We start from the raw sequence: 57,671 nt of genomic DNA on the forward strand, positions 1-57,671 counted from the left end.
CCCTCGTACTGGATGTACTCGGGCGTTCCGACAACGCAGCGAGTGTGCGTGCCAGGCGTCGCGGGCCAGGCGGGACTTTCGAAACACGCCCTAGGTCTGAACGGCGGATCGGGGTGGTACACGGCGGGGCGGGCCACTGCGGCCCGCCCCGTTCGTCATCGCGGTACGGCCCTCAGGCCGTCCACGATCAGTTCGAGGATGCGGGCCGCCCGCGCCTCGCCGTCGTGGGCCGGGTCGATCCGCCACAGGACGCTGAGCTGGAGCAGCACGTCCTCGGGGTCGAGGCCCGTCTTCAGGGAGCCGTCGGCGGCCCCCGCCTCCAGCAGCGTGGTGATGGCGCCGACGAAGGGCGCGTACAGGGGGTCCTCGCCGGCCTGCCCGGTGGCCGCGTGGATGATCTCCGCGACACCGAACTTGAGGCGTCCGTAGTGGGCGATCTCGTCGAACCAGTGGCGCAGGGCGTCCAGCGGCGGGTGCTCGCGCAGCAGGGCGGGCGCGCGGTCGATGAGGTACTGGAGATCGGTGCGGTAGAGCTCCAGGACGAGCGCCTCGCGGGTGGGGAAGTGCCGGTAGAGCGTGCCGATGCCGACGCCCGCCTTCCTCGCGATCCCGGTGAGGGAGGCGGTGGGCGAGGCGGCGAGCTCGTCGTGGGCCACGGCGAGGATGCGCTCCCGGTTGTCGCGGGCGTCCTTCCGGGTCGGCTTCGTGGGGTGTGTCACGGGTGTCGGCCGTCCTCCGGGTGCCGGGCCGCCTGGACCCGGCGGCTCGAATTGCCAACCGGAGGGCCCTCCGGTACGTTGGGGTCATAACGGAGGGGACTCCGCTTCTCCTATTCTGGCACACCGTGCCCCACCCCTGGAGGACAGTCATGTCCGAACTCGTGCTGGTCACCGGCGGCACCGGCTACATCGGCGGCTGGAGCGTCGCCGAACTCCTGCGACGCGGTTACCGCGTACGCACGACGGTCCGCTCCGCGAGCCGTGCGCAAGCCGTCACCGACGCCGTCTCGACCGTCGTCGACCCGGCCGGACGGCTGGACTTCGCCGTCGCCGACCTCACCTCCGACGACGGCTGGGACGCGGCGCTCCAGGGCGTCGACCGCGTCCTGCACGTCGCCTCGCCGCTGGGCGCGAACTCCGAGGCCGACCTGGTCGGTCCGGCTCGCGACGGCACGCTGCGGGTGCTGCGGGCGGCGACCGCCGCCGGGGTGCGGCGTGTGGTGATGACGTCGGCCGCGAACGCCGCGAGCCCGTCGTCGTACGCCACCGAGGGCGTCACCGACGAGACGCTGTGGACCGACCCGGACGACCCGACCCTGATCCCCTACCGCCGCTCGAAGACGCTCGCGGAGCGGGCGGCCTGGGACTACATGACCGCGCAGGACGGCCCGACCGAGCTGACCACCGTGCTGCCCGGCGCCGTCTTCGGGCCCGTGCTCGACGCCGGCACCAGCGGCTCGGTCGGCATCGTCGCCCGGATGCTCATGGGCGCGATGCCCGGTGTGCCGCGCATCGGTCTGGAGGTCGTGGACGTCCGCGACCTGGTGGACGCGCACATCCGGGCGATGACCGCGCCCGCCGCCGCGGGCGAACGCTTCCTCGCCACGGGCGAGTTCCTGTGGATGGCGGACATGGCCCGCATCCTGCGCGAGGGCCTGGACGAGCGGGGGCACCTGGTGCCCACCCGGCAGATCCCCGACGTCGTCGTCCGGCTCATGGCGCGGCTGCGCGACCCCTCCCTGCGCGAGATCACCCCGGCCCTCGGCCGCCGCAACCGGCACAGCACCGAGAAGGCCGAACGGCTGCTCGGCTGGCGTCCCCGCCCGGCCCGCGAGGCGGTGCTGGACTGCGCGGAGAGCCTGCTGGCGCACGGCGCCGTCGACCCGGCCGCCCGCTGACCGCGCCGCTCACCGCCCGGCCGGCTGCGCGGGCAGGTCGTAGACGTGGGCCGGGGAGACGATCTTCGTGATGGCCTCGCCGAGCACCGTGCTCGGCTCGGCTCCCCGGTGGGAGATGTCGGTGTTGAGCAGGACGACGAGGGTGGTCTCGGCGGCCGGGAGGTAGACGGTCAGCGACTCGTAGCCGGGCAGGGACCCGTTGTGCCCGATCCAGCCCTGCACGTCGAAGATGCCGAGGCCGTAGCCCGCGCCCGGAATGGTCGTCGGCGGTGTGGTCAGCCGCTGCTTCTGGGTGGCGGGGCTGATCAGGGCGGTGCCGTCGGGCAGCCGGCCGGTGGCCACCGTGCGCGCCCACACCCGCAGGTCGTCCAGGTCGGAGATCATCGCGCCGGCCGCCCACCCCCAGGACGGGTTCCAGTCGGTCGCGTTCTCGACCTGCCCGGTGGCGGTCTGGTCGGTGTAGCCCTGCGCGTGCGGGGCCGGGAACTCGTTGCCGGTCGGGAACAGCGTGCGCTTGAGGCCCACCGGGTCCAGGACCTGGCGCCGGATGTACTCCCCGAGCGGCTGTCCGCCGACCTGTTCGACGACCAGGCCGAGCAGGATCAGGTTGGTGTTGCTGTAGTCGAACTTCTCGCCCGGCGGGAACAGCACGGGGTGCTCGAACGCGTAGCCGAGCAGTTGCCGCGGGGTGAACGGACGCTGCGGGTCGGAGGTCAGCGCCTTGAAGAAGCCGTCGTCCTCGGAGTAGTTGAACAGCCCGCTGCGCATGCCGGCCAGGTCGCGCAGGGTGATTTCGTCGCCGCCCGGCACGCCGTCGACGTACTTCCCGATCGGGTCGTCGAGGCCGACCTCGCCCTTGTCGACCAGTTCCAGCAGCGCGGTGACGGTGAACGTCTTGGTCTCGCTGCCGATGCGCATGTAGAGGTCGGGGGTCATCGCCCGCCGGGTGGTGCGGTCGGCGACACCGAAGGACTTCACGTACCGCTCGCCCGGCTTCCAGATGCCGACGGTGACCCCGGGGATGCCCGCCTCGCGCATCACGCGCCGTACGGCGTCGTCGAGTTGGCCGCGCACGGCGGGCGTGAGGTCGCGGACGGCGTCCGCGGAGGCGGAGGGCGAGGGCGACGGCTGTCCGGCGGCGACGGACGGGTCCGGGGGCGCGGGTGCCGCGGCCCCGCCCGTGGCCGGCACCGCCAGCAGCCCCGCCGCGGTGACGGCGACCAGCCCCCTGCGCAACCGTGTTGACGCGTGCGACATGGGTCCACTCCCCTGTGAGGACACGGCCCAGGGACCCGCGGACGTCGTGGCGGGCGCAGCCCGGCGGCCGGACGGCCCAGGTCTCCCCAGCATAGGAGTGCCCGCGCGGCGCCGCCTGTCGGAGGACGGCGCCCCGCGGGCACTCCTGTGTCACGGCGTCCGTGCGCCGGTCGGGTCACACGGGCCGGGGCCCGCCCGGGGTCAGGACTTCTCCTCGGGCGACGGCGCCACCGGTGCGGTGAGGTCCGCGGCCTCGGGCAGTTCCTCCGTGTCCACGCCCCGCACCTGCGACAACTCGTGCTTGAGCGCGGCCAGTTCGGCGCCGCCTGCCATGTGGTTGGTCAGCTCCTCCAGGGTGATCCCGGTGCGGGGGGCGCTGAGTTCGAGGGTGCCGAGGCGCAGCACGCTGAAGTGGTCGCCGACCATGAAGGCGTGGTGCGGGTTGTGGGTGATGAAGATGACGCCGAGGCCGCGGTCGCGGGCGGCGGCGATGTACTTCAGCACCACTCCGGACTGCTTGACGCCGAGCGCGGCGGTCGGCTCGTCCAGGATGAGGACGCGGGCGCCGAAGTAGACGGCGCGGGCGATGGCCACGCACTGGCGCTGGCCGCCGGAGAGCGTGCCGATCGGCTGCTCCAGGTCGTCCAGGACGATGCCCATGGCGCGCAGTTCGCGGTCGGCGGTCTCCTTCATCCGGGCGATGTCGAGCCGGCGCAGTGGCCAGGGGCCCTTGGTCATCTCGGAGCCGAGGAAGAAGTTCCGCCACACCGGCATCAGGGGCACGGTGGCGAGGTCCTGGTAGACGGTGGCGATGCCCTTGTCCAGGGCCTCGCGCGGGGTGCTGAAGCGCACCGGCTCGCCGTCCACGAGGAAGTCGCCCTCGGTGTGCTGGTGCAGGCCCGAGACGATCTTGATGAGGGTGGACTTGCCGGCGCCGTTGTCGCCGAGCACACAGGTCACCCGGCTCGGGCGGACCGTCAGGTCCACGCCGTGCAGGGCGCGGATGTTGCCGTAGGACTTGCCGGCGCCGCGCAGTTCGACGATCGGGGCGTCCGTGCCGGACTCGGTGTCGGTGTCGGTGTCGGGGAGGACGGCCCCGTGGGTTCCGGTCGTGTTGTCTGTCATCGGGTCACCTCCGGGTCGCCGTGCGCTGGACCCACAGATTGATCAGGACGGCGCCGAGCAGCATCACGCCGAGGAACGCCTTGAACCAGTCGGGGTTCCAGCCCGCGTAGACGATGCCCTGGTTCACCATGCCGAACATGAACGCGCCGAAGACCGGGCCGATCGCGGAGCCGTAGCCGCCGGTGAGCAGACAGCCGCCGATGACCGCCGCCGCGATGTAGATCAGCTCCTGGCCGACGCCCTCGCCGGACTGGACGGTGTTGAAGGAGAACAGCTGGTGCATGCCGACGAACCAGGCGCCGAAGCCGACGGCCATGAACAGGGTGATCTTGGTGAAGTCCACCGGGACGCCGACGGCGCGGGCGCTGTCCTTGTTGCCGCCGACGGCGAAGATCCAGTTGCCGTACTTGGTGCGCAGCAGGACCCAGGTGGCGACGGCCGCGAAGACCAGCCACCACACGACGGTGATCTTCACCTGGACGCCGCCGACGTCGAACGACGAGGCGAAGAGCGCCTTGGCCTGGTCGAAGCCGTCCATGTCGCTGATGTCGTCGGTGGCGACGTTGCCGGTGATCATCTTGGTGACGGCCAGGTTGACGCCCTGGAGGATCAGGAAGGTGCCCAGGGTGACCAGGAAGCTGGGCAGTCCGGTCCTGACGACCATCCAGCCGTTGAAGGCGCCGATCGCGAGGGACACGATCAGCGCGACGACCACGCCGACCCACACGTTCATCGTCAGCTGGTAGCTGAGCATGCTCGCGGTGAGCGCCGAGCTGATCACGGCGACGCCGGAGGAGAGGTCGAACTCGCCGCCGATCATCAGCAGGGCGACCGGCAGGGCCATGATGCCGATGGTCGACGACTGGTAGAGCACCGTGGCCATGGAGCTGCCCTGGCGGACCGCGGGGGCCGCGATCAGGAAGAACACGAACACGGCCACGGCTCCGAGGAAGACGCCCACTTCGGGGCGGGCCAGCAGCCGCAGCACCAGGGGGCGCTCGGCTGTTCGGCCGTCGGTCTCCTTGGGGCCGGGGGCCGGCGGTGTCCCCACCGCCGGCTCCGTCTGCTGGGACATGCTCATCACCGGGTGCCCTTCGCGGCGAACTGCGCGACCTGGTCGACGTTGGACTTGTCCACGAACGCCGGTCCGGTCAGCACCGGCTGCTCGCCGCCGCCGCTGTAGTTGCCGTTGTTCTTGTAGAGCCACAGGGAGTCGACCGCCAGGTAGCCCTGGAGGTACGGCTGCTGGTCCACGGCGAACTCGATGGTGCCCTTGGAGATCGCGCCCGTGAGGTCCTTGTTCAGGTCGAAGGTGGCGATCTTCGCCTTGCTGCCGGCGTCGTCCACCGACTGGACGGCGGTGAGGGCGAAGGGGGCGCCGAGGGCGACGACGTGGTCGATACCGCTGTCCTGCTTGAGCTTGGCGGTGATCGTCGACTTCACGGACGGCATGTCGGTGCCGTTCACGTACAGCGTCTCGACGGAGCCGGAGAAGGTCTTCTTCACCCCGTCGCAGCGCTGGGTCAGGCCGATGTTGCCCTGCTCCTGGATGACGCAGACGGCCTTCTTGGAGCCGACCTCGTTCAGCTTCTTGCCGAGCGCCTCGCCGGCCACGGTCTCGTCCTGGCCGAAGAACTCCATGAGGCCGAGCTTCTTCCAGTCGCTGACACCGGAGTTGAGGCCGACCACGGGGATCTTCGCGGCGGTCGCCTTGCTGACGACGTCCTTCATGGCGTCCGGCTTGGCGAGCGTGATCGCGATGCCGTCGACCTTCTGGTCGATCGCGTTCTGCACCAGGTTGGCCTGGTTGCCCGCGTTCGGGTCGGCGGAGTAGACGAGCTTGATGTTGTCCTTGGCCGCGGCGGCCTCGGCACCCTTGCGGACGATGTCCCAGAAGGTGTCGCCCGGGGCCTGGTGCGTGACCAGCGCGACCGTCATACGGGGGGTGCTCGCCTTGCCGGCGGAGGCGTCGGTCCCGCCCTCGTCGGCCTTCTTGCCGCCGGAGCCGCTCGAGCAGCCGGCGAGGGTCAGGGCCGCCGCGGCGACGACGGCCAGGACGGAGGCCAGTCTGCGGGAGCTGACGTGCGAAGAGCGGTCCATCTTTCCGGCACCTCACTGTGCTGCGGGGGAGAGGGAGAAGATCGCGGGGATCGGGCACCCGGGCCGGGAGACCCGGGGCCTTGTGCGGTGTGCGGTGTGCTGGGACGCGATCCAAGCCCCTGACACGCCTGCTGTCAATATTTTGTTAAGACATCATTTCACAATCAGGTCAGAATGTAAGTACAAACTCTTGACATGCTCGCCACCTTGGATCTACACCTGGAGGGGTCGTCGGACCGGCCCGTACCGAGCGGTCTGTCGATCTCCAAGGCCCCCTGTATATCGCACCGTTCGAACAAGTCCGAGTGAGGCCCACTCCCCCGCCCCGCAAGGCCCGCGCTCTGGAAGGAGGTTCCCGGTGGCGAGAACCGGCGACTTCTCCCGTCCTGTGACCGTCTCGGCACTCGAATCCCTGGACTTCACCCTGGACCGCACCAGCCCGGTTCCGCTCTACTACCAGCTCGCCCGGCAGCTGGAGGCCGCCATCGAACACGGCGCCCTGGCCCCCGGGAACCTGCTGGGCAACGAGATCGACCTGTCCGTGCGGCTCGGCCTGTCCCGGCCCACGGTCCGCCAGGCCATCCAGTCCCTCGTCGACAAGGGACTCCTGGTGCGCAGGCGCGGCGTCGGCACCCAGGTCGTGCACAGCCAGGTCAAGCGCCCCCTGGAACTCAGCAGCCTCTACGACGACCTGGAAGCGGCGGGACAGGGTCCGAGCACCCGGGTGCTGCGCAACGAGACGGTGCCGGCCTGCGCGGACGTCGCCGCCGCGCTCGGCGTCCCGGAGGGCAGTGAGGTCACGGTCCTGGAGCGGCTGCGCTACACGCACGGCCAGCCGGTCGCGTTCCTCCGCAACCACCTGCCCCCGGCCCTCGCCCACCTGGACACCGGGCGGCTGGAGTCGACCGGTCTCTACCGGACGATGCGCTCCGCCGGGATCACCCTGCACAGCGCCCGGCAGACCGTCGGCGCCCGCTCGGCCACCGCCGAGGAGGCGGCCCGGCTCGACGAGAAGGAGGGCGCCGCGCTGCTGACCATGCAGCGCACGGCGTACGACGACACGGGCCGGCCGGTCGAACACGGCGCCCACGTCTACCGGGCATCGCGGTACGCCTTCGACTTCCAACTCCTGGTCAGGCCCTGACCGGACCGGAGGACCGGTGATCGAGCCGGTCACGTTTCGGGCAAGACAGCGACGGGAGCTATTGACGCTGCGCGGGCATGGGGCTGTGATAACGCCCACGCTGTTCGGTCGAGTTGGTTTCTGATCGGTTTCGACGGCCTTTCGGGAGCCACTCCCGCCTTGGCCGAACCCTGCCTTCAGGAGCCCGCCATGCGCCTGTTGTCCCCCTCCGGTCTCTCCGTCCCGGCTCCCGGCCGCCGCTCCCTGCTGCGCGGTGCGCTCGGCACGGCCCTCCTCGCCGGTGCCGGCGTCCCCCTGCTGAGCGCCTGCAGCGGCGGCTCGTCCGACCCGAAGACGGTCTCCCTGGGCTCCAACGCCTCGGACGCCGTGCCGAAGACTGCGTTCGCGGAGATCTACGCGGCCTTCACCAAGCAGTCCGGCATCACGGTCGACGTGAACACGAAGGACCACAACACCTTCCAGGAGCAGATCAACTCCTACCTCCAGGGCACGCCGGACGACGTGTTCACCTGGTTCGCCGGCTACCGCATGCAGTTCTTCGCGGCGAAGAAGCTGGCCACCCCCATCGACGACGTGTGGCAGAAGATCGGGGACGGCTTCCCGGACGCGATGAAGCGGCTCAGCAAGGGCGAGGACGGCAAGTACTACTTCGTGCCGCTCTACACGTATCCGTGGGCCGTCTTCTACCGCAAGAGCCTCTTCCAGGAGCGCGGTTATCGGATCCCGGCCACCTGGGACGAGTTGGTGGCCCTGTGCAAGCGGATGAAGTCGGACGGACTGGTGCCGATCGCCTTCGGCGACAAGGACGCCTGGCCCGCCATGGGCACCTTCGACCAGATCAACTTCCGCCTCAACGGCTACGACTTCCACGTCGACCTGATGGCCGGCAAGGCGTCCTGGACCGACCCCAAGGTCAAGGCCGTCTTCGACCACTGGACCGAGATCCTGCCCTACCACCAGGAGGGCGCCGTCGGCCGCACCTGGCAGGACGCCGCGCAGTCGCTGGTGGCCAAGAAGGCCGGCATGTATCTGCTCGGCTCCTTCGTGGCCCAGCAGTTCACGGACGAGGCGGACCTGGACGACCTGGACTTCTTCGCCTTCCCGGAGATCGACCCCGCCCACGGACAGGACACCGTGGAGGCCCCCACCGACGGGTTCATGCTGAGCAAGTCCCCGAAGAACCACGCCGGTTCGGTCAAGCTCCTGCAGTACCTCGGCACCCCGGAGGCGGAGGCGGTCTACCTCAAGGCCGACTCCAGCGTGGTCGCCGCCTCCAGCAGGGCCGACACGTCCTCGTACACCGCGCTCCAGAAGAAGGCGTACACGATGATCAGCGGCGCCAAGAGCCTCACCCAGTTCATGGACCGCGACAGCAGGCCCGACTTCACCGCCACCGTGATGCAGCCGGCGCTCCAGAAGTTCGTCCGTGATCCCAAGGGCATCGACGGCCAACTCACCTCCATAGAACGCCAGAAGAAGACCATCTTCGCGTCCTCGTGAGCCGCGCGATGACCACCGACACGACCACGACGGGCCCGGAGGCGGACGCCGCGCCGCCCGCGGGCTCCCCGTCCCACGACCGGCGGCCCACGGCCGGCGGGCACAGCCTGCTCACCCGCCGCGACCGGATCACGCTCGCCCTGATGGCGGGCGTGCCGACCCTGCTGCACGTGCTCCTCGTCTGGGTCACCGCGCTCGCCTCGATCGCGCTCGCCTTCACCACCTGGGACGGCATCGGCTTCGGCTCGATCCGCTGGGTGGGCCTGGAGAACTTCCGCCAACTGTTCACCAGCAACCCGCAGTTCTGGCCCGCCGTCCAGCACAACGTCATCTGGTTCGTCGTGCTCATCCTGATCCCCACGCCGTTCGGCCTGTTCCTCGCCACCCAGCTGGACAAGCGCATCCGGTTCAGCCGGGTCTACCAGACGGCGTTCTTCCTGCCGGTGGTGATGTCCCTCGCGGTGATCGGCTTCGTCTGGCAGCTGATCTACAACCCCGACACCGGCCTGATCAACAGCGTCGTCGGGGCCAACAGACCCGGTCACTACATCGACTGGATCGGCGACCCCGACCTCAATCTGTGGGCCATCCTGGTCGCCGCGTCCTGGCGGCACACCGGCTACATGATGATCCTCTACCTGGCCGGCCTGAAGAGCGTCGACCCGACGCTGCGCGAGGCCGCCGCGCTCGACGGCGCCGACGAGTGGCGGACGTTCCGGCACGTCGTCTTCCCGACGCTGCGACCGACCAACACCATCGTCCTGGTCGTCACCGTCATCGAGGCACTGCGCGCCTTCGACCTGGTCTTCGTCTTCAACAAGGGCGCCCAGGGCACGGAGTTGCTGTCGATCCTGGTGACCAACAACATCATCGGCGAGTCCAGCCGCATCGGTTACGGGTCGGCGATCGCCGTCGTCCTGCTGGTGATCTCCCTCGCGGTGATCATCCCGTATCTGGTGGCCACCTTCCGGAAGGAGCGGCGCACATGACCACCGCCGTGGCACCCCGGCGGCGCGCCCCCGTGCGCCCGGCCCGCGTCCTGCTGCACGTCTTCCTGGCGGTCACGGCCCTCGCCTGGCTCGGCCCCCTGCTGTGGGCGGTCTACGCGGCGCTGCGCCCGTACGGCGAGACCAGCGACAAGGGCTATGTGTCCTGGCCGAGCAGACTGAGCCTGGACAACTTCACCGACGCGTTCCGGCAGTCGGACATGCTGCACTACTTCGGCAACACGCTGCTGATCGCCGTGCCGGCCGTGCTGCTGACGCTGTTCCTGTCCTCCTGCGTCGCCTTCTACGTCAGCCGCTTCGACTTCCGGATCAACCTCTCGCTGCTGCTGGTGTTCACGGCGGGCAACCTGCTGCCGCAGCAGGTGATCATCACCCCGCTGTACCGGCTGTACCTGCTGGTCGACCTGCCGGGGGTCACGGCCAGCGGGAAGCTGTACGACTCCGCGCTCGGCCTCGTCCTCATCCACGTGGCGTTCCAGTCCGGGTTCTGCGCGTTCGTGCTCAGCAACTACATGCGCTCGCTGCCGCAGGAGCTGACCGAGGCCGCGCTGGTGGACGGGGCCTCGGTGTGGCGGCTGTACTGGCAGATCACGCTGCCGCTGTGCAAGCCCGCGATGGCGGCGCTGGCGACGCTGCTGTCCATCTGGATCTACAACGACTTCTTCTGGGCGATCGTGCTGATCTCCACCGGCGAGAACATGCCGATCACCTCCGCCCTGAACAACCTCTCCGGGCAGTACTTCACCGATCCCAACCTGGTCGCGGCGGGCGCGCTGCTCACCGCGATCCCGACGCTGATCGTGTACTTCCTGCTCCAGCGTCAGTTCGTCAACGGTCTGACCCTGGGGTCGAACAAGGGGTGACGCGCGGGGCGAACGGGCCGTCCAGGGCGGCCCACTGGAGCAGCATGATGGTCTTGGCGTCGGCGATCTCGCCGGTGCGGATCATCTCCAGGGCCCGGCGGAAGGGCAGTTCGAGGATCTCGATGTCCTCGCCCTCCTCGTCGAGCCCGCCGCCCTCGTGGGTGCGGGTGGCGGTGCCGTAGGCGGCGGCGTAGAAGCTGACGCGTTCGGTGACGGAGCCCGGACTCATGTAGACGTCGAAGACGTGCCGGACGTCGCCGACGGTGTGCCCGGTCTCCTCCACCGCCTCGCGCCGCACGGCGACCTCGGGGTGCTCGTCCTCGTCGTCGAGCACCCCGCCGGGCGTCTCGACGAGCATGCCGTCGGGGTGGCCGTTGACATAGACGGGGAAGCGGAACTGCCGGGTGAGCAGCACGGTTTCCCGCTCGGTGTCGTACAGCAGCAGGGTGGCGCCGTTGCCCCGGTCGTGCGTCTCGCGGGTCTGGGTGCTCCACGTGCCGTCGGTCCGCCTGAGGTCGTAGGTGGTGGCGCGCTCCACGTACCAGTGGCTGGACAGGAGGGCGACGTCGCGGACCTTGACCCGGGGGTTGCGGTCCAGGTCGAGTCCGGTCCGGTCGAGCCCGGTGCGGCCCCGGGCGTCCGGGGTGTCGATCCCGGCGGTCATCGGACGTCCGCCGTGCGGCTGGTGTCGTACGAGGTGGTCATGGCGACCTCCCTACCCTCCTGCGGTTACCGGGGACGAACGGCACGAGAACGACGAAAGCCGCCTTCCCCAAGCGGAGAAGACGGCCGCCGACCTGCGAAGAAGCCGGTCGGGACGACAGGATTTGAACCTGCGACCCCTTGACCCCCAGTCAAGTGCGCTACCAAGCTGCGCCACGTCCCGGTGCGCTCACCCACGGTGACCCGCGTGATCGCACGCACAGCACTTTACCCCACGGGGCGGGCCACGCCGAAAGGGACGTCTGCGGGGGACAATCGGCCGTATGGGAACGAGTGGCACCTCCGCCGGCCGGCCGAGCGCCGGACGGGACCGGGACGACGCGGGCCGGGCGCGCAACGCCCGCCCCAGGGACGGGCTCGGGCGACCGCTGCCGTACGGCGCCGAGGGCGTGGCGCGACAGCCCGAGGGCGTGGTCCGCGCCCCCGGGGAGACGGTCGTGGAGGCGCAGGCGCTGCTGGACGCCGGGAAGCCGTTCCACGCGCACGAGGTGTTCGAGGACGCCTGGAAGTCCGGCCCTGACGGCGAGCGGGCGCTGTGGCGGGCCCTCGCGCAGCTGGCCGTGGGGCTGACGCACGCGGCGCGCGGCAACACGACCGGCGGGGCGCGGCTGCTGCGGCGCGGGGCGGGCGGTGTCGAGGAGTGGGCGGCGGACGCCGGTGAGCCGCGCCCCCACGGGCTGGACGTGGCCGGGCTCGCGGCGTGGGCGCGGGACCTGGCGGGCGCGGTGGCGCGGGGCGAGCGGGTGGACGCCCGGGAGGCGGCGCCCCGCCTGCGGGGACGTCCACGGGCGCCGTGGGGCCCGACGGGGCGATGAGGCAGACTCGGGGCGTGCGAAGGATTCATGTCATCGGTATCGGCGCGGGCGACCCCGACCAGCTCACCCTCCAGGCGGTCCGGGCGCTGCGGAGCACGGACGTGTTCTTCCTGCTCGACAAGGGCGAGGTCAAGGGCGACCTGACACGGCTGCGCCGGGAGATGCTCGACACGCACGTGCCGGAGGGGTCGTACCGGCTGGTCGAGGCGCGGGACCCGGAGCGGGACCGGGCGGCGGGCGGGGCGGCGTACTCGCCGGCGGTCGGGGACTGGCGCAGCGCGCGGGCCGGCATCTACGAGCGGCTGATCCGGGAGGAGCTGGGCGAGGACGAGAGCGGCGCCTTCCTGGTGTGGGGCGATCCCGCACTGTACGACAGCACGCTCGCGATCCTGGAGGAGGTGCTGGCGCGCGGCGCGGTGGACTTCGTGTACGACGTGGTGCCGGGGATCAGCAGTGTCTCGGCGCTGGCGGCTCGGCACCGCACGGGGCTGAACCGGGTGGGCCGGCCGGTGCAGATCACCACGGGGCGGCGGCTGGCCGAGGGGTTCCCCGAGGGGGTGGACGACGTGGTGGTGATGCTCGACGCCCACCAGGCGTTCCTGCGGTACGCGGACGACGACCTCGACATCTACTGGGGCGCCTACCTGGGCACCCCGGACGAGATCCTGGCCTCCGGCCCGCTCGCGGAGACGGCCCCCCTCATCGACCGCCTCCGTGCGCGGGCCCGCGAGGAGAAGGGCTGGATCATGGACACGTACCTCCTGCGCCGCCGGCCCCCGGAGGCGTAGCGGCGGGAGACCCCGGTGTCCGCGGCGGGGGCGTCGGGCGGAGCCGGGTCACGGTCCCGTGGGGCCGGGGAGCCGCGGGACGAGGTCGTCCAGCCGGGCGAGTGCCGTCGGCACGTCGGGGAGCGCGCTGATGCCGGGGGGCAGGGGCGGGCGGGTGACGAGCAGGACGGGGAGGGACAGCCGGCGGGCCGCCGTGAGTTTGGCGGCCGTCGCCTCGCCGCCGCTGTCCTTGGTGACCAGGACGTCGATGCGGTGGGCGCGCAGCAGGTCGAGCTCCCCGTCGAGGGTGAACGGGCCGCGGGCGAGGACGACTTCGGTGTCGGGGGGCAGCGGCGGCTCGGGGGGTTCCACGGACCGCACGAGGAGGTGCGTGCCGGCCGACCGGGCGAAGGCGGACAGGCCGAGGCGGCCGGTGGTGAGGAACGCCCTGCTGCCGAGCCCGGGCAGGGCCTCGGCGGCGGCGGCCAGGGAGGGCACCGGGTGCCAGTCGTCGCCGGGGCCGGGTTGCCAGCCGGGGCGGCGCAGGACGACCAGCGGGACTCCGGTGCGGGCGGCGGCGTCGGCGGCGTGGGCGGTGATGGCCGCGGCGAAGGGGTGCGTGGCGTCGACCACGGCGGCCACGTCCCGCTCGCGCAGCCAGGCGGCGAGCCCCGCGGCGCCGCCGAAGCCGCCGGTCCGCACGTCCCCGTCGAGCGCGCCGGGCCGGTCGACCCGCCCGGCGAGCGAGGTCGTGACCCGGACGCCGGGGCGGTCGGCGAGCACGGCGGCGAGGCGGCGGGCCTCGGTGGTGCCGCCGAGGATCAGGACGTGCGGGGGCATGGGGCGAGCGTACGGGGTGGCGGGCGTGCGGGGTGGTGGTACGGGGTGGGGGTCAGCGCAGCAGGAGCTGGAGGCCGCCCAGGACGGTGGCGGCGATCACCAGTTGCTCGAACAGCCGCTGGTTGATCCGGTTCACAGCCCATTTGCCGATGACCGCGCCGGGCACGACGAACACGACGAGTGCGGCGTCGAGCAGCAGCGAGCGCCCGTCGATGAGTCCGAGGCCCGCGCTGAACGGCACCTTGGACACGTTCACGATGAGGAAGAAGAAGGCCGACGTCCCCAGGAAGCCCAGCTTCCGGAAGCCCGCCGACAGCAGGTACATCGACATCACGGGCCCGCCCGCGTTGGCGACCATCGTGGTGAACCCGCCGAGCACGCCGTACGACCGCGCCTTGGCCCGCCCGGCCCGCGTGGTGACCGCGTCCGGCTCGTCCTCCCGGTCGGCCCGCCGCCGTCGCCACACGGTGACCGCGGCCATCAGCAGCAGGATCGCCCCGATCGAGGTCCGTACGACGGCGTCGTCGGCCCACACCAGGAAGAGCGTGCCGACCACCACGCCGACGGCGACCGCGGGGAACAGCCGCCACAGCGTGGGCCAGTGGGCGTGCCGCCGGTAGGTGAGGACGGCGAGCACGTCGCCCGCGATCAGCACCGGGAGCAGTACGCCCGTGGAGGCGCGGGCGGGCAGGATCGCCGCGAAGACGGCCAGGCTGACCGTGTTGGCCCCGCTGACCGCCGTCTTGGAGAAGCCGACGAGGAGCGCCGCGAAGGCGAGCGCGGCGAACTCCCAGCCGGTGATGTGCCAGAGCGTCATCGTGTTCATGCGGAAACCGATGCTAGGGCCACGCATCGTCCGTGCGTAAGGCGTGTCTCGCCTGTCGGCACCCGCCGGCCTCCCCCGGTCGTCTCGGCCCCGTCCCCTCGGCCCGTCCCCTCGGTGCCGCCCCGTACCGTCCCGTCGGTCCCGTCAGTCCCGTTCGACCAGCACCGCGCTGCCCTGCCCCACGCCCACGCACATCGTGGCGAGCCCGCGTCCGGCGCCGGTGCGGCGCATGCGGTGCAGCAGGGTGGTGAGGATGCGGGCGCCCGAGGAGCCGAGCGGATGGCCGAGGGCGATCGCGCCGCCGCTGGGGTTGACCAGCTCCGGGTCGATGCCGAGCTGGTCCACGCAGGCGAGGGCCTGGGCGGCGAACGCCTCGTTCAGCTCGGCCTCCTGGAGGTCGCCGATCCCCCAGCCGGCCCGTGCGAGCACCTTGCGGGTGGCGGGCACGGGGCCGATGCCCATGACGTCGGGGTGGACACCCGCGGAGGCGCCGGCGACGTAGCGGCCCAGGGATTCGAGGCCGAGGTCGTGCAGCGCCTCCTCGCTGACGAGCAGCAGTCCGGCCGCGCCGTCGTTCAACGGGGAGGAGTTGCCCGCGGTGACCGTGCCGCCGTCGCGGAACACCGGCCGCAGACGGGCGAGTTTCTCGTACGAGGTGTCCTCACGCACGCATTCGTCGCTGTCGACGACGACCCCGTCGGGGCGTTCCACGGGCAGGAGTTCGTCGTCGAAGTGGCCGTTCTTGCGGGCGAGGGCGGCCAGTCGGTGACTGCGCAGGGCGAACTCGTCCTGGCGCTCGCGCGGGACGCCGTACCGCTCAGCGACCTCCTCTGCGGTCTCGCCCATGGAGAGCAGGCCGTGCAGCTCCTTCATCGCGGGGTTGACCAGGCGCCAGCCGAGGCGGGTGTCGACGGTCTCGATGCGGTGCGGCAGGGCCTCGTCGGGCCGGGGCAGGACGAAGGGGGCGCGGCTCATCGACTCGGAGCCGCCCGCGATCACGACGTCGGCCTCGCCCGCGGCGATGGCGCGGGCGGCGGTGGTGACGGCTTCGAGGCCGGAGGCGCACAGCCGGTTGACGGTGGCGCCGGGGACGCTGTCCGGCAGGCCGGCGAGCAGCGCGGCCATCCGGGCGACGTTGCGGTTGTCCTCGCCCGCCTGGTTGGCGGCGCCCCAGTAGACGTCGTCGACACGGGCCGGGTCGAGGGCGGGGGCGTCGGCGACGAGGCGGCGGACCACCGTCGCGGCGAGGTCGTCGGGGCGGACGGAGGCGAGGGCTCCGCGCAGCTTGCCGATGGGGGTGCGGCGGGCGGCCGCGAAGTGGACGGGACGCACGGGTGACTCCTGACCGACGCTGAAGCCTTAATTAGCACTGCTAGTTTTAGACTATAGACCGCCACCCGGCCCTCTGGGAACCGAGGAACCTAGGAAACAAGGAAACAAGGAAACGAGGAACCGAGGAAACATGGACGCCGCTCGCACACACGTCCGCACTCACGCCCTCACCGGCACCCGGGGCCCGCTGGTGGCGTACGAGTGGCCGCACCCCGGGCCGCGCTGGACGGCCCTGGTCGCGCACGGGTACGGCGAGCACATGGGCCGTTACGCGGGTCTCGCCGAGGTCCTGACCGGGCACGGCGCGGCGGTGTTCGGTCCCGACCACACCGGGCACGGACGGTCGGGGGGCGAGCGGGTGGTGATCGAGGACTTCGAGGACGTGGTCACCGACCTGCGCACCGTCGCCGCCCTGGCCCGCGACGCCCACCCCGGGCTGCCGGTGGTCCTGTTCGGCCACTCCATGGGCGGCCTGATCGCCGCGCGCTTCGCGCAGCGGTACGGCTCCGGTCTCACCGCGCTCGTGCTCTCGGCCCCGGTGATCGGCGACTGGGAGCTGCCCGGCCGGCTGCTCGCCCTGGACGAGGTCCCGGACACTCCCGTCGGGCCGCGCGCCCTGTCCCGGGACCCGGCCGTGGGCGTCGCGTACGCGGCCGACCCGCTGGTCTGGCACGGCGGCATGAGACGGCCGACCCTGGAGGCGTTCGTGCGCACCCTGGACACCGTCGAACGGGCGGGCGGCGTCGGTCCGCTGCCGGTGCTGTGGCTGCACGGCGACGACGACCGGCTCGTCCCGCTGCCGGGGAGCCGGCCCGGGGTGCTCCGGCTGAGCGGCGGCCGGCCGGTGGCGCACGTCTATCCCGGGGCCCGGCACGAGGTGTTCCACGAGACGAACCGGGCGGAGGTCTTCGCGGACCTGACCGCCTTCCTGGACACGGTCCTGCCCGCGCGCCCTTGACCCCCGCGCGCCCTTGACCCCCGCGCGCCCTTGGCCCCCGCGCTCCCCTGGCCCGCGCTCCCCTGGCCCCGGGCGCCCCGGCCCGGATCAGTTCACCGGTATGCCCAGGTGACGGCCTATCGTGCGGAGCACACCGTTGTCGTTGTTGGACGGCGCGAGGTGCCGGGCCCGGCGGACGACCTCCGGGTGGGCGCCCGCCATGGCGAAGGACCAGTCGGCGGCGTCCAGCATCTCCAGGTCGTTGAGGTAGTCGCCGAACACCATCGTCTGCGCGGGGGTGATCCCGAGTTCGCGCTGGAGCGCGCACGGCGGTGCCCTTGTCGGAGGTGCGGTTCATCACGTCGACCCAGTGCTCGCCCGAGACGACGACCCGGTGGGTCGAGGCGAACTCCGCGAGGGCGGGCGCGGTGGTCCGCTCGGCCGTGCCGAAGTCGAAGAGGGCCACCTTGATCACGTCGTCGCCGACGGCGGTGACGTCCTCGACGACCCGGTGCTCGGCGTAGTAGTGGCGCACCTCGGCGAGGAACCGCTCGTCGGTCCGCTCGACGTAGGCGGCCCGCTTGCCGCAGACCACGGCGCCCACGTCGGTGCCGCCGGCCGCGAGCCGGCGCGCGGCCCGGACGATCCCGGCGGCGACGGCCGCGTCCAGCGGGTCGGAGCTGAGCTCGACCCCGTCGCGCACGACGTAGGTGCCGTTCTCGGCGATGAACGCCATGCCCTCGTCGGCACCGGCGAACTGCCGGGCCAGCATGGCGTACTGACGGCCGCTGGCGGGGCTGAACAGGATGCCGCGCCGGCGCAGTTCGGCCAGCATCGGCCACAGGCCGTCCGGCATCCGCTTGGCGTCGTCGAGGAGGGTGCCGTCCATGTCGGTGACCACGAGCCTGATGTCGGCGGCCTCCGCGGGGAGGGAGTCGGTGGGGAGGGGCGCGGGGGTCGCGGGCATGTCCTGCTTCCGGTCGGGGTCGGCGTTCCACGGGTATTCGGACATCAGTGTTCCGCATGCGCCGCGGGGTCCCGGAACCGCCCGCTGTGCCGATACCCGGGACAAGCCGATCACCGGGCGGCACAATGACGGCGGACAACCGCATGTGAGAAGGGCAGCGACGTGAGCGAGGGCCACCCCCCGTCGGGCGGATCGGCGAGGCTGAACACCTCCGTGGCACACAACGCACGGGTCTGGAACTACTGGATCGGCGGCAAGGACAACTACGAGGTCGACCAGCGGGTCGGCGAGCACGTCGCCGGGGTGTTCCCGGTGATCCGGGCCGTGGCGCGCGCCGACCGCGACTTCCTCGGGCGGGCGGTGGAGTTCCTGGCCGGCGAGCGGGGGGTGCGCCAGTTCCTGGACATCGGGACCGGGCTGCCGACCGTGAACAACACCCATGAGATCGCCCAGCGGGTCGCGCCCGACTCCCGGATCGTGTACGTCGACAACGACCCGATCGTGCTCGTGCACGCCCGTTCCCTGCTGACCAGCAGCCCCGACGGGGTCACCGACTACATCGACGCCGACGTGCACGACCCCGAGGCCATCGTCCGGCGGGCCGCCGAGACGCTGGACTTCTCCCGGCCCGTCGCGGTGATGATGCTCGGCATCCTCAACTTCGTGCTCGACGCCGACAAGGCCCGGGACATCGTGACCCGGGTGATGGCGGAGACGGCCCCGGGCAGCTTCCTGGTGCTGACGCACCCGACCTTCGACGCCGACCTCGGCGGCACGGGCAACGTGGCGGCGATGGAGTTCTGGAACGAGAACGCCACACCGCCCATCACCGCCCGCAGCCGCGCCGAGGTCACCTCCTTCTTCGACGGCCTCGACCTGCTGGAGCCGGGCCTGGTGCCGTGCTCCCAGTGGCGGGCGGGCCCCGACTCCCCGGCGGCGGTGCCGCAGTTCGGCGCGGTGGCCGTGAAAGCCTGAGCCGCGACACACGTGGCCGAGTCCGTCGAGGAGGACGCATGCCCATCCCTGCCGACCCGGTGCCCGGCGGCCGTCCCGGTGACGTCCAGCGGGCCACGGAACTCGCCGCCGAACTGGCCGGGCGGGGCGTGCGCGGCATCGTGCTCTCCTACGTCGACACCGCGGGCGTCTGCCGGGTGAAGACGGTCCCGACGGCCCGGCTCGCCGACGCGGCGGCCTGGGGCGTCGGGATGTCGCCGGTCTTCGACACGTTCCTGGCCGACGACTCCAACGTCACGACGGACGTGCTCGGTTCGCCCGACGGCGACCTGCGGCTGTACCCGGCCCTGGACCGGCTGGTGGCCCTGGCCGCGCAGCCCGGCTGGGCCTGGGCGCCGGTCGACCGGATCACGCAGGAGGGCGAGCGGCACCCCGGGTGCTCCCGGACCTTCCTGCGCCGGATCGTCGCGGACGCCGAGGAGCGGTCGGGCATCACGTTCCGGGCGGCCGTGGAGATCGAGTGGTCGGTGGGGCTCGGGACGGCCCCCGAGGGGGAGTTCGTCCCGGCGGTGACCGGTCCCGCGTACGGCGCGATCCGGCAGGTCGGGCTGAGCGACTACACCGCCGACCTGCTCGCGGCCCTCGCGGCGCAGGGCGTGGACGTGGACCAGATCCATCCGGAGTACGCGCCCGGGCAGTTCGAGGTCTCCGTGGGCGCCCTGGACCCGGTGGCCGCGGCCGACCGCAGTGTGCTGGTGCGCCAGACGATCCGCGCGGTGACCCTGCGGCACGGGCTGCGGGTGTCCTTCGCCCCCGCGGTGTCCGCGACGGGCGTCGGCAACGGCGGCCATCTGCACCTGTCCGCCTGGCGCGACGGGGTCAACCTGCACACGGGCGGCGAGGGACGGTACGGGATGACGGCCGGCGCCGAGTCGTTCCTCGCCGGGGTGCTCGCCCGGCTGCCCGCGCTGACCGCGGTGACGGCGCCGAGCCCGGCGAGCCGGCTGCGGCTCAGGCCCTCCCGGTGGGCGGGGGTGTTCACCGCCTGGGGCCGCGAGACGCGCGAGACCGGGCTGCGGGTGGTCACCGGCACGCTGGGGCGCCGGCACCGGGACGCCAACCTGGAGGTCAAGCCGGTCGACCTGGCCGCCAACCCCTATCTCGCCCTCGGCTGCGTCATCGCCGCGGGACTCGACGGCCTGGCCCGCGCCGCGCCGCTGCCCGAGGAGGTCACCGGCAACCCGGTGCGCTTCGACGCCGAGGAGGCCGCGGCCCGGGGCGTACGGCGGCTGCCGACCTCCCTGGCCGAGTCGGTGGCGGAGTTCCGCGCCGACCCGGTGCTGCGCGAGGCGCTGGGACCGGTCCTCGCCGACGCGGTGGCGGCCGTACGGCTCGGGGAGGCCGCGGCCGTCGAGGGGCTGGACGACGCGCAGGTGGCGGCGGCCTACCGCTGGACGTACTGACGTGGGCCCGGTCCAGGAGGCGCTGGACGCCCTGCCGCTGGTGGACCACCACTGCCACGGCGCCGTCACCGCCGGCCTGTCCCCCGGGGAGTTCGAGTCGCTGCTCACCGAGGGCACGGCCGCGCCCGGGGTGTCCCTCTTCGACAGCCCGGTCGGGGTGGCCGTGCGCCGGCACTGCGCGCCCGTGCTCGGCCTCCCCCGGCACGCGCCCGCCGCCGACTACCTCGCCCGGCGCGCCGAGCTGGGCCCGGACGAGGTCAACCGGCGCTTCCTGACGGCCGCCGGGACCGGGACGTTCCTCGTCGACACCGGGTACGCCCCGCACCCGGTCACCTCCCCGGCCGAGCTGGCCGCCGCCGCGGGCGCGCGGGCGTACGAGGTCGTACGGCTGGAGACCGTGGCCGAGGAGGTCGTGGCGCGGGGCGTCGAGGCGGGCGAGTACGCGCGCGCCTTCCGCGAGGCGGCCGAGCGGGCGGTGCGGCGGCCCGGGGTGGTCGCGGTCAAGTCGGTGGCCGCCTACCGCACGGGCCTCGGCCTGGACCCGGACCCGCCCGGCGCCGCGGAGGTCACGTCGGCGGCCCGCCGCTGGCTCGCGCGGGGCGGCCGGCTCACGGACCCGGTGCTGGTCCGGCACCTGCTGTGGACCGCCGTCGGCCTCGGGCTGCCGCTCCAGCTGCACACCGGGTTCGGCGACAACGACCTCCGGCTGCACACGGCCGACCCGGCCCTGCTGACCGACTGGCTGCGCCGCACCCGCGGCGCCGTGCCCGTGCTGCTGCTGCACTGCTGGCCGTACCACCGTCAGGCCGCCTATCTGGCCGCCGTGTTCGAGCACGTCCACCTCGACGTCGGACTCGCCCTGCACCACACCGGACCCGCCCGCTCCCGGGCCGTCCTGGAGGAGGCCCTGGAGATCACCCCGTTCCGCAAACTGCTCCACAGCTCCGACGCCTACGGGCTCGCCGAGTTCCACCACCTGGGCGCGCTGTGCTTCCGACAGGGGCTGGCGGCGCTGCTCCAGGCCCGGGTGGACGCCGACGAGCTGAGCCTGCCCGACGCCCTGCGGTTCGCCGCCTGGACGGGCCGCGACAACGCCCTGCGCCTGTACGGACCGCCCTCCTGAGCCCTGCCCGCGACCCCGTGCCCACCACACCCGGAAAGTATGATCGAGCAATGTCTGACTTGACCGAAACCACCCCCGGCTGGCTGTCCCCCGACGAGCTGGAGATGGCACGCGCGCGCATGCCGATCCTGTACGTCGAGGCGGTGCCCGTGCGCGTCGACGACAGCGGCGAAGTCACCAGCATCGGTCTGCTGTTGCGCATCGGACCGGACGGAACGGTCAGCCGGACCCTCGTCTCCGGCCGCGTGCTGCACCACGAACGGGTGCGGGACGCCCTGCTGCGGCACCTGGAGAAGGACCTCGGCCCGGTGGCGCTGCCCCGGGTGCCGGCGTCCCTCCAGCCGTTCACGGTCGCGGAGTACTTCCCGACCGTGGGCATCACGCCGTACCACGACCCGCGCCAGCACGCGGTCTCCCTCGCCTACGTCGTGCCGGTGACCGGTGACTGCCGGCCCCGTCAGGACGCCCTGGACCTGGTGTGGTTCACCCCGCAGGAGGCCGCGTCGGCGGCGGTCCAGGGCGAGATGCCGGGCGGCCAGGGGGTCCTGCTCAAGCAGGCCCTCGCCCACGTGGGTCAGGTGGCCTGACCGCGGGCGCCACGGCCCGAGACGGAGCCCCGGTGCGGTGACCCGCGCCGGGGCTCTGTCGTGCGCCGCCGCGGCCGGGCACTTTTCGGACATCAACCTCCGGGCGCTGCAAGGGCGTTGACGGCGGGCAGCACAACTGCGATGGTCTAGACCTGAGTCGGCAGGAAGTGTTCGGCGCTGTCCTGCCTCCCCTGGTGACGACCACCGGCGTGTCACGCCGGCGCTCCGCCCTGCCCTGCCGACAACGATGTCTCCCCCACCTTCACAGCCGAGGAAGTGACGTCCCTATGATCAGCACTCGCCTCAGACCCACCCCCTCCGGCCGCCTCGCCCGGGCCCGTGTCCTGGTCGGCGCCCTCCTCACCGCCGTCCTCGCGGCGCTGTTCGTCACCACGCCCGCACAGGCCGCCGACGGGCAGATCACCGGCCTCGCCGGCAAGTGCATCGACGTGGCCGGCGCGAGCAGCGCCAACGGCACGGCCGTCCAGATCTACGACTGCAACGGCACCACCGCCCAGCGCTGGTCCAACCCCGGCGACGGCACCCTGCGCGCGCTCGGCAAGTGTCTCGACATCGTCGACCGGTCCACCGCGGACGGCGCCGCCGTCCAGCTGTGGGACTGCTCGGGCAGCGCCAACCAGCAGTGGGTCGTCTCCGGCGCCAACGACATCGTCAACCCGGCCGCGAACAAGTGCCTCGACGTGCGCGGCAACACCAGCGCCAACGCCACGCGGCTGCAGATCTGGACCTGCACCGGCGCCGCCAACCAGAAGTGGAACGCGCCCGCCTCGGGCGGCGGCGGTGGCGGCACCCCGTCCGGATTCGTCGTCAGCGAGGCCCAGTTCAACCAGATGTTCCCGAGCCGGAACTCCTTCTACACCTACGGTGGTCTGACGGCCGCGCTGAGCGCCTACCCGGGCTTCGCCAAGACCGGCAGCGACACGGTGAAGAAGCAGGAGGCGGCGGCGTTCCTGGCCAACGTCAACCACGAGACGGGCGGCCTGGTCTACGTGGTGGAGCAGAACACGGCCAACTACCCCCACTACTGCGACCCCAACCAGCCGTACGGCTGCCCGGCCGGCCAGGCCGCGTACTACGGGCGCGGTCCGATCCAGCTGAGCTGGAACTTCAACTACAAGGCGGCCGGTGACGCGTTGGGCATCGACCTGCTCAACAACCCGTGGCTGGTGCAGAACGACTCGTCCGTGGCCTGGAAGACGGGTCTGTGGTACTGGAACACGCAGTCCGGTCCCGGCACGATGACGCCGCACAACGCCATGGTCAACGGCGCGGGCTTCGGCCAGACGATCCGTTCGATCAACGGGTCGCTGGAGTGCGACGGCCGCAACCCGGCCCAGGTCCAGAGCCGGATCAGCGCCTACCAGCGGTTCACGCAGATCCTCGGGGTCAGCCCCGGCAACAACCTCTCCTGCTGACGACCCCGACCGCACGTACCGAAGGGCAGTGAACGCACCCTCATGGCCGTACGATCCCGTACCCGCGCCGCCGCGTCGCGCGGCACCTTCGCCCTGGCCGTCATGTCCCTCTCGCTCGGCCTGCTGACGGCGTCGCCGGCACAGGCGGCGACGGGCACGATCACCGGTCTGGGCGGCAAGTGCCTCGACGTGGCCGGCGCGAGTTCCGCCGACGGCGCCGCGGTCCAGCTCTACGACTGCAACGGCACCAGTGCCCAGCAGTGGACCGTCGGCAGCGACGGCACCGTCCGCGCCCTCGGCAAGTGCCTCGACGTCACCGGCAACTCCACCGCCAACGGGGCGAAGGCCCAGCTGTGGACGTGTACCGGTGCCGCCAACCAGAAGTGGTCGGTCAGCGCCGCCCGGGACATCGTCAACCCGCAGGCGAACAAGTGCCTGGACGTCACCGACCAGTCCACCGCCAACGGCGCCCGCGCCCAGATCTGGACCTGCACCGGCACCGCCAACCAGAAATGGACCGCACCCGCGGCCTCCCAGAACCCCGGGGGGCAGCAGTGCTGGGCGACGCACTACGGACCGCAGCCGGCCGGCGCGCTCACGGCGAGCGGCGAGGTCTTCGACAACAACGCGGACACGGCGGCCACGTCGCTGACGCGTCAGCCGCAACTCCCGTTCGGGACACGGGTCCAGGTCACCAACGTCGCCAACGGCAGGTCCCTGGTCGTACGCATCAACGACCGGGGCACCTTCGCCCAGACGTCCCAGGAGCCCAAGTGCCTCGATCTGACCGACGGAGCCTTCAACAGGCTCGGCGGGGTGCTCAACCCCGACGCCGGCCACATCGTCGTCACCCAGCAGGTCCTGAACTGACCTCCCCGTAATCCGCGCACACCCCGAAGTCCCGGTCCCCGACCGGGACTTCGGCATGTCCGGGACCGGGCGGGGAGCGCGCCCCGGCAGGGTCGAGTCAAGAGTCGAGTCATCGGAAAGCGGGGCCGGCACCGGCCGGTCCTCCGGGACGACAGGGAGGCACCGTGGGCGGCATCGTCCCCATCTCCGGAAGCGTGCGCGGCGGTTCGGTCGACGGCGCCGCCGTCGCCACCCTGCGCGCCCTGGCAGCCCGCCCACCCGCCGGGCGTCGGCGCCGCTGTCGTGCACCCGGCTGATCCTGGAGTCCGGCGTGGGGCGGGTGGTGCCGGCGTGGACCGTAGGGCCCCGCTCCGGCCCGCGCACCGCACACCGGGACCGCATCGGGACGTGAGCGGTATCCACACGGGGCACTCTGGTCACGTCAGTGCAAGCGGCAGGAAGGCAGTACGACATGCGACGGTTCCGGTACATGACGGCGATCGCGGTACTCACGGCGGTCCTGGGCTGGACAGGAATCTCGGCGGCCACGGGCGCCACGCACGGCGCCGACCGGACCCTCGCCACCGACGTGGGCCCGACCCGCGACGGAGGCCCCCTCCACTGAGGGCGCGCCGCCGGCGCACCCGGCCGGCGCGCCCCTCCACGGCGCGGCGTGCCGATGGCGCCGCGACCGGGCCCGTGCCGGCCCCGGTCGCGGCGGCCGGCCGCGCTCATCCCACGGCGGTCAGGCGCATCCCCCAGAAGTGCTCCTTCGCCGTGCGGGCGTGCGGCGCGGCGGCCCCCGGGTCGCCGAGCGCCGCCAGCGCCTCCGCGAGCCCGCGTTCCGCGTGGGCGATCTCCATGCGCAGACCGATGGCCGCGGCCAGGTCGAGCGCCGACCGGTGGTGGCGCAGCGCCTCCCGGTACCGGCCCTGCGCGTACCGCACCCGGCCCCGCACGTTCTCGGCCGTGGCCTGCCGCGCCCGCGACCCGCTGGCACGGGCCTCCTCCAGCGCCGCCCGCGCGTACTCCTCGGCGCTGTCGATGTTTCCTGAGGTCCCCGCGTTCCCGGAGGTCCCCGCGTTCCAGGTGTCCTCGGCGTCCGCCGCGTCGGCGGCATCCACCGCATCGCCGATGTGCCCGGACCGCAGCCGCACCTCGGCCAGGTTGGCCAGCACCAGGGACATCAGGGCGGGCGCCCGCAGCCCCTCGCACAGCGCGCGTGCCCGCGTGAGCCGCCCGGCGGCCTGCTCGGGCCGGCCGAGACCGAGGTCGGCGAGCGACAGGTTGGCCAGCGCCGTGACCTCGATGCCCACGTCGCCCGTGGTGCGGGCGCAGTCGGCGGCCCGTCGGCCCGCCTCGGCGGCCTCCGCGTACCGCCCGAGCCGCTCGTTCACGAAGCAGAGGTTGGCGAGGGCCTGGGCCTCCTCCCGTACGGAGTGGTTCGTCCGGTGCACCGCCGCCGCCCGGGTCAGGTCCCGGGCGGCGTCCTCCAGCCGGCCCACGCTGGCGTACAGCACACCGAGCCGGCTCAGGCAGGCCGCGCCCGCCCTGCGGTCGTCGAGGGTGGTCGCGATGGTCAGCGCCTCCTCGGAGGAGGCGATGCCGTCCTGGAAGTGGTCGCACTGCCACTGGGCGACGGCCAGGTTGACCAGGGACACGCAGAGCAGTTCGGCGTCGTCGTCCTTGCGCGCGTCGTCGACGGCCAGCCGGGCGATCGTCTCGAACTCGCCGAAGTGGTTGCGCGCGTGGAGGTGGAAGCCGATGCCCCGGCCAAGGCGGGCCACGTGCCGGCTCAGCCCGTGCTGGTGGGCGAGGTGGATGACCGCGAGCACATTGCCCTGCTCCCGGTCGAACCAGCGCAGCGCCCGGTCGGGTTCGAGGGGTTCGGGCGGCTCGGGTTCCTCGTCGGCCCCCGGCAGGGACGAGTAGCGCACCCGCCCGGGGAACAGTGCCTCGCAGGCCCGCTCCACCCCGGTCAGGGTGTGCGAGGCCAGCCGCAGCACGGCCGCGGTCTCCTGTGCCGGGTGCTCGCCGGGCAGGGTGCGGGCGAAACGGCGCACCAGGTCGTGGAAGGAGTAGCGGCCGAACTCGAACTGCTGGAGCAGGTGCACGTCCAGCAGGTGTTCCAGGACCTGTTCGGCGCGGTCGGGACCAGTGCCGAGGAGGGCGGCGGCCGCGGCCACGTCGAAGTCGGCGCCCGGGTGCAGGCTGAGCAGCCGGAAGTCGTCGCGGTGTTCGGGCTTCATCGCGTCGTGGGAGACCTGTAGCACGCTGGCGACGCTGCGGTCGCCCGACTCCAGTTCGCCGAGGATGCGCGAGCTGTCGCACAGCCGGTCGACCAGGTAACCCATCGTCCAGTGCGGGCGTTTGCGCAGCCGGGCACCCGAGATGCGCAGCGCCAGCGGGAGGTGACCGCAGAGCCGGACCAGGTCGGCGGTGGCCTGGGGTTCGGCGGCGACCCGGTCGTCGCCGAGGATGCGGCTCATCAGGGCGATGCTGTCCTCGTCGCGCAGCAGACCGAGCGACAGCCCCTCGGAGCCCTCGAGTTCGGGCAGCCGGACCCGGCTGGTGATGAGGACCAGACTGCCCGGGAAGGCGGGCAGCAGGGGCCGTACCTGGGCGGCGTCGGCGGCGTTGTCGAGGATGAGCAACAGCCGCCGACGGGCGGTGGTGTCCCGCCACAGGGCGATCCGGCCGAGGGTGTCGTCGCTGACCTCGTCACCGGGCACCGCCAGGGCGCGCAGCAGGGCGCCGAGCGCGGCCCCGGTGGACAGCGGTTCCTCCCCGGGGGCGAAGCCGCGCAGGTCGAGGTAGAGCTGTCCGCCGGGGTAGGCGTCGGCGAGGCGGTGGGCGACGTGCACGGCGAGCGCGGTCTTGCCGCTGCCGCCCATGCCGTCGACGACCAGCAGCCGCGGTCCGGGGCGTCCGTCGGTGACGGGTACGGCGGCGGTGAGCCGGTCGACCTCGGCCTGTCGTCCGGTGAAGTCGACGAGGTCGTAGGGCAGGGTGCAGGGGGCGACGGCCGGGGCCGCCGTGCGCGCAGGCTGCTGTGTGTGCCGGTCGGCCGGGCGCGGGGGCCGGAGTTCGGGGTCGCCGCGCAGGATCGCCTCGTGCAGCTCCGCGAGACGGGGGCTCGGGTCGATGCCCAGTTCCTCGGCGAGCAGGCCGCGCAGCCGGGCGTACTCCTCGACGGCCTCCGCCGGCCGGCCCGAGCGGTACAGGGCGAGCATCAGCTGGGCCCACAGGGTCTCGCGCAGCGGGTGGACGCCGAGGGCCGCGCGGATCTCGCCGACGAGGTCGCTCGCGTCACCGCGTTCGAGCCGCAGGTCGAAGCTCAGCTCGGTGACGGCGGCCCGGCGCTCCTCCCAGGCGGCGGCCACGGCGTCGACGACGCGTCCGCCCGCGCCGCCGAGGACGGCGCCGCGCCACAGGGCGAGGGCGTCCCTCAGCCGGGCCACGGCGTCGTCGGACCGGCCGTCGGCGCGGGCACGTTCCGCCTCCTGGACGTGCGACTCGAAGAGCTTCAGGTCGAGCCGGTCCCCGTCGGCGGCCACGCGGTAGCCGGGGGGCTCGGTGACGATCACCTCGTGCCCGGCGGGGATGCGCCGGCGCAGATCGGCGACGGACTTGCGGATCTGGTGGAGCGCGGTCAGGGGCGGTTCGTCGTCCCAGACGGCCTCGATGAGCCGGGAGACCGGGACCACGCGCCCCGCCTCCAGGAGGATCATGGCCAGGACACGTTCGTTGACGAGTCCGCCGAGCCTTAATCGCCGTTCGCCGGCCCAGCCCTCCAGCGGGCCGAGGATCTTGAAACGCACACCGGCATGACCGGGGTTCGACTGCATGGCGTGTGCCCCATCTCGTCGTGGCTCCCCCGCGTTTCACGGCTCGCCGTCCCGGGGGGCGGCGCCGCGTGGTGTATCTGTCCCCGGAACCTCGACGCCATGCCGACTCCCGTGCAATCAACGGCGATCGGCTGAGGAAATGACCAGTTCCCCGTCGAGTCGCCGGACTTGGCAGGGGGCCGTCTGTTGCGGGGCCCGCGGGCCTTGCACACTCGTTGCCATGAGCCCCGACAGAACCACCCCGACCCCGCAGGCCGTGCTCGACGCGCTGACCCCGCACGCGGTCTTCCTCGTCGTCAGCGTCGATCCGGGCGGTGAGACGGCCGTGCGCGGCCTCCTCGGCGACCTGGCCGGAATCACCCGGTCCATCGGCTTCCGGGAGCCGGACGGACAGCTGACCTGTGTGGCCGGAATCGGCTCCTCGGCGTGGGACCGGCTCTTCGACGGACCCCGGCCGGCGGAGCTGCACCCGTTCCGGGAGCTCACCGGGCCGCGGCACCGTGCCGTGTCCACACCGGGCGACCTGCTGTTCCACGTCCGGGCCCGGCGTGCCGACCTCTGCTTCGAGCTGGCCGCGGAGATCATGGACCGGCTGCGCGGCCGGGTCACGCTGTGCGACGAGGTGACGGGCTTCAAGTACTTCGACGCGCGTGACCTGCTCGGCTTCGTCGACGGCACGGAGAACCCGGTGGGGGCGTCGGCCCGGGCGGCGGTGCTGATCGGGGAGGAGGACGCGGACTTCGCGGGCGGCAGCTATGTGATCGTGCAGAAGTACCTGCACGACATGGCGGCCTGGAACGCGCTGCCGGTGGAGGAGCAGGAGCGGGTGGTGGGCCGCACCAAGCAGACCAACATGGAGCAGGCCGACGGGGTCAAGGCGCCCGATTCGCACGTCGCGCTGAACACGGTCACCGACGAGGACGGCACGGAGCGGGAGATCCTGCGCGACAACATGCCGTTCGGCAGCCCCGGCCGGGGGGAGTTCGGCACGTACTTCATCGGCTACGCCCGTACGCCGTCGGTGACGGAGCAGATGCTGCGCAACATGTTCCTGGGCCGGGGCGCGGCCTCCCACGACCGCATCCTGGACTTCTCGACGCCGGTCACGGGAACCCTGTTCTTCACCCCGTCGGCGGACTTCCTGGACGACCTCCCGAAACCCGCGGCCCCGCCGACGCGCTAGGGGGCGCCCGCGGGTCAGCGGTGGATCGGGAGGGGGGTCGTCTCGATCAGGCGGCGGCCGGTGCCTCCCCAGCGCAGGGCGATGATCTCGGCCATGATCGCCACCGCGGTCTCCTCGGGGGTGCGGGCGCCGAGGTCGAGGCCGATCGGGGAGGCGAGGCGCGACAGCTCGGACTCGTCCACCCCGGCCTCGCGCAGCCGCCGCAGCCGGTCCTCGTGGGTACGGCGGCTGCCCATCGCCCCGATGTAGCGCGCGGGCGTCCGCAGCGCCCGCTGGAGCAGCGGCACGTCGAACTTGGGGTCGTGGGTCAGGACGCAGATCACCGTGTTCTCGTCGACCTCGGTGGAGTCGAGGTAGCGGTGCGGCCAGTCGACGACGAGGTCGTCCGCGTCGGGGAAGCGCCGGCGCGTGGCGAAGACGGGCCGGGCGTCGCACACGGTGACGTGGTAGCCGAGGAACTTGCCGATGCGGGCGACCGAGGAGGCGAAGTCGATGGCGCCGAACACCAGCATCCGCGGCGGTGGCGCGAAGGACTCGACGAACACGGCGACGTCGTCGTGCCGCTCCTCGCCGGACCGGCCGACCCGCACCACGTCGGTGCCGCCCTGTGCGAGCAGCCCCCTGGCCCGCTCGACGACGGCGGCGTCGAGGCCCACGTCCCCGAGCGCCCCCTCGACACCGCCCGGCGTGACGACCAGCTGCCCGGTGACGGGCCCGGCGGCCCCGCCCTCCGGCTCCGGCCCGGCGGCCGAGCGGCCGGTCACCAGGGCCGGTTCGTCCACCGTACCCACCGGGGCCGCGCCCACCGTGGCCGCGTCGCTGCCCTCTGGAATCCCGTTGCCGTCCCCCGGGAGTGGCGTCGCCACAGCCACCGGGTGGCCCTCCGTGATCGCCTTCAGGACGCCCGGCAGGCCCGGGAACCGGCCCGCGCCCGCCGGACGTACCAGGATCTCGATGATCCCGCCGCAGGTCAGCCCCACCGCCAGGGCGTCGTCGTCGCTGACGCCGTAGGTGACGAGCGCGGGCTCGCCGCTCTCCAGGACCTCGCGCGCCAGCTCGTACACCGCGCCCTCGACGCAGCCGCCCGAGACGCTGCCGATCACCTCACCGTCCTCGGCGACCGCCAGCGACGCGCCCGGTCTGCGCGGCGCCGACTTCCACGTCCGTACGACGGTCGCCACCGCGAACCGCCGGCCCGTCGTACTCCAGGAGGTGAGGCCCTCCACGATGTCCCGCATCCGTGTGCCTCCTTCGGCAGCGTCCCACCACCGCAACACCGCGACCGCGCCCGATCGTCCCGCGCGGCCCCGGCAGGACCAGGCAGACCCGACGGACCCCCACGGCGCCCGTCCCGGCGTCGGGAGCATGCGAAGCCGGTCCGTCGCATGTCAACGGCTGGTTAAGCCTTCGCTTAAGTCGCGGCGACGCCCTCGCGCGGCGAGTTAAGCGATCAGTTAACCAGCCGTTGACACCCCCGCGCCGCCGGAGGCCCAATGGCCCCGGACAACGGCGCCCGAGCGCCCGGCCGCGGGCCGGGCGAGACAGGGGGATTGCGGCATGCAGGTTCCCGCTCCGTTCGAGTACCAGCGGGTGAGCACGGTGGACGAGGCGGTCACGCTCCTCGACCGCCTCGGCGACACCGCGCGTCTGGTGGCCGGCGGGCACAGCCTCATCCCGATGATGAAGCTCAGGCTGGCCAACTTCGAGTACCTGATCGACATCAACGAGCTGCACGACGAGCTCGGCTACATCCGCGCCGACCCCGGTCTGATCCGCATCGGCGCGATGACCCGGCACCGCGAGCTGCTGGAGTCCGACGAGCTCGCCGCCGCCTTCCCGATCTTCCGGGACGCGGAGCGGGTCATCGCGGACCCCGTCGTCCGCAACCGCGGCACCCTCGGCGGCTCCCTGTGCCAGGCGGACCCCTCCGAGGACCTGTCGGCGGTCTGCACGACGCTGGGCGCGTCGTGCGTGATCCACGGAATGGACGGCGAGCGCGTGGTGTCGATGGAGGACTTCCACCAGGGTCCGTACGAGACGGCCGTCGGCGACGCGGAGATCCTCACCGAGGTCCGCTTCCCGGTCCGGCCGCGCGGGTCGAGCGCGTACGAGAAGGTCGAGCGCCGCGCGGGCGACTGGGCGGTGGTCTCGGCGGGCGCGGCGGTCTGGCTGGACGAGGCCGGACTGATCGCGGACGCCCGGGTGGGCCTGGCCGCCGTCGGACCGAACACGGCGGGCATCCCCGGGATCGCGGAGGCGCTGCGCGGACAGCGGCCCTCCGAGGAGCTGTACGGACGGGCCGGTGACATCGCCGCCGAGGCGTGCTCCCCGGTCACCGACCGGCGCGGCAGCGCCGACTACAAGCGGCATCTGGCCCGCGAGCTGACCGTACGCGTACTGCGCCGGGCCACGGCCCGGATCAACGGACAGGAGGTGTGACCGTGCAGGTCACGATGACCGTCAACGGCGAAGAGGTCACCCGGGAGATCGAGGGCCGGCTGCTGCTGGTGCACTTCCTGCGCGACCACCTCCAGCTGACCGGCACGCACTGGGGCTGCGACACCAGCAACTGCGGTACGTGCGTGGTGTGGCTGGACGGCGAACCCGTCAAGTCCTGTACGGTGCTGGCCGCGATGGCGGGCGGCCACGAGGTGCGCACCGTCGAGGGCCTGGAGCAGAACGGTCAACTGGACCCGATCCAGCGCGGGTTCATGGAGTGTCACGGCCTGCAGTGCGGGTTCTGCACCCCGGGCATGATGATGACCGCCCGCGCCCTGCTCGACGAGAACCCGGACCCCTCCGACGAGGAGATCCGCGAGGCGATCTCGGGCCAGATCTGCCGCTGCACCGGCTATGCGACCATCGTCCGCTCGATCCGCTGGGCGGCGGCGGAGGAGTCCGGCACGCGCACCACGGCCGAGGAGAACGAGCAGACCGTCGCCACCACCTCGGGGAGCGCCTCATGACCACCGTCGCCTCCAACGGCCACCGCACCGCGTTCGTCGACAACGATCAGAAGCCCAACGGCCACGGGCGGATGCTCCGCAAGGAGGACCCGCGCTTCGTGCGCGGCAAGGGCCGCTACGTCGACGACCTCCAGCTGCCCGGCATGCTGCACCTGGCGATCCTGCGCTCCCCGCTCGCCCACGCGCGCATCCTCTCCGTGGACACCACCCTGGCCGAGGCCCATCCGAAGGTCCGGCTGGTGGTGACGGGCGCGATGCTCGCCGAGAAGGGCCTGGCGTGGATGCCGACCCTCTCCAACGACGTGCAGGCCGTCCTCGCCACCGACAAGGTGCGCTTCCAGGGCCAGGAGGTCGCGTTCGTTGTCGCCGAGGACCGCTACTCGGCACGCGACGCGCTGGAGCTGATCGACGTCGAGTACGAGCCGCTGGACCCGGTGATCGACGTGCGCACCGCGCTGTCGCCGGACGCTCCCGTGATCCGCGACGACCTGGAGGGCAAGGGCGACAACCACTGCTTCGACTGGGAGACCGGCGACGCGGCGGAGACCGACGCGGTGTTCGCCCGCGCCGACGTGGTGGTCACCGAGGACATCGTCTACCCGCGGGTCCATCCGGCGCCGATGGAGACGTGCGGCGCGGTCGCCGACTTCGACGCGGTCGACGGCAAGCTCACCCTGTGGTCCACCACCCAGGCCCCGCACGCCCACCGCACCCTGTACGCGCTCGTCGCCGGGCTGCCCGAGCACAAGATCAGGGTGGTCTCCCCGGACATCGGCGGCGGCTTCGGCAACAAGGTGCCGATCTACCCGGGTTATGTGTGCGCGATCGTCGGCTCGCTGCTGTCCGGCAAGCCGGTGAAGTGGATGGAGGACCGCGCCGAGAACCTGATCAGCACCGGCTTCGCCCGCGACTACATCATGCGCGGCGAGATCGCGGCGACCCGCGACGGGAAGATCCTCGGCATCCGCACCAACGTGCTCGCCGACCACGGCGCGTTCAACGGCGTCGCCGCGCCGGTGAAGTACCCGGCCGGCTTCTTCGGCGTGTTCACCGGCAGTTACGACCTGGAGGCCGCCTACTGCAAGATGACGGCCGTCTACACCAACAAGGCGCCGGGCGGGGTGGCGTACGCCTGCTCGTTCCGCATCACCGAGGCGGTGTACCTGGTCGAGCGGATCGTGGACTGCCTGGCGCAGGAGCTCGGCATGGACCCGGTCGAGCTGCGGATGAAGAACTTCATCCGGCCCGAGCAGTTCCCGTACCGCACCAAGACCGGCTGGGTGTACGACTCGGGGAACTACGCCCCGACGATGGAGCTGGCCAAGGAGATCGTCGGCTACGACGCGCTGCGCGCCGAGCAGCGGGAGAAGCGGGCCCGGGGCGAGATCATGGGCATCGGCGTGTCCTTCTTCACCGAGGCGGTGGGCGCGGGTCCCCGCAAGGACATGGACATCCTGGGCCTCGGCATGGCCGACGGCTGCGAGCTGCGGGTGCACCCGACCGGCAAGGCGGTCGTACGGCTGTCGGTGCAGACGCAGGGCCAGGGCCACGAGACGACGTTCGCGCAGATCGTCGCCGAGGAACTGGGCATCCCGCCGCAGGACATCGACGTCGTGCACGGCGACACCGACCAGACCCCGTTCGGTCTGGGCACCTACGGCAGCCGCTCCACCCCGGTCTCGGGCGCGGCGGCGGCGCTGGTGGCGCGCAAGGTGCGGGACAAGGCGAAGCTGATCGCCTCCGGGATGCTGGAGGTGTCGGTCGCCGACCTGGAGTGGGAGAAGGGCTCCTTCCGGGTCGCGGGCGACCCGAACGCCTCGGTGACCATCCAGGACATCGCGATGAAGGCGCACGGCGCCGGCGACCTGCCCGAGGGCGTCGAGGGCGGCCTGGAGGCGCAGATCTGCTACAACCCGGAGAACCTCACCTATCCGCACGGCGCCTACATCTGCGTGGTCGACATCGACCCGGGCACGGCGAAGGTGACGGTGCGGCGGTTCGTGGCGGTGGACGACTGCGGCACCCGCATCAACCCCATGATCATCGAGGGGCAGGTGCACGGCGGGCTCACCGACGGCGTCGGCATGGCGCTGATGGAGATGATCTCCTTCGACGAGGACGGCAACTGCCTGAGCGGCTCGCTGATGGACTACCTCATCCCGACCGCCCTCGAAGTGCCCGACTGGGAGACCGGGTTCACGGTCACGCCCTCGCCGCACCACCCGATCGGCGCGAAGGGCGTGGGCGAGTCGGCGACGGTCGGCTCCCCGCCGGCGATCGTCAACGCGGTGGTCGACGCGCTGTCCCCGTTCGGCATCCGGCACGCGGACATGCCGCTGACGCCCTCACGGGTGTGGGAGGCCATGCAGGGCCGGCCGACCCCGCCGATCTGAGCGGGACGGCGGGAACGGTGACGGAGAGGGAGACGGAGGTCGAGGAGAGGTGGCGGAGGAGGTGGCAGGGGTGCCCGACACGGTGAGCGCGCGTGCGCTCGAACTGGCCAGGCGGCGCGTGCCGTTCGTCCACGCACGGGTGGTGCGGGCGCAGGCTCCGGCGTCCGCGCACCCGGGCGACGAGGCGATCGTGTACGGCGACGGCACGATCGACGGGTTCGTCGGCGGGGTGTGCGCGGAGGGTTCGGTGCGTACGGCGGCGCTCGGCGCCCTGCACGGCGGCGGGCCGCTGCTGCTGCGGGTGCTGCCGCAGGGCGGGACGGTGTTCCCGGACACCCCGGGCGCGCAGGTGGTGGTCAACCCGTGCCTGTCCGGAGGGGCGTTGGAGATCTTCCTGGAACCGGTGCTGCCGCCGCCGCTGATCGAGGTCGTGGGACACACCCCGATCGCGGAGGCGTTCGTGGCCCTCGCCGACGTCCTCGGGTACGCCACCGCGCGCTCCCTGCCCGACGGACCGCCCGCCGCGCACACGGGCGCGGTGGTCGTGGCCGGGCAGGGCCGCGGTGACACCGAGGCCCTGCGGGCCGCCCTGGACGCGGGTGTGCCGCACATCGCGCTGGTCGCGAGCCGCCGCCGGGGCGCCGCCCTGCTCGACGAGCTCGGCCTCACCGAGAACGAGCGGGCCCGGATCCACAGCCCGGCCGGCCTCGACATCGGCGCCCGCACGGCGCCGGAGGTGGCGCTGTCGATCCTGGCGGAGGTCGTGGAGGCCGTACGGTCGGCGCACGCGCCCCTCGCGGCGCGGCCCGAGGAGCGGCCCGCCGAGGTGGTGGACCCGGTGTGCGGGATGACGGTGACCGTGGGCCCCGACACCCCGCATCTGGCCGCGGGGGACGAGGAGTTCTGGTTCTGCGGCACCGGCTGCCGGGACCGGTACGCGGCGGGGCTGGTGGGCTAGAGGGTGAGCGCACTGTTCACGGACGCCGAGGACGTGGCGCGGCGCCTCGGCGAGGTCGGTCACCTCGTCGACGAGGGCACCGCCACCGCCCTCTACCTCGCCACCGTCCTCGACCGGCCGCTGCTCCTGGAGGGCGAGCCCGGCGTGGGCAAGACCAGCGCGGCCAAGGCGCTGGCCGAGGCCCTGGACACCCCGCTGATCCGCCTCCAGTGCTACGAGGGCCTGACGGCGGGCGAGGCGCTGTACGAGTGGAACTACCAGCGCCAGCTGCTCGCCGTCCGGCTCACCGAGGCGCGCGGCGCGCATCTGGCGGACGCGGACCTCTTCACGGAGGAGTTCCTGCTCGACCGGCCGCTGCTGCGGGCCGTACGGCACCAGGGGGCGCAGCCCCCGGTGCTGCTGATCGACGAGATCGACCGGGCCGACGACGAGTTCGAGGCGCTGCTGTTCGAGTTCCTGGGCGAGTGGGCGATCACCATTCCGGAGCTGGGCACCTTCGCCGCCGTACGGCCGCCGGTCGTGGTCCTCACCTCCAACCGCAGCCGCGAGCTGCACGACGCGCTGCGCCGCCGCTGCCTGTACCACTGGATCGACTTCCCCACCCCCGAGCGCGCGGCGGAGATCCTGCGCCGTTCGGTGCCGGCCGCCAACGAGCCGCTGATCGAGTCCGCCACGCGGTTCATCGGCCGGGTGCGCGCCCTGGACCTGGACAAGGCGCCCGGCATGGCGGAGGCGATCGACTGGGTCTCCGCCCTGGCCGCGCTGCGGGTGTCCCGGCTGGCCCGCCGGGACGTCGTCAGCACCCTGAGCGCGGTCGCCAAGAGCCCCGACGACCGCACCGCCATCACCGGGGCCCTCGGAGAACTCGGCTACCCCGAAGAAGCGAGGAGACCGTAAGCCATGAAGATCGACAACGAGTTCGGCGTCGACGTACCCGTCGAGCGGGCGTGGGAGGCGCTCACGGACCTGGAGGGGCTCGCCCCGTGCATGCCCGGCGCCCAGCTGACCGGCGTCGAGGGCGACGTCTACAGCGGCAAGGTCCGGATCAAGGTGGGTCCGGTGATCAGCCAGTTCTCGGGCACGGCCCGGTTCGTGGAGAAGGACGAGGACAAGCACAGCGCCGTGATCAGCGCGGCCGGCAAGGACACCCGCGGGGGCGGCAACGCGTCCGCGACGATCACCGCGCTGCTGCGGCCGGACGGGGCGCGGACGCTGGTGAGCGTGAGCACCGACCTCAACATCAGCGGCAAGCTCGCGCAGTTCGGCAGCGGCATGATCAAGGAGATCTCGGAGAAGCTGTTCGCGCAGTTCGTGGCGAACGTGGAGAAGCAGCTGCTGGCCGAACCCGCCGGACCTGCCGAGTCCGCTGAATCCGCGGGGTCCCCCGCACCGTCCACACCGCCGTCCGCCCCGGCGCAGCCGCAGGAACCGGCGGCGGCTCCGGCGGCCGCACCGGTGCCCGACCCGGTCGCGGCGACCGCGCGGGCCTCGGCGGCCGAGCCCGCGCCGGCGGTACGGCCGGTACCGTCCCCGGCGCCGGAGTCCGTGTCGCGGACGGCCGCCGAGCCCCTACCCGAGCCGGAGCGTGCCGTGCCGGCGGCCCGGCCCGCGGCGGCGCGGGAGGACGAGGACGAGGGCGAGCCGCTGGACCTGATGCGGCTGGCCGGGAAGTCGGTCTACAAGCGGCTGATCCCGGTGGCCGCGGGCGCGGTGGTCGTCGGCGTGGTCATCTACCTGCTGGTGCGCTGACCCGGGGTCGGGACCGATGACCGGGAACGACGCGTTCCTGCCCGCCGTCGACCGGGCGGCGTTCGCCGTGGCGCTCGCCGACCGGCTGCGGCGGCGGGGTGTGCCCGTGAACCTCACGGCGGCACGGGACTTCGTGTCCGCGCTGGGCGCCTCCTGGCCCGCCACACGGACGGCGCTGTACTGGACGGCGCGTGTCACCCTCGTCCGCGACCAGCCGGACCTGGCCCGGTTCGACGAGGTCTTCGACGCGGTGTTCGGCGAGGCCGTGCTCTCCGTGGACCCGCACGCCCGCCGGGACGGCCGGGGCGCCTCTCCCCCGCCCGGGGACGACGTGCGCGCGCCGCGGCCCGCCGGGGCGGAGGGCGACGCGGTCGAGGAGGCGGGGCTGCCGTGGGTGACGCTGCCTCCGGTGGCCGGGCCGGCCGAGCACAGCGAGGAGCATGTGCTGACCGTGCCGCAGCGGCTGCCGACCGAGCTGGCGGGCTCCGTCGACACCCCGTTCGAGCAGCTCGGTGAGCGGGAGGCCGAGCTGCTCGGGCGGTGGCTGGAGACGGCGCTGCGGCAGTGGCCGACGCGCCGCTCACGCCGGTACGCGACGCGTCCGGGCGGGCCCCGGGTGGCGGTCCGGGAGACGATGGCGCGCTCGCGGCGCACCGGCTGGGAACCCGTGCGGCTGGTGCGGACGGGGCCGGTGGACCGGCCGCGGCGGGTGGTGGTGCTGTGCGACGTGAGCCGGTCGATGCAGGCGCAGGCGGTGGCGTACCTGCATCTGATGCGGGCGCTCGCGCTGACGACGCGGGCCGAGGTGTTCGCCTTCGCGACCTCGCTGACCCGGCTGACGAACGTGCTGGCGCACCGTTCCGCGGAGACCGCGTTCGAGGAGGCGTCGGAGCGGGTCGCCGACCGGTTCGGCGGGACCCGGATCGCGCACTGTCTGGAGACGCTGCTCGCCTCGCACCACGGGGGCGCGCTGCGCGGCGCGGTGGTGCTGATCGCCTCGGACGGCTGGGACGGCGACCCGCCGGAGCGGCTGGCGGCGGCCATGGCTCGGCTGCGGCGCCGCGCCCACACAGTGGTGTGGCTCAACCCCCGGGCGGGCGCCCCGGGTTACGTCCCCCGTACGACGACGATGGCGGCGGCCCTGCCGTACGTCGACCTCCTCCTGCCCGCGGACACCTTCGCGTCCCTCCTCCGGGTGGCCCCGGAGATCGCCCGCCTGGCGAACCCCGCCGCCGGACGCCCCGGCCGCCGGCCGACCGCGACACGCTGAGGGCCGCCGTCCCCGGCGCGTGGCTCAGCTCCAGAGGGTCACGTGGATGGCCGGGCGGAAGCGGCCGGCCGTGACGCCCGCGCCGCGCAGCATCGCCTGGGTGGCGCGGGGCGTGGTGACGAAGCGGCGCAGTTCGGCGGCGGCGGGCGGGGCCTCGCGGTCGCCGAGCGCGAGGAGGTTCCAGGAGCCGCGCGCGGGCAGTTGCGGTCCGTTCAGCTGGCGCAGGTCCCCGTCGGCGACGTCCTTGGTGACGGCGAACGCCACCGCGAGCGCCACGCCCTTGCCGTGCTTGGCCTCGTCGACCGCGGCCGCGTGGCTCTGGAAGATCCGCTGGTGGCTCTCGGGCACGCCGAGCCGCCGCAGCACGGACGGCACCATGCCGACCCGGCCCACCGCGGAGGGCCCGAGCAGCCAGGTCTGCTCCCGCAGCTCCGCCGCGCCGGCCGAGCCGGACCCGGAGGCGAGCGGATGGCCGGCGCCGACGACCGCGATGACCTGGTAGTTGAGGAAGTGTGTGCAGGTCATCGCGTCGTCGACGGTGGCGGGCCGGGGCCCGATGGCCACGTCGACGGCCCGTTCCATCAGCAGCAGCGGGAAGCGCTGGGGATCGTGCACGCTCAGCTCGACGTCCAGGTCGTCGGCCCGCCCGGCGAACAGCTCGATGAGTCCGGGCGCCGCGTACTCGGCGAACAGGCTCGACGTGGCGACCCGGAGCAGCCGCCGCCCGGACCCGGCCTGCTGCACCTCCAGGACGGTCTGGTCCTGGAGTCCCAGCATCTCGGCGGCCCGGCTGGCGAGCCGCAGCCCGCCCGGTGTGAACGCGAGTCCGTGTGCGGTGCGACTGAACAGCTTGTCGCCGAGCTCCTTGCGCAGATGCGCGATGTGCATGGAGACGGCGGCCTCGCTCACGGCCAGATCGGCGGCCGCCGCCTTCACCGAGCCGAGACGGACCGTGGCCGAGAACGCCCGCAGCTGTGCCGGGGTCAACCAGAACCTCCCGCGTTCACCACGGATGCCTTCTTCACCTGTGACCTGCGTCTCAAGCTAGCGCACAGATCGTTCCGGAGCCATGGTTTCGACCGGACCGCCCGGTGCGCCCGGACGGTCCCGTCTCGTTCACGTCAGTTCGGGCTGCGCCGCGCTGTCGTCCAGGAAACCGCCCGACTGGTGCTGCCACAGCTTCGCGTAGGCGCCGTCCGCGTCGAGGAGTTGCTGGTGCGTGCCCTGCTCGACGATCCGGCCCCGGTCGAGGACCACGAGCCGGTCCATACCGGCGACGGTGCTCAGCCGGTGCGCCACCACCAGCGCGGTCCGGCCCTCCATGAGCCGCCACAGCGCCTCCTGGACCAGGATCTCGCTCTCGGAGTCGAGGGCGCTGGTCGCCTCGTCGAGCAGCAGGATCGGCGCGTCCCGCAGGATCGCGCGGGCGAGCGCGACCCGCTGGCGCTGTCCGCCGGACAGCTTGACCCCGCGCTCGCCGACCATCGTGTCGAAGCCGTCGGGCAGGGCGTCGGCGAACTCGGTGACGTGCGCCGCCTCGGCCGCGCGGCGGATCTCGGCGTCGGTGGCGCCGGGCCGGGCGAACGCGATGTTGTCGCGCAGGGTGCGGTGGAACATGGCGGGGTCCTGCGGCACGTACGCCATCAGACCGCGCAGGTCGGCCTGGCGCAGCCGGGTGATGTCCTGTCCACCGACCAGGATGCGGCCGCCGTCGATGTCCGTCATCCGCAGCAGCAGCCGGGTGAGCGTGGTCTTGCCGCCGCCGGAGCGGCCGACGAGGCCGATCTTGGCGCCGCCGGGCACGTCCAGGTCGAGCCCCTCGAAGAGGGGGTCCCCGCCGGAGTGGGCGAAGGTCACCTTCTCGAAGCGGACGTCGGCGGGGCCGGGGCCCGGCGGTTCCGGCACCGGCGGGTCGAGCACGGTCGGGGGCTTCAGCAGCAGTTCGGTGAACTGCGCGGCCTCCGTCATCGACCTCTCAAGACGGCGGTAGATCTGGTTGAAGTCGAACATGATCCGGGTCGCGTTGGAGTAGTAGGTGAAGGCGACGACGACCGCCTCCACGCCGTGGCTGCCGCCGCCGAGCGTGACGGCGAGCAGCAGGCCGAGCCCGTTGGTGAGCACGGACATCGGGGCGACCAGGGTGTCGATGCGCAGATTGCCGTAGTCCCACGAGCGCAGCGACAGCCGGCGGGACTCGGCGACGCGGGAGCGGTGTTCGGCGGCCTCGCGCTCCTCGGCGGCGAACGCGCGGACCGTGTCCATGTTCATGAGGCTGTCGGCGACGTGCCCGGACACCCGGGCGACGGCCTCCTCGCGCTGGTTGACGAGGGCCTGGCGGCGGCGGATGAGGGGCGCCACCAGGAGGCCGGTGACGGCGATCATCGTGAGCAGTCCGACGACGAGCAGCGGCTCGTAGCGCCACAGCACGACGGCGCCGAACAGCAGCGGTACGAAGCTGCCGACGACGGAGAAGGTCAGGGTGTCGACGAACTCCTCGAACCGGGAGGCGAAGCTCAGCACCCGCTTGGTGAGCGATCCGGCGAAGTTGTCGTGGAAGAACGCGGCGTCCTTGGCGAACAGTTCGTCCATGCCGATCACGTACAGGTGCTCGATGCCGAGGGCGTCGAGCCGGTTGAGGCAGTGCAGGCCGCCGCGCCACAGCGCCTCCGCGAGGAGCAGGGTGCCGGCGAAGGCGAAGACGTGGGGCAGGGTCGAGCCGACGTCGATGCCGCGGTCGTCGGCGATGTCCCCGACGAGTCTGGCCACGATGAGCGGTGCGACGTAGTTGATGCCGATGTTGCCCAGCGCGGGCAGCAGCATGGCGGGCAACGTCAGCCGGCGCAGCCGACGCAACTCCCGTCCGTAGTAGCGAAGTGCGAGCAGCACCGGGCCCTTGCCCGACGCGGCGTCGCGTGATCCCGAGATTCCCATGGCAGTCCTGTGTCGTGGTACGACGATGACCACGCGTAACCACGCGCGCACGCCGAGTCAGAACAGGCAGTCTCCCGCGCGGAGATCACAACCGTCCACGAGTTTTTTCCAGCCACACCCACCGGTCCCCGTACTCCTCGACCGGGCTGGTGATGAGCGAGAGGAGATCGCCGACACGGCACCGGTCCTCGCGCCGGGCGCGCCACTCCCGGCTGCCGCCGGCCTCCACGAGGAACTGCAACGGATCACCCGTCACCGGTCCCCGTAGTCCTCCACGAGATTCCCGATGAGCAACAGCAGGGCGTCGACCCGCCGCTGGTCCTCACGTCGGCCGCGCAATTCCCGATGAACCTCCCGAAGCCTCTCCAGGGCGGCCGGTTCACGGTCCTGCACCTCGTCGAGCAGCGGATCGGTGATCAGATCGAGGCAGGCGCTCAGCAGCCTGCGAGTGGCGGGGAGGGGCGGGGCGGGGTCGGGTGCGGTGTACGGGCTCGTCAGGTACCGAGCGGGGTCCGTGAGGCTCCACCCGACGACGGTGCCCTGCTGGACGAGGAGCGCGACGTCCGTGGCGATGCCGATACGGGCCTCCAACGGTTCATCGAGGACGTCGAGGTCACGCAGGCTGGTGAGCACGGTGTCCCCGGGGGCACGGCAGAGCTCGGAGGCCGTCTCCAGCCGGAAGTCCCGCGCCTCCTCCGCACGAAGTCCGCCCGGACGGACAGGGGGCGTGGCGGGAACACGGGCCGAGTCCTCGGCGGACGCGGACCAGTACGTCAGCTGGAACTCGACGCCGGCCAGCTTCTGGTCGGCACGGTCGAACCTGACCTCGTCGGGCGTGTCCCACAACCACGCCCCGCTGCCGAACGTACCCGCGAGGAACCGCTCCCGTCCCGCCTTGTCCATATAGGGAACAACGCGCACGGAAGTCCCTTCGAACCGGGGCGTGAAATCCAGGGGTTCCCCGGTGACAACCGCGCTCCAACCATCACCGAACGTCAGTTTCATGGTCGAAGCCGCCTCACTTGATCTGCACCGCAGGGGGCATGAATCCGTCTTTGCTCGGAATCCTGCCCTCAACGATGTCCTCATGGGTAATCGGCCGTCCGGGGTCCGTGGGTTTGCCGCCGACGGCTGTCGCGCCCGAATCGCCCAGCACCCCGGACGGTCCGTATGCCGTGATGGCCTGACCGGCTTCCGACCCGACGCCCTTTGTCACGACCACGTCCTCCCCCTGCCGGAAGAGCAAATTCCCCGACCCGCCCGTGGACTGGTACACGGCATCCGGATTCTGAAGGATTTCCAGGACGCGTTCGTCGCTGAAGCCATGCATGGTGGCCCCGTGGTAGTCGGGATGTTTACGGAAGCGTCCGTCCTGCGCCTTCTCGATCACGCCGTCCGCGGCCTTGACCGCCCGTTGTCTGTCCCTCTCCTCCCTCGTGTACTTGGGCATCAGGCCCAACGGGTCCGTCCCCGTGTGGGGGTTGTCCACGTAGGCGACAGGATTGGGCGCGGGGGCGAGGCCCAGGGGGTCCGGGGTCGTGTAGCGGGCGGTTTCGGGGTCGTAGTGGCGGAAGAGGTTGTAGTGGAGGCCGGTTTCCGGGTCGTAGTACTGGCCCGGGAAGCGCAGGGGCGTGTAGGCGGTGCTGTCGCCGGCCCAGGCGGTGGTGCCCCAGAGTGTGCTCCGGGTGCGCCACGCGATGTCGCCCGCCTCGTCGATCAGCTCGGTCGGCGTCCCGACCAGGTCCGTGGCGATGGCGAAGAAGCGCCGGTCGATCTCCGACTGGGCGCTGCCCGCCGTCAGGATGCGCTCGGTCTGGGCCAGCGGCACGACGTCCCGGTGGTCCCAGGTGAGGGCCACCATGTGCGGGGTGCCGGGGCCGTGGCTGGTCTGCTCGCACAGGGTGAGGCCGTCCCAGGTGAAACGGACCTCCTCGGCCACGCTCTCGCCGTCCGCCGCGAGGCGCTGTTTCGCGGTGCGGCGCCCCAACGGGTCGTACCGGTAGCGCCACCGAACGCCGTCGGGGGTCGTGACGGAGGTGAGGCGGTTCTCCGTGTCCCACTCGTAGCGCCAGGTGTCCGGCTTCCGGGACAGCCGGGTCTTCTGCCGCAGCACGACCCGGCCGAGGGCGTCGTGCTCGAAGCGGACGCCTCCGGCGCGGGTGATGCTGGTACCGCTGTAGGTGCGCGGTCCGGTGGCCTCGCCACCCGGGTGCCGGTCCGGCCAGTCGGCCGAGGTCTGATTGCCCGCGTCGTCGTACGCGTACCGCTCCGTCCAGCCGCCCGGGGCGTGGACGCCGGTGACCCGGCCCAGCGTGTCCAGGTCGAAGGTGCGGGTGCCGGACAGCCCGTCCGCGACGGAGAGCAGGTGCCCGTCGGCGCGGTAGGCGTAGGCACGGCTGTTGACGGCGCGGGCACCGGCGGTGATGTGCTGCGCGGCCAGGCGTCCGGCCTCGTCCCAGGCCGACGTCACGGTGAGCGCGTCACCGAAGGCCCGGGCCAGTTCACGGCCGGCGGCGTCGTGGGTGAAGTCGACCCGCCGGCCGCCCGTGGTCAGCCGTGCGGGAAGTCCGTCGGAGTCGTAGGCGTAGGTCGTGACGTGTCCTGTGGGTGTGGTGCGGCGGACACGCCGGCCCAGGTCGTCGTAGGAGTAGAGCATCGGACGGCCGTCCACCAGCTCCGTCTTCACCCGCCCCTGGCGGTCGTACTGGTAGCGCAGTTCGCCGTCCGGTCCCCTCGCCTCCAGGAGGCGGCCCACGCGGTCGTACGCGTACGTCGTCACCCGCCCGTCGACGCTCTTGCCGAGCACCTGGCCGAGTGGGTCGCGCTCGAAGGAGATGGTCCCGCCGAGGACGTCCGCCCGCTCGCTCAGCCGCCCCGCGGCGTCCACGCGGTAGGTCAGGGTGCGCCCGTCGAAGTCGGTCTCGGAGACGATGTTGCCGACCGCGTCGTACGTGTACGTCCAGCTGAGGCCCTGCGGGTCGGTGACCCGGGTGAGGCGCAGGTCGGCGTCGTGCTCGAACGCGTAACGGCCGCCGTCGGGGCGGGTGGTGGCGAGCGGGAGGTCGAAGTGGGTGTACTCGTGGCGCGTGACGGCTCCGGCGGCGTCGGTGTGGGCCGTGCAGTTGCCCTCGCCGTCGTAGATCCATGACTCCGTATCGCCGCCCGGCCCTGTGCGGCGGGCGAGTCGACCGTCCCGGTCCCATTCCAGGCGGGTGACACCGCCCGTCGGGTCGGTCACCCGGACCGGGCGGCCGAGCCCGTCCCGCTCGGTGCGGGTGACGGCGCCGGACGGATCGGTCACCGCCACGACCAGCCCCGCCGCGTCACAGATCACGCCGGTCGTGTTCCCGAGGGCGTCGGTGACCGAGGTGAGCCGGCCCGCGTCGTCGTAGGACATGCGGGTGGTGTGGCCGGCCGGGTCGGTGAGCGCCGTACGGTTGCCGCGCTCGTCGTAGGTGTACGCCGTACGGGCGCCGTCAGGCCCCACGATCTCCGTCGGCAGGCCCGACGGGCCGCGCGCGACGCGCAGTTCGGTGCCGTCCGGACGGACGGCGGAGACCAGTCGGCCGTCCTCGTCGTAGCCGAAAGCGGTGCCGGCGCCGAGCGGGTCGGTGCGGGACAGCAGGTTGCCGCTCGGGTCGTGGTGGAAGCGGGTGGTGTGGCCGAGGGCGTCCGTGGTGGCCAGGATCCGGGAGCCCGAGCCGATCAGATGCCGGGTGGAGCGGCCGTCGGCGGTGGTCAGGGTGGTGCTGCGGTGGCCGGTCGTGGGGTCGGGTCCGGTGTAGGTGAGGGTGATCTGGACGTGGCCCGCTTCGCCGCCCTCCGCCACGACGCGGTCCTGTTCGTCGTAGGCGTAGTCGTAGCGGCGGCCGTTGGAGTCGGTCCAGGCGATGACGCGGTGGTATTCGTCGTGGGCGAAGGTGGTGGTGGCGCCGGACGGCCTGGTCACGGTGGTGAGGTCGCCGTCCTGGTAGCCGTAGCCCATCAGGGGCAGATCCGCGCCGCCCTCGCCCGCGCCTGCCAGGGACAGGCCGGTGACCAGGCCGTCGGACGTGGTCAGCCGCAGCTCGTGGCCCGCCGAGTGGACGAGCGCCAGCGGCAGCCCGTCCTCGGCCCGGTCCACGGTGAGGGTGTGGCCGTTGGGTTCGGTGATGCCGGTCAGCCAGGCGGTGCCGTCGCCGCCCGGTTCGCTGCCGGACGGGGCGGTGAAGTGGCGGACCACGCCCGTATCGGGGTCGGTGACGGTGTAGGCGCCGTCGGTGTCCCGGGCGAGCAGCGTGCGGGCCCTGCCCGACCAGGGTCGGGTGGGGGCGCCGGGGACCGGGTGCGGGTAGGTGATCAGGAGGCCGTCGGCGGTGGCGTGGACGACGCCGATCGCGTCGATCTCCAGCCGTTCGTCGACCGTGGAGGACCAGGCGGGCCCCAGGAAGCGGCCCGTGACCAGGCCCGACTCGGTGCGGCGGGTGAACACCAGCGGCAGGATGCCGGGTATCGCCACATCGGTCTGGGGCAGGAACATCCGGCCCGTGGCCAGGTCCACCGGGTCCGTGCCGTCGGTGGTGCGCTCACCGTCCGGACGGCGGTGCGCCCCGTCCTCCGCATCGTCGACCAGCCGGCGCACCCGTGCCGCGTCCGCCGCGTCCTCCGCGAGGCGGGCCCCCTTCACCGCGGCCCCACCGCCGTCGGTGGCCACGGTCAGCACCAGATCGGGAATCAGCCGGCCCAGCCCCTCGGCCGGGTCCTTCATGAAGTCCTTGACCATCTGGGTACCGGTGCCGACCGGGTCGTTCGCGGCCACCACCAGACCCGCGGCCAGACTGTTGAGGGACGTGGCGTACTCGGCCGGATGCGTCAGGTTGTACGGGTCCATCGGATCGACACTGCGCACGAAGTTCACGATCCCCGCCGTGCCCTTGACCAGGCCACCGGCCACATGGTCCTGCATGATCTGCAGTTCACCCGCGCCGTCGCGCAACTGCTCGGCGTAGGACGGCTTCTGGGGCGCCATGTCACGGGCCGCGCGGACCGCCGTGCGCGCGGTCTCCGCCGCCGCGTTCCGCTGCTTGCGGGCCTCGGCCAGGATGTCCTGCGCATCCTGCATCAGCTTCCGGCCCGGATCGTCGAACGACCCGGCGGGGCGTGGCGGCAGCGACGACGGGTCGCGCCGGTCGGCGGGCTGGGCGTTGTACCGGTCGACGGCCTTGTTGAAGTCGTCGACCTTCTTGCGGTGGGCGTCGGCCGCCGCCTCGGACGCGGTGACGCCCTCCTTCCACTTGTCGATCGCCGTCTGCGCCTGCCCCTGCGCCCAGGTCACCGTGTCCGCGAACGCCTCCAGCGCGGCGATCGCCTTCACACAGGCGTCCGCCGCCCGGTACCACTTCGGCGGCTGCTCACCCGTCGCCCTGCGCAACGCCTCGGCCGCCTCGCCCTTCAACCGGGAGGAGTCGAGGCCCCTCAGACCGTCACCGGTCTCGTCGAACGCCGACTCGAAGGCACGGAGCTTCGCCGCGACAGAGTTGATCTTCCCCGGGCTGCCGTAGATCAGCTTGGTCTTGTCCTCGGTCTGCCCGAGGTCCATCTCGTCGACCTCGGCGCCCAGCCGGCCCGCAACCGAACGGGACTGCTCACGCACCCAGTCCGCACCGGACTCCCAGCCGACGTCGTCCAGCCGGTCGGCGGTCCAATTGCCCGCGTCCTCGACCCGGTTGCCCACCCATTCGACACCGTGCTCGACCGCGTCCTCGACCGAATCGGGCGTGATGTCACTGATGAAGTCGCCGATGCCCACCGTCAGTTCCCCCCGGACTCACCCTGCTGCTGCTCCTGCTGGGCGCGTTCCTCGGGCGACGGTCCGAAGGTGTCGTCCAGCGCCTGGTCCCACTGGTCGTCGGAGATGCCGAGCGCGTGGTTGAGCAGCTCCGACTGCCGACCGCCCTGGCCCTCCGTCAGAACCGTGCGGCCGGTGTCCTTCCACGTCTGCGCCATGTCGTCCCCGGCCCGGTCCCACGACTCCGCGCTCCAGTCCGGGTTCAGGGCGTCCGGGGTGAACACATCACCCCAGTCCTGCTTGGCGATCTCGTCCTCACTGGCGTGCGGGTTGCCGCCCATCACGGAGCTGACGCCCACCTTCAGCGCGCCCGCGACGTACTGGTCCTCCTCCCACAGCGTGCCCGCCGCCAGACCCAGCCGGTTCGCGATCTCGCCGGCGTCCCGCACCAGCGCACGCACGCCCCACTCCCACCGCTCGCAGAAGTCCTCGAAGTCGACGGAGAGACCGTGGTGACCGGCCTCCATGCCCGTCATCGCCAGCTCCGAGAAGCCCTTGCCCATCACCGAACCCGTCGCACCACCGAGGTCACCCAGCTCACCGATGGTCGTCCCCAGGCCCTCCGTGAACTTGGCGACGGACGCCTTGTCGAGGTTCAGGTCCTTCCCGTCGTCACTCATGACCGCGCCCCCTGCCCCGCCCGACCGGTGTCGACGGCGACCGCGTCCGGGACCACTCCGGCGACCGGCGGGAAGAACATCGACCCGTCCTCGGTGGCGATGTCGACGGCGAGACCGGCCGGCTCGCCCAGGGACGGCACGATCTCGTCGACGATGCGCGCGCCCAGCAGCACCGCGTAGTCCATGGGCCGGTCCCCCGGCCCGTGGTGCAGGGCGAACCGGGCCAGCGCGGCCTCGTCGGTGAACCCGCAGATCCACCGCACCCCACCCGAACGCACCGACCACAGACCTCCACCCGCCACCGGCACCAACAGGGCCGACCGCCGCATCTCGCCGACCAGGGCGCGGGGGTCGTCGCCTCCCCTTCTCCGCTCGGCGATGCGCTCGGCGAACGCCACATTCGACTGCTGCACGGTTCCCCCCGGGTGGTGGACGGCTGATGGCACCGTAGGGGGGACGCGCACGAACGCGCAGGCGGTTTCCCGGAGTCCCGGCCGGGCCCGACGGCCCCGCTGGGCTCACCGCCCCCCTGCGTCAGCCGTCAAGCACCAACTCCGCGAGGCAGATCCGTGCACCGAACACTGGTACCCAGAGCTGGTCCCCAAGCACTCTCCCTTGCCGGGGGAAGAGACTCTTGGGGCCGCCGACGAGTCAGGGGGCTGGTTCGCCAGGGCCGACTGGTCAGGCCGCGGGCAAGCTCAACGACGAGTCGAGCGAAGCGCTCGGGATCTGTGGCCCCCGGCAACTCCTGGCTGACGATGACGATATACACGAAGCCGTCGACAGCGACGCCCACTCTGCCCTCCCGTGGGGAAAAGGACGACCGGGCCCAACAAACGCCCCAACAGGCACGTGTGACACTTGTCCGTGCGGACTGCCCAGGAGGACCCGATCCTGTCCGGCGAGGACTGGGCGGCCATCGCCTGCCGCGTGATCGCCACCATCTGTATCGCCCCCGACGGCGACGAAGCCGCCTGTCGTTGAACAGCCGTCCGCCACGCCGATGGCCACACTCACATCATCGCCACGTTCCTCCGCGACGACGGCCGTCAACCCGTCTGCGACGAGGCCCTCCGCGCCCAGGCCGAATGCCGCCGCATGAACGCCGACAACGGGCTACGACAAGTCGCGGCCTGGGACGGGCAAGTGCTGCGGTTTCCGTCCGGAATGGACTACCTGGTCCTGCCTCTTCCTGTACTGATGGAACGCGACAACTTGGGGGAGAGTTGACCATTGCCTTGAGGGCTCGGCTCAGTGAGCCGGCGCGGACAGTGTGGGCCAAGCATGATCGGGACAGTCACGGCTGGCTTCCGTTGTGGCGGCACATGGGGGACAGTGCCGCGGTGGCGGGGCTGCTGTGGGATCAGTGGCTGCCGGACAACGTACGGGCCTTGATTTCGGGGGTGCTGCCGGGCGGGATGGAAGACGGGCGTCGTCTGGCGGTGTGGCTGGCGGGGGTGCACGACATCGGGAAGGCGACGCCGGCGTTCGCCTGTCAGGTCGAACAGCTCGCGTATGCGATGCGTGGGCAGGGCCTGGAGATGAAGACCGAGCGGCAGTGGGGGACCGATCGCCGTTTGGCTCCGCACGGGTTGGCCGGTCAGCAGCTGCTGGCGGAGTGGCTGGAGGAGCGGCACGGGTTCACGGTGCGGCAGTCGGGGCAGTTCGCGGTCGTGGTGGGCGGGCATCACGGGGTGCCGCCCGGCCACGGTCAGATCAAGGGGCTCGACGACCGTGAGGACCTCCTGCGTACGCCCGGGTCGAGTCGGGCCCAGTGGCGGCGGGTCCAGGAAGAGCTGCTGGAGGCGTCCGCCGAGGAGTTCGGGGTCGTGGGGCGGCTGGGTGACTGGCGGTCGGTCAAGCTGCCGCAGCCGGTGCAGGTGCTGTTGTCGGCTCTGGTGATCGTCACCGACTGGATAGCCAGCAACCCCGACCTGTTTCCGTATTTTCCGCAGGCCGCGCAGCAGAGCGATGAGGAGCGGGTGGCGGCAGCCTGGCGGGGCCTTCGGTTGCCGCCGCGTTGGCGGGCCCAGGAACCGGTCGAGGACACGGTGGAGCTGTTTGCGGCGCGGTTCGACCTTCCCGCCGGCGCCAAGGTGCGGCCGGTGCAGGAGTCAGCGGTACGGCTGGCGCGCACGATGCCGGAGCCGGGGCTGTTGATGATCGAGGCGCCCATGGGTGAGGGCAAGACGGAGGCCGCGCTGGCGGCCGCGGAGATTTTTGCGGCCCGTTCGGGGGCGGGCGGGGTGTTCTTCGCCCTTCCGACGATGGCCACGGGCAACGCAATGTTCCCGCGGCTGCTGGACTGGCTGGAGCAGCTGCCGGCCGATGAGGGAGTGCGGCTGTCGGTGCTCCTGGCGCACTCCAAGGCCGCGTTGAACAAGGAGTTCGCGGATCTGCTGCGGGCGGGTGCGCAGCGGATCGCTGCCGTGGCCCTCGACGAGGACGACCGGCCGCTGCGGCCGGGGAGCGAGGGGCACGCGGCGTCGGCCGAGCTGGTGGCGCACTCCTGGCTGCGCGGTCGGAAGAAGGCGATGCTGTCGTCGTTCGTAGCGGGCACCGTGGACCAGCTGCTGTTCGCGGGTCTGAAGAGTCGGCACCTGGCGCTACGGCATCTGGCGGTCGCCGGCAAGGTTGTGATCATCGACGAGGCGCACGCCTACGACACGTACATGAACACGTATCTGGACCGGGTGCTGTCCTGGCTGGGCGCCTACCGCGTGCCGGTGGTGGTGCTGTCGGCGACGCTGCCCGCATCACGGCGGCGGCAGCTCGCCGAGGCGTACGCAGGAAGCAGCGGCGCCGGTTGCGCCGAGGGGTTCGACGCCTTGGAGGAGGCGGAGACGTATCCGTTGCTGACCGCGGTGGCGCCGGGGTCGGTTCCGGTTTTGGAGGAGCCTTCCGCGTCCGGCCGGGGCAGTGACGTGCGGCTCGAACGCCTGCACGACGACCTCAGTGTGCTCGCGGACCGGCTGGAGACCGAACTGGTGGACGGCGGGTGCGTGCTGGTCGTGCGCAACACCGTTCGGCGGGTGCTGGAGACGGCCCGGGTGCTGCGTGAACGCTTCGGCGAGGACGCGGTCACGGTCGCCCACTCGTCTTTCCTCGATGTGGACCGGGCAGCCAAGGACAAGGCGTTGTTGTCCCGGTTCGGGCCGCCGGGCAAGGCGAAGGAGCGGCCGACCCAACGGCACGTCGTGGTTGCCAGCCAGGTGGCCGAGCAGTCTCTGGATGTCGATTTCGACTTGCTGGTCAGTGATCTGTGCCCCGTCGACCTGCTGCTGCAGCGGATGGGGCGCCTGCACAGGCACCAGCGCGGTGACGGCCAGGCGGCTCGCCCGCCGCGGCTGCGCACGGCACGTTGCCTGCTGACCGGCGGGGACTGGACGGAAGAGGTTCCGGTGCCGGTGCGTGGCTCGGTCGCCGTCTACGGGGAGTACCCGCTGCTGCGCTCGGCTGCTGTCCTGTCGGACCACCTGGATGGTGACGCGCTGCCGGTGCGGCTGCCGCAGGACATCAGCCCGCTCGTGCAGGGCGCCTATGCGAACGCGCATTCCGTGCCTGCGAGTTGGGAAGCGGTGATGTGTCGAGCGCGGCAGCGGTACGAGGACTTCCGCCGGGACCAGGCCGAGCGGGCCGCCGTGTTCAGACTGGATCCGGTGGGACGGGCGGGTCGGCCTTTGTTCGGCTGGGTCACCGCAGGCGTGGGCGACGCGGACGACACCCGTGCCGGGCGCGCCCAGGTCCGCGACGGCAGGGAGAGTCTGGAGGTCGTCGTGGTGCAGCGGCGTGCCGACGGCACGCTGGCGACCGTCGACTGGATCGAGCCCGGCAAGGCCGGGCTGGAGCTGCCCGTGGACCGGGCGCCCGACGCGAGGGCGGCGAGGGCCGCGGCGGCCTGCGGGCTGCGCCTGCCGTACCAATTCTCCTTCCCCGAGGTGCTTGACCGTGCGATCGCGGAACTGGAGCAGTTCTGCCCCCAGGCATGGCAGAACAAGGAGAGCCACTGGCTGGCGGGGGAGTTGATCCTCGTCCTGGACCCCGATTGTCAGACCCGTCTGGCAGGGTTCCAACTCCGCTACAGCGACGTGGACGGACTTGAGGTGACGCGTGACTGACACCGGAAGTATCAGCAGGGGCCTGCCGTCGTTCGATCTGACCGGCGAGCCGTGGATCCCGGTGCTGCGCCGCCGGGACGGTCGGCAGGACGAGCTGTCCCTGCGCGGGGTGTTCGCACAAGCCTCGGACCTGGCCAGGATCGTCGGGGATGTGCCCACGCAGGAGTTCGCTCTGCTGCGACTGCTGTTGGCGGTCGCGCACGACGCCCTCGACGGGCCGCAAGACGCCGACCAGTGGGCCGAGTGGTGGGAGGACGAGGACTGCTTCGCTTCGGTGCCTTCTTACCTGGACGCCCACCGCGGCCGGTTCGACCTGCTCCACCCGGTCGCGCCGTTCTTCCAGGTGGCAGGGCTGCGTACATCCCGCGACGAAGTGTTCTCGCTGAACCGGATCGTGGCCGATGTCCCCAACAACGAGCCGTTCTTCAGTTCCCGTATGCCATCCGTCGATCGGCTCGGCTTGGCCGAGGCAGCCCGCTGGGTGGTGCACACCCACGCCTACGACACCTCCGGCATCAAGACCGGCGTGGTGGGCGACAGCCGGGCCAGAAGCGGCAAGGTCTATCCGTTGGGCGTCGGCTGGGCAGGCAATCTGGGCGGGGTGTTCGCCGAAGGGGACACGCTGCGCGAGACGCTGCTGCTCAACATGGTCGCCGGGGACGCAGCCACGCTGAAGACGGATCCGGACGACCGGCCCACTTGGCGGCGCGAACCCTGCGGCCCCGGTCCTGGTCCGCAGCGACGGCCGACAGGTGTGCGGGATCTCTACACCTGGCAGTCGCGACGGCTGCGGCTGCACTACGACCACGCCGGTGTCCACGGCGTCGTCCTCGGCTACGGCGATCCACTGTCCGCACGCAACATGCACGACCGTGAGCCGATGACCAGATGGCGGCGGAGCAGGACCCAGGAGAAGAAGCTCGGCGAACCGCAGGTCTACCTCCCCAGGGAGCACGATCCGCAGCGAGCCGTGTGGCGTGGGCTGGCCTCGCTGCTCGCCGAGCAGCCGACAACGGGCGCGCAACGCACCGAGGCCGCGGCCGAACTCCCGGCAGGAGTCCTGGAGTGGATCGCCCAGCTGGCCACCGAGGGATACCTCCCACGCGGGACCCGCTTCCGGGCCAGGATCGTCGGCGCCGTCTACGGCACCCAGCAATCCGTGATCGACGAGATCGTCGACGACCGGCTGTCCATGGCTGTGATCCTGCTCAACCGCCGGGATCGCCGCTACGCGCAGGCGGCGATCGGCGCGGTGGTCGACGCCGACGAGGCAGTGAACGTCCTCAGTGATCTGGCCGTCGACCTCGCCCGCGCCACCGGTGCAGCCACGGACGGGCCCCGCAGCAGAGCCCGCGAGCAGGGCTACGACGCGCTGGATGCGCCGTACCGGAGCTGGCTTCAGGACCTGGACGGCGCCACAGACCCCGAGGAGTACCGCGCTTGGTGGCGGGGCGAAGTCCACCGCGTCGTCCGCCGTATCGGTGAGCAACTGATCGCGGCTGCGGGAGATGCCGCCTGGCAGGGACGCACGATCACCACCGGCAAGGGCGACCTCTGGCTCAACTCCGCCTACGCCGAACGCTCCTTCCAGTACAGCCTCAACAAGGTCCTCGGCCGTCCCGACAGCTCCGAGGCGGACGAAGCCGCCCCAGAACCTCAGAGGAGTGGACCTGTGGACCTCAGGCCCGACACCCCGGTAGCAGGCGCAGAAAGGGCCCTGGCATGACCACCGCCATTCACACGAACCCCATGGCCAAACGCGTCGAGGACCTCGTAGCTGGCGGGATCGGTCCACTGCAGCGCGAGGTTCTCCGCGACAACCCCAAGGCCGTGGCGACGCTCGCCAGACTCCGCCGCGGAGCGGGCAAACAGCCGCACCAGGTCCCCGACCTGCTCGGACTGATCGACACAGGACCGCTGTACGACGAAACCCCGGACGGGCGCCCGCCCGGGGAGCAGTCGCTGACCCGCGCCGAAGACGCCGTACACGTCGCGATGACCCTGTGGGCCTTGCACCAGCAGTCCCGCAGCACCGGCATGCACCGGCCCCACCGTACGGACGCACCGGGTGGGTTGGGAGCCGCGATACGTCGGCTGATGGCCGAGAGGGACGCCGGCGACGCCGTCCGGAAGCGGTTCGTCCGTATCGGGACCGCGCCGAATCTCACGATCCTCGCGCAGCGCCTGCGGGAGATCGTCCTACTGATGCGCGACGAGGGCATCTCCCTCGACTACGGGCTTCTCGCCCGGCAGCTCTACCAGTGGCAGTGGCCACAGGGCCCGGAGGCCGTCCGCCGGGCCTGGGGCCGTTCCTTCCACGCCTACCGCGATCCCAAGGACGGCATCTCCACCGACGCCGACGCTCCCGGCACCGACAACTCGTCCGAATCCGAAAAGACCTCCAAGGACGCCTCGTGAACCGCCTCTTTCTCGACGTGCACGCCCTGCAGACCGTGCCCCCCAGCAACCTCAACCGGGACGACACCGGCGCCCCGAAGTCGGCGGTGTACGGCGGTGTTCCACGGGCGCGGGTCTCCAGCCAGGCGTGGAAGCGCGCCACCCGCAGCTACTTCAAGGAAGCGAAGCTGCTCGACCCGGCCGAGCTGGGAGTGCGGACGAAGAAGGTCGCCGAACTCCTCGCCACCCGCATCACCGAGCTCGATACCTCGATCGCCGGGGCCGACGCCCTGCGCCTGGCCGCTGCCGTCATCGAGGCGGCCACCGGTATGAAGCTGGCCGTCCCCGAACGTAAGGCTCGCGGCACGAAGGCGAAGACAGCGGCAGGCGAGGAACCGGCGGACGAGACCCCCAGGTCGAAGTACCTGATGTTCCTCAGTTCCCGGCAGCTCGACGGCCTGGCCACTCTCGCCATCGACGGCGCCGCCGACATCACCGCCTACATGAAGGACAAGGACAACAAGGCCCGTGGCAAGCACATCGCCGACACCGGCCACTCCGTCGACATCGCCCTGTTCGGCCGAATGGTCGCCGACTCCACCGACTTCAACGTCGATGCAGCGTGCCAGGTCGCCCACGCCATCAGCGTGCACCGCGTGGAGAACGAGTCCGACTACTTCACCGCCGTCGACGACAAGAACACCGAAGCCGAGAGCGGCGCGGGCATGATCGGCACCGTCGACTTCAACTCCGCCACCCTCTACCGCTACGCCTCCGTCAGCATCCACCAGCTCGCCGTCAATCTCGGCGAGGGACTGCGCGAGGAACAGTCACCCGCAACCCCGGTACAGCGCGCCGTAGAAGCCTTCGTGCACGCGTTCATCGCCTCCCTGCCCACCGGGAAGATCAACACCTTTGGGCACCACACGCTGCCCGACGCCGTCGTCATCACGCTGCGTACCACGCGCCCGATCAGCTTCGTGGCTGCCTTCGAGGACCCCATCACGGGCGAGGCCGGCGCCGGGCACGTGTACGAGGCATCCGCCCGACTCGCCGCCTACATCCCCGAGATCGAACGGGCCTACGGCGGCGAGGAGTCCACCCGTACCTGGGTGCTGCGGGTCGGCCCCGCCACGAAGAAACTGAGTGGCGTCGGCGAGGAGATGCCCAGCATGACCGCTCTCGTCGAGGCCGTCGGCGGTGCCATCGTCGAGCGCATGGAGAAGCCGGCATGAGCGTGCTCACCCTGCGGCTCGACGGCCCCCTGCAGGCATGGGGGGCCTCGGCCCGGTTCGCCCGCCGTACCACTGAATCCGCTCCTACGAAGAGCGGCGTCATCGGCTTGCTCGCCGCTGCCCGCGGCATGGACCGTCGCGACGACGCCCAGCTGGCCCGCCTCGCCGCGCTCCGCTTCGGTGTACGCATCGATCAGCCCGGGACCCGGGTGCGGGACTACCAGACCGCGCAACACCAGATCACGAACGCGTCCATGCCCGTTTCGGAGCGTTACTACCTGGCCGACGCCGTGTTCGTCGCCGCTGTCGAGGGCGATGACGAACTCGTCAACGAACTCGACGCCGCCCTACGCGCTCCGGTACATCCTCCCTTTCTCGGCCGTCGCTCCTGTCCACCTGCCCGCCCGGTGCGGCTCGGGATGCACCGCGGGGTCGACCTCGCGCAGGCCCTACGGGACGAGGCGTGGCAGGCGGCACCCTGGTACCGCAAAGGACACGGTCGGCAGCCCACCGTCCACCTGACCGTGCTGCGCGAGGCCGACCCCGGCGAGGACGGCGCGGATCTTCTGCGCGACCAACCCCTCAGCTTTGCCGCCGAACACCGCAGACATGCCCTGCGCCCCGTGGTCACCGAGACCGTGGACATACCCCACCCCGACGGCCAGGTCGTCACGACTCCAACGAAGCGCGTGCCCGAGCACGACCCTCTCGCCGCTCTGGAGGAGAGCAACTGATGTACCTGTCCCGCTTCCGGATCAACACCGCGCGACCTGGTGCCCGGCGTCTGCTCTCCTCACCGCAGTCGCTCCACGCGGCAGTGATGTCGTCGTTTCCCCACCTGTTGCCCACCAGCGACACAGCCGATGGCCCGAGGGTGCTGTGGAGGTTGGACCGCAACGCCGTCGCCGAGGCCCTGCTGTACGTCGTCAGCCCCGACCGGCCCGACATGACCCACCTGGTGGAACAGGCCGGCTGGCCCGCGGCGAGCAGCGCGGAAGCCCCCGGCTGGCAGACCCGCCCTTACGCCCCTTTCCTCGACCGGCTGACGGAGGGAAGCGCGTGGGCATTTCGTCTCACCGCCAACCCCGTCCACCAGATCCGCCGAAAGCCGGGTGAGCCGACCAAACGGACCGCGCACCTCACCACGATCCACCAGATGGACTGGCTTCTCGACGAGCGGCGTCAGGAACGCGGGGGATTCCTCATCTGCGAGAAGCCCGCCGACAAGCGACTCCTACCCGGCGGTACCACTCGTCACGACCGACCGCACCATGGCGACCGATACGAACTCATGGTCCGCGACCAGCGCAACCTGTCCTTCGCCAAGAGGCAGCCGAACAGCGCATCCGAGCAGCACCATGTCACTCTGGTCACCGTCACCTACGACGGCCGGATCACCGTCACCGACCCCGACCGGATGCGTAGCACCCTCACCAACGGGCTCGGCAAGGCCAAGGCGTACGGCTGCGGACTGATGACCCTTGTTCCTCTCCCGACGACGGAAGGGTGAGTTGAGACGGTGACCACTGTCGGCCGACGCCCCATGCTCACCCCCAGACAGCTCACCCGCACCGGCGAACGCCTGTCCTTCGTCTATCTGGAACGGTGCCTGATCCACCGGGACGCCAACGCCATCACCGCCGAGGACGCGGACGGCACGACCC

At 72.0% G+C, this 57,671-nt stretch carries 47 protein-coding genes, 1 tRNA gene and 3 pseudogenes (1 of these 51 running past the window's edge); 31 read left to right on the forward strand and 20 right to left on the reverse strand.

The annotated features are described in order from the left end of the window. Positions 1-155: 155 nt before the first annotated feature. On the reverse strand, positions 156-719 hold the full coding sequence (locus tag AB0F77_RS01700; protein WP_361939684.1) for a TetR/AcrR family transcriptional regulator: 564 nt from the start codon (positions 717-719) through the stop codon (positions 156-158). Positions 720-868: 149 nt separating this feature from the next. Between AB0F77_RS01700 and AB0F77_RS01705 the strand changes: the two genes are divergently transcribed. Next, entirely contained in the window at positions 869-1,897 is a 1,029-nt protein-coding gene (locus tag AB0F77_RS01705; protein WP_361939687.1) for an NAD-dependent epimerase/dehydratase family protein, read from the forward strand. 9 nt (positions 1,898-1,906) lie between these two features. Here the strand turns inward: AB0F77_RS01705 and AB0F77_RS01710 are convergent, their stop codons facing one another. The 4 genes from AB0F77_RS01710 to AB0F77_RS01725 form a co-directional block, all read right to left on the reverse strand. Beyond that, positions 1,907-3,154 carry a serine hydrolase domain-containing protein gene (locus AB0F77_RS01710; protein ID WP_361939690.1) on the reverse strand — a complete coding sequence of 416 codons (1,248 nt, stop codon included), beginning with the start codon at positions 3,152-3,154 and terminating at the stop codon, positions 1,907-1,909. Positions 3,155-3,355: 201 nt separating this feature from the next. Continuing rightward, complete coding sequence (locus AB0F77_RS01715) at positions 3,356-4,279, reverse strand: ATP-binding cassette domain-containing protein (protein WP_361939693.1); 924 nt, start codon at positions 4,277-4,279, stop codon at positions 3,356-3,358. Positions 4,280-4,283: 4 nt separating this feature from the next. Continuing rightward, positions 4,284-5,360 carry an ABC transporter permease gene (locus AB0F77_RS01720; RefSeq protein WP_361939696.1) on the reverse strand — a complete coding sequence of 359 codons (1,077 nt, stop codon included), beginning with the start codon at positions 5,358-5,360 and terminating at the stop codon, positions 4,284-4,286. Beyond that, the gene (locus tag AB0F77_RS01725; RefSeq protein ID WP_361939699.1) at positions 5,360-6,379 is read right to left on the reverse strand and encodes a sugar ABC transporter substrate-binding protein; all 1,020 of its coding nucleotides are present in this window, start codon (positions 6,377-6,379) and stop codon (positions 5,360-5,362) included. Before AB0F77_RS01725 ends, AB0F77_RS01720 begins: the two co-directional genes overlap by 1 nt. Positions 6,380-6,737: 358 nt before the next feature. Here AB0F77_RS01725 and AB0F77_RS01730 point away from each other — a divergent pair, with 358 nt between their 5' ends. From AB0F77_RS01730 to AB0F77_RS01745, 4 genes are all read left to right on the forward strand, one after another. Then, positions 6,738-7,523: a GntR family transcriptional regulator gene (locus AB0F77_RS01730; RefSeq protein WP_361939702.1), complete on the forward strand. Its 786-nt coding sequence runs from the start codon at positions 6,738-6,740 to the stop codon at positions 7,521-7,523. Positions 7,524-7,712: 189 nt separating this feature from the next. Further along, positions 7,713-9,023 carry an ABC transporter substrate-binding protein gene (locus tag AB0F77_RS01735; RefSeq protein WP_361939705.1) on the forward strand — a complete coding sequence of 437 codons (1,311 nt, stop codon included), beginning with the start codon at positions 7,713-7,715 and terminating at the stop codon, positions 9,021-9,023. A gap of 8 nt (positions 9,024-9,031) precedes the next feature. Then, positions 9,032-10,012 (forward strand): sugar ABC transporter permease, encoded by a 981-nt coding sequence (locus tag AB0F77_RS01740; protein ID WP_361939708.1) that lies wholly within the window; start codon positions 9,032-9,034, stop codon positions 10,010-10,012. Next, the gene (locus tag AB0F77_RS01745; RefSeq protein ID WP_361939711.1) at positions 10,009-10,893 is read left to right on the forward strand and encodes a carbohydrate ABC transporter permease; all 885 of its coding nucleotides are present in this window, start codon (positions 10,009-10,011) and stop codon (positions 10,891-10,893) included. Before AB0F77_RS01740 ends, AB0F77_RS01745 begins: the two co-directional genes overlap by 4 nt. On the opposite strand, the gene AB0F77_RS01750 is transcribed toward AB0F77_RS01745, so the two are convergent. Both AB0F77_RS01750 and AB0F77_RS01755 read right to left on the reverse strand, forming a co-directional pair. Further along, positions 10,859-11,557 carry an NUDIX domain-containing protein gene (locus tag AB0F77_RS01750; RefSeq protein ID WP_361939714.1) on the reverse strand — a complete coding sequence of 233 codons (699 nt, stop codon included), beginning with the start codon at positions 11,555-11,557 and terminating at the stop codon, positions 10,859-10,861. The genes AB0F77_RS01745 and AB0F77_RS01750 overlap by 35 nt on opposite strands. A gap of 148 nt (positions 11,558-11,705) precedes the next feature. Beyond that, positions 11,706-11,779, reverse strand: a tRNA-Pro gene (locus tag AB0F77_RS01755). A 100-nt stretch (positions 11,780-11,879) separates the two neighbouring features. On the opposite strand from AB0F77_RS01755, the gene AB0F77_RS01760 reads away from it, so the two are divergent. Continuing rightward, positions 11,880-12,431, forward strand: a complete 552-nt coding sequence (locus AB0F77_RS01760) for a DUF309 domain-containing protein (protein ID WP_361939717.1) — start codon at positions 11,880-11,882, stop codon at positions 12,429-12,431. A 14-nt stretch (positions 12,432-12,445) separates the two neighbouring features. Further along, on the forward strand, positions 12,446-13,219 hold the full coding sequence (gene cobF, locus AB0F77_RS01765; protein ID WP_361939720.1) for a precorrin-6A synthase (deacetylating): 774 nt from the start codon (positions 12,446-12,448) through the stop codon (positions 13,217-13,219). 48 nt (positions 13,220-13,267) lie between these two features. Here the strand turns inward: cobF and AB0F77_RS01770 are convergent, their stop codons facing one another. The 3 genes from AB0F77_RS01770 to AB0F77_RS01780 all read right to left on the reverse strand — a co-directional run bounded on the left by AB0F77_RS01770 (position 13,268) and on the right by AB0F77_RS01780 (position 16,196). Then, positions 13,268-14,038 (reverse strand): cobalt-precorrin-6A reductase, encoded by a 771-nt coding sequence (locus tag AB0F77_RS01770; RefSeq protein WP_361939723.1) that lies wholly within the window; start codon positions 14,036-14,038, stop codon positions 13,268-13,270. A gap of 52 nt (positions 14,039-14,090) precedes the next feature. Next, a complete protein-coding gene (locus AB0F77_RS01775) occupies positions 14,091-14,864 on the reverse strand; it encodes a sulfite exporter TauE/SafE family protein (protein ID WP_361939726.1) in 774 nt (257 codons plus the stop codon). A 144-nt stretch (positions 14,865-15,008) separates the two neighbouring features. Further along, entirely contained in the window at positions 15,009-16,196 is a 1,188-nt protein-coding gene (locus tag AB0F77_RS01780; RefSeq protein ID WP_361939729.1) for a thiolase family protein, read from the reverse strand. 130 nt (positions 16,197-16,326) lie between these two features. On the opposite strand from AB0F77_RS01780, the gene AB0F77_RS01785 reads away from it, so the two are divergent. After that, on the forward strand, positions 16,327-17,154 hold the full coding sequence (locus AB0F77_RS01785; RefSeq protein WP_361939732.1) for a lysophospholipase: 828 nt from the start codon (positions 16,327-16,329) through the stop codon (positions 17,152-17,154). An 87-nt stretch (positions 17,155-17,241) separates the two neighbouring features. On the opposite strand, the pseudogene AB0F77_RS01790 reads toward AB0F77_RS01785, so the two are convergent. Next, positions 17,242-18,100, reverse strand: a pseudogene (locus AB0F77_RS01790) (Cof-type HAD-IIB family hydrolase). A 162-nt stretch (positions 18,101-18,262) separates the two neighbouring features. Here AB0F77_RS01790 and AB0F77_RS01795 point away from each other — a divergent pair. From AB0F77_RS01795 to AB0F77_RS01830, 8 genes and pseudogenes are all read left to right on the forward strand, one after another. After that, positions 18,263-19,075: an SAM-dependent methyltransferase gene (locus AB0F77_RS01795; RefSeq protein WP_361939735.1), complete on the forward strand. Its 813-nt coding sequence runs from the start codon at positions 18,263-18,265 to the stop codon at positions 19,073-19,075. A 38-nt stretch (positions 19,076-19,113) separates the two neighbouring features. After that, a complete protein-coding gene (locus AB0F77_RS01800) occupies positions 19,114-20,517 on the forward strand; it encodes a glutamine synthetase family protein (protein ID WP_361939738.1) in 1,404 nt (467 codons plus the stop codon). A gap of 1 nt (position 20,518) precedes the next feature. Then, positions 20,519-21,640, forward strand: a complete 1,122-nt coding sequence (locus tag AB0F77_RS01805) for an amidohydrolase family protein (protein WP_361939740.1) — start codon at positions 20,519-20,521, stop codon at positions 21,638-21,640. A gap of 50 nt (positions 21,641-21,690) precedes the next feature. Further along, positions 21,691-22,227, forward strand: a complete 537-nt coding sequence (locus AB0F77_RS01810; protein WP_361939743.1) for an NUDIX hydrolase family protein — start codon at positions 21,691-21,693, stop codon at positions 22,225-22,227. A gap of 287 nt (positions 22,228-22,514) precedes the next feature. Next, the gene (locus tag AB0F77_RS01815; protein WP_361939746.1) at positions 22,515-23,663 is read left to right on the forward strand and encodes a glycoside hydrolase family 19 protein; all 1,149 of its coding nucleotides are present in this window, start codon (positions 22,515-22,517) and stop codon (positions 23,661-23,663) included. 102 nt (positions 23,664-23,765) lie between these two features. After that, positions 23,766-24,194: pseudogene (locus AB0F77_RS01820) on the forward strand (lectin); the annotation flags it as partial. A 69-nt stretch (positions 24,195-24,263) separates the two neighbouring features. Further along, positions 24,264-24,533, forward strand: a pseudogene (locus AB0F77_RS01825) (septal ring lytic transglycosylase RlpA family protein); the annotation flags it as partial. Positions 24,534-24,984: 451 nt separating this feature from the next. Beyond that, positions 24,985-25,137, forward strand: coding sequence for a hypothetical protein (locus AB0F77_RS01830; protein WP_361939749.1), 153 nt, complete (start codon positions 24,985-24,987; stop codon positions 25,135-25,137). Between the two features lie 106 nt (positions 25,138-25,243). On the opposite strand, the gene AB0F77_RS01835 is transcribed toward AB0F77_RS01830, so the two are convergent. After that, positions 25,244-28,360 (reverse strand): BTAD domain-containing putative transcriptional regulator, encoded by a 3,117-nt coding sequence (locus AB0F77_RS01835; RefSeq protein WP_361939752.1) that lies wholly within the window; start codon positions 28,358-28,360, stop codon positions 25,244-25,246. Positions 28,361-28,580: 220 nt separating this feature from the next. On the opposite strand from AB0F77_RS01835, the gene AB0F77_RS01840 reads away from it, so the two are divergent. Beyond that, on the forward strand, positions 28,581-29,543 hold the full coding sequence (locus tag AB0F77_RS01840) for a Dyp-type peroxidase (RefSeq protein ID WP_361939755.1): 963 nt from the start codon (positions 28,581-28,583) through the stop codon (positions 29,541-29,543). Positions 29,544-29,557: 14 nt separating this feature from the next. On the opposite strand, the gene AB0F77_RS01845 is transcribed toward AB0F77_RS01840, so the two are convergent. Continuing rightward, positions 29,558-30,781: an XdhC/CoxI family protein gene (locus AB0F77_RS01845; protein WP_361939758.1), complete on the reverse strand. Its 1,224-nt coding sequence runs from the start codon at positions 30,779-30,781 to the stop codon at positions 29,558-29,560. A 319-nt stretch (positions 30,782-31,100) separates the two neighbouring features. Here AB0F77_RS01845 and AB0F77_RS01850 point away from each other — a divergent pair, with 319 nt between their 5' ends. The 7 genes from AB0F77_RS01850 (at position 31,101) to AB0F77_RS01880 (ending at position 38,879) form a co-directional block, all read left to right on the forward strand. Continuing rightward, complete coding sequence (locus AB0F77_RS01850; protein WP_361939761.1) at positions 31,101-31,982, forward strand: xanthine dehydrogenase family protein subunit M; 882 nt, start codon at positions 31,101-31,103, stop codon at positions 31,980-31,982. A gap of 2 nt (positions 31,983-31,984) precedes the next feature. After that, a complete protein-coding gene (locus tag AB0F77_RS01855; RefSeq protein ID WP_361940547.1) occupies positions 31,985-32,509 on the forward strand; it encodes a (2Fe-2S)-binding protein in 525 nt (174 codons plus the stop codon). Next, positions 32,506-34,902 (forward strand): aerobic carbon-monoxide dehydrogenase large subunit, encoded by a 2,397-nt coding sequence (locus AB0F77_RS01860; protein WP_361939764.1) that lies wholly within the window; start codon positions 32,506-32,508, stop codon positions 34,900-34,902. Before AB0F77_RS01855 ends, AB0F77_RS01860 begins: the two co-directional genes overlap by 4 nt. A 70-nt stretch (positions 34,903-34,972) precedes the next feature. Continuing rightward, on the forward strand, positions 34,973-35,860 hold the full coding sequence (locus AB0F77_RS01865; RefSeq protein WP_361939767.1) for an XdhC family protein: 888 nt from the start codon (positions 34,973-34,975) through the stop codon (positions 35,858-35,860). Positions 35,861-35,863: 3 nt separating this feature from the next. After that, positions 35,864-36,757 (forward strand): MoxR family ATPase, encoded by an 894-nt coding sequence (locus AB0F77_RS01870; protein ID WP_361939770.1) that lies wholly within the window; start codon positions 35,864-35,866, stop codon positions 36,755-36,757. A gap of 3 nt (positions 36,758-36,760) precedes the next feature. Continuing rightward, complete coding sequence (locus AB0F77_RS01875) at positions 36,761-37,609, forward strand: SRPBCC family protein (RefSeq protein WP_361939773.1); 849 nt, start codon at positions 36,761-36,763, stop codon at positions 37,607-37,609. A gap of 16 nt (positions 37,610-37,625) precedes the next feature. Continuing rightward, a complete protein-coding gene (locus AB0F77_RS01880; protein ID WP_361939776.1) occupies positions 37,626-38,879 on the forward strand; it encodes a VWA domain-containing protein in 1,254 nt (417 codons plus the stop codon). 24 nt (positions 38,880-38,903) lie between these two features. Here the strand turns inward: AB0F77_RS01880 and AB0F77_RS01885 are convergent, their stop codons facing one another. The 7 genes from AB0F77_RS01885 to AB0F77_RS01915 all read right to left on the reverse strand — a co-directional run bounded on the left by AB0F77_RS01885 (position 38,904) and on the right by AB0F77_RS01915 (position 48,670). Beyond that, positions 38,904-39,866 (reverse strand): LysR family transcriptional regulator, encoded by a 963-nt coding sequence (locus AB0F77_RS01885; RefSeq protein ID WP_361939779.1) that lies wholly within the window; start codon positions 39,864-39,866, stop codon positions 38,904-38,906. Positions 39,867-39,995: 129 nt separating this feature from the next. Beyond that, positions 39,996-41,810, reverse strand: coding sequence for an ABC transporter ATP-binding protein (locus AB0F77_RS01890; RefSeq protein WP_361939782.1), 1,815 nt, complete (start codon positions 41,808-41,810; stop codon positions 39,996-39,998). An 85-nt stretch (positions 41,811-41,895) separates the two neighbouring features. Continuing rightward, entirely contained in the window at positions 41,896-42,066 is a 171-nt protein-coding gene (locus AB0F77_RS01895; protein ID WP_361939785.1) for a hypothetical protein, read from the reverse strand. Further along, the gene (locus tag AB0F77_RS01900; protein WP_361939788.1) at positions 42,063-42,731 is read right to left on the reverse strand and encodes a hypothetical protein; all 669 of its coding nucleotides are present in this window, start codon (positions 42,729-42,731) and stop codon (positions 42,063-42,065) included. The genes AB0F77_RS01895 and AB0F77_RS01900 overlap by 4 nt, the downstream gene beginning before the upstream one ends. A gap of 97 nt (positions 42,732-42,828) precedes the next feature. Next, positions 42,829-47,598 carry a putative T7SS-secreted protein gene (locus AB0F77_RS01905; protein ID WP_361939791.1) on the reverse strand — a complete coding sequence of 1,590 codons (4,770 nt, stop codon included), beginning with the start codon at positions 47,596-47,598 and terminating at the stop codon, positions 42,829-42,831. A 2-nt stretch (positions 47,599-47,600) separates the two neighbouring features. Further along, positions 47,601-48,257, reverse strand: coding sequence for a hypothetical protein (locus AB0F77_RS01910; protein ID WP_361939794.1), 657 nt, complete (start codon positions 48,255-48,257; stop codon positions 47,601-47,603). Beyond that, positions 48,254-48,670, reverse strand: coding sequence for a hypothetical protein (locus AB0F77_RS01915; protein ID WP_361939797.1), 417 nt, complete (start codon positions 48,668-48,670; stop codon positions 48,254-48,256). The genes AB0F77_RS01910 and AB0F77_RS01915 overlap by 4 nt, the downstream gene beginning before the upstream one ends. A 912-nt stretch (positions 48,671-49,582) precedes the next feature. On the opposite strand from AB0F77_RS01915, the gene cas3 reads away from it, so the two are divergent. The 7 genes in view from cas3 to cas1e are tightly spaced (at most 9 nt apart) and all read left to right on the forward strand, a layout consistent with a single transcriptional unit that may run on beyond the window. Further along, positions 49,583-52,375, forward strand: a complete 2,793-nt coding sequence (gene cas3 / locus AB0F77_RS01920) for a CRISPR-associated helicase Cas3' (protein ID WP_361939800.1) — start codon at positions 49,583-49,585, stop codon at positions 52,373-52,375. Beyond that, positions 52,368-54,101, forward strand: coding sequence for a type I-E CRISPR-associated protein Cse1/CasA (gene casA / locus AB0F77_RS01925; RefSeq protein WP_361939803.1), 1,734 nt, complete (start codon positions 52,368-52,370; stop codon positions 54,099-54,101). Before cas3 ends, casA begins: the two co-directional genes overlap by 8 nt. Next, positions 54,098-54,793: a type I-E CRISPR-associated protein Cse2/CasB gene (gene casB, locus AB0F77_RS01930; protein WP_361939806.1), complete on the forward strand. Its 696-nt coding sequence runs from the start codon at positions 54,098-54,100 to the stop codon at positions 54,791-54,793. The genes casA and casB overlap by 4 nt, the downstream gene beginning before the upstream one ends. Further along, positions 54,790-56,007 carry a type I-E CRISPR-associated protein Cas7/Cse4/CasC gene (cas7e, locus tag AB0F77_RS01935; protein WP_361939809.1) on the forward strand — a complete coding sequence of 406 codons (1,218 nt, stop codon included), beginning with the start codon at positions 54,790-54,792 and terminating at the stop codon, positions 56,005-56,007. The genes casB and cas7e overlap by 4 nt, the downstream gene beginning before the upstream one ends. Next, positions 56,004-56,741, forward strand: coding sequence for a type I-E CRISPR-associated protein Cas5/CasD (gene cas5e, locus AB0F77_RS01940; RefSeq protein ID WP_361939812.1), 738 nt, complete (start codon positions 56,004-56,006; stop codon positions 56,739-56,741). Before cas7e ends, cas5e begins: the two co-directional genes overlap by 4 nt. Beyond that, a complete protein-coding gene (gene cas6e / locus AB0F77_RS01945) occupies positions 56,741-57,517 on the forward strand; it encodes a type I-E CRISPR-associated protein Cas6/Cse3/CasE (RefSeq protein WP_361939815.1) in 777 nt (258 codons plus the stop codon). Before cas5e ends, cas6e begins: the two co-directional genes overlap by 1 nt. Before the next feature lie 9 nt (positions 57,518-57,526). Then, positions 57,527-57,671: the 5' portion of a type I-E CRISPR-associated endonuclease Cas1e gene (cas1e, locus tag AB0F77_RS01950; protein WP_361939818.1), read on the forward strand. The gene runs 833 nt beyond the window's last position; 145 of the gene's 978 nt are visible here — the first part of the coding sequence; the start codon lies at positions 57,527-57,529; its stop codon lies off the right edge, out of view.

It is taken from the genome of Streptomyces sp. NPDC026672 (genome assembly GCF_040638185.1).
GTDB lineage: Bacteria > Actinomycetota > Actinomycetes > Streptomycetales > Streptomycetaceae > Streptomyces.

What these genes read in the sequence shown, in the direction of transcription:
- AB0F77_RS01720 (WP_361939696.1), bottom strand. Translation starts at nt 5,360, where the DNA reads ATGAGCATGTCCCAGCAGACGGAGCCGGCGGTGGGGACACCGCCGGCC.
- AB0F77_RS01785 (WP_361939732.1), top strand. Translation starts at nt 16,327, where the DNA reads ATGGACGCCGCTCGCACACACGTCCGCACTCACGCCCTCACCGGCACC.
- AB0F77_RS01735 (WP_361939705.1), top strand. Translation starts at nt 7,713, where the DNA reads ATGCGCCTGTTGTCCCCCTCCGGTCTCTCCGTCCCGGCTCCCGGCCGC.
- AB0F77_RS01890 (WP_361939782.1), bottom strand. Translation starts at nt 41,810, where the DNA reads ATGGGAATCTCGGGATCACGCGACGCCGCGTCGGGCAAGGGCCCGGTG.
- AB0F77_RS01725 (WP_361939699.1), bottom strand. Translation starts at nt 6,379, where the DNA reads ATGGACCGCTCTTCGCACGTCAGCTCCCGCAGACTGGCCTCCGTCCTG.
- casB (WP_361939806.1), top strand. Translation starts at nt 54,098, where the DNA reads ATGACCACCGCCATTCACACGAACCCCATGGCCAAACGCGTCGAGGAC.
- AB0F77_RS01860 (WP_361939764.1), top strand. Translation starts at nt 32,506, where the DNA reads ATGACCACCGTCGCCTCCAACGGCCACCGCACCGCGTTCGTCGACAAC.
- AB0F77_RS01875 (WP_361939773.1), top strand. Translation starts at nt 36,761, where the DNA reads ATGAAGATCGACAACGAGTTCGGCGTCGACGTACCCGTCGAGCGGGCG.
- AB0F77_RS01715 (WP_361939693.1), bottom strand. Translation starts at nt 4,279, where the DNA reads ATGACAGACAACACGACCGGAACCCACGGGGCCGTCCTCCCCGACACC.
- cas5e (WP_361939812.1), top strand. Translation starts at nt 56,004, where the DNA reads ATGAGCGTGCTCACCCTGCGGCTCGACGGCCCCCTGCAGGCATGGGGG.
- AB0F77_RS01775 (WP_361939726.1), bottom strand. Translation starts at nt 14,864, where the DNA reads ATGAACACGATGACGCTCTGGCACATCACCGGCTGGGAGTTCGCCGCG.
- AB0F77_RS01910 (WP_361939794.1), bottom strand. Translation starts at nt 48,257, where the DNA reads ATGAGTGACGACGGGAAGGACCTGAACCTCGACAAGGCGTCCGTCGCC.
- AB0F77_RS01710 (WP_361939690.1), bottom strand. Translation starts at nt 3,154, where the DNA reads ATGTCGCACGCGTCAACACGGTTGCGCAGGGGGCTGGTCGCCGTCACC.
- AB0F77_RS01880 (WP_361939776.1), top strand. Translation starts at nt 37,626, where the DNA reads ATGACCGGGAACGACGCGTTCCTGCCCGCCGTCGACCGGGCGGCGTTC.
- AB0F77_RS01740 (WP_361939708.1), top strand. Translation starts at nt 9,032, where the DNA reads ATGACCACCGACACGACCACGACGGGCCCGGAGGCGGACGCCGCGCCG.
- AB0F77_RS01850 (WP_361939761.1), top strand. Translation starts at nt 31,101, where the DNA reads ATGCAGGTTCCCGCTCCGTTCGAGTACCAGCGGGTGAGCACGGTGGAC.
- AB0F77_RS01840 (WP_361939755.1), top strand. Translation starts at nt 28,581, where the DNA reads ATGAGCCCCGACAGAACCACCCCGACCCCGCAGGCCGTGCTCGACGCG.
- AB0F77_RS01830 (WP_361939749.1), top strand. Translation starts at nt 24,985, where the DNA reads ATGCGACGGTTCCGGTACATGACGGCGATCGCGGTACTCACGGCGGTC.
- AB0F77_RS01835 (WP_361939752.1), bottom strand. Translation starts at nt 28,360, where the DNA reads ATGCAGTCGAACCCCGGTCATGCCGGTGTGCGTTTCAAGATCCTCGGC.
- cas3 (WP_361939800.1), top strand. Translation starts at nt 49,583, where the DNA reads ATGGGGGACAGTGCCGCGGTGGCGGGGCTGCTGTGGGATCAGTGGCTG.
- AB0F77_RS01815 (WP_361939746.1), top strand. Translation starts at nt 22,515, where the DNA reads ATGATCAGCACTCGCCTCAGACCCACCCCCTCCGGCCGCCTCGCCCGG.
- AB0F77_RS01750 (WP_361939714.1), bottom strand. Translation starts at nt 11,557, where the DNA reads ATGACCGCCGGGATCGACACCCCGGACGCCCGGGGCCGCACCGGGCTC.
- AB0F77_RS01760 (WP_361939717.1), top strand. Translation starts at nt 11,880, where the DNA reads ATGGGAACGAGTGGCACCTCCGCCGGCCGGCCGAGCGCCGGACGGGAC.
- AB0F77_RS01705 (WP_361939687.1), top strand. Translation starts at nt 869, where the DNA reads ATGTCCGAACTCGTGCTGGTCACCGGCGGCACCGGCTACATCGGCGGC.
- AB0F77_RS01845 (WP_361939758.1), bottom strand. Translation starts at nt 30,781, where the DNA reads ATGCGGGACATCGTGGAGGGCCTCACCTCCTGGAGTACGACGGGCCGG.
- AB0F77_RS01810 (WP_361939743.1), top strand. Translation starts at nt 21,691, where the DNA reads ATGTCTGACTTGACCGAAACCACCCCCGGCTGGCTGTCCCCCGACGAG.
- cas6e (WP_361939815.1), top strand. Translation starts at nt 56,741, where the DNA reads ATGTACCTGTCCCGCTTCCGGATCAACACCGCGCGACCTGGTGCCCGG.
- AB0F77_RS01745 (WP_361939711.1), top strand. Translation starts at nt 10,009, where the DNA reads ATGACCACCGCCGTGGCACCCCGGCGGCGCGCCCCCGTGCGCCCGGCC.
- AB0F77_RS01770 (WP_361939723.1), bottom strand. Translation starts at nt 14,038, where the DNA reads ATGCCCCCGCACGTCCTGATCCTCGGCGGCACCACCGAGGCCCGCCGC.
- AB0F77_RS01800 (WP_361939738.1), top strand. Translation starts at nt 19,114, where the DNA reads ATGCCCATCCCTGCCGACCCGGTGCCCGGCGGCCGTCCCGGTGACGTC.